At 67.7% G+C, this 49,004-nt stretch carries 45 protein-coding genes (1 of these 45 running past the window's edge); 15 read left to right on the top strand and 30 right to left on the bottom strand.

Features of this window, described 5'->3' with window-relative positions; translation table 11 throughout:
• The 18 genes from LGM89_RS36025 to LGM89_RS36110 all read right to left on the bottom strand — a co-directional run.
• Positions 1-327, bottom strand: partial view of a phage tail assembly protein gene (locus LGM89_RS36025; RefSeq protein ID WP_089493863.1) — the 5' portion only. 54 nt of this gene lie to the left of the window's left edge; 327 of the gene's 381 nt are visible here — the first part of the coding sequence; the start codon lies at positions 325-327; its stop codon lies beyond the left edge, outside the window.
• A gap of 74 nt (positions 328-401) precedes the next feature.
• Positions 402-911, bottom strand: a complete 510-nt coding sequence (locus LGM89_RS36030) for a phage major tail tube protein (RefSeq protein ID WP_048251463.1) — start codon at positions 909-911, stop codon at positions 402-404.
• A gap of 28 nt (positions 912-939) precedes the next feature.
• Entirely contained in the window at positions 940-2,112 is a 1,173-nt protein-coding gene (locus LGM89_RS36035) for a phage tail sheath protein (RefSeq protein ID WP_226275683.1), read from the bottom strand.
• 60 nt (positions 2,113-2,172) lie between these two features.
• Positions 2,173-2,853, bottom strand: coding sequence for a tail fiber assembly protein (locus LGM89_RS36040; RefSeq protein ID WP_226207564.1), 681 nt, complete (start codon positions 2,851-2,853; stop codon positions 2,173-2,175).
• Positions 2,854-2,868: 15 nt separating this feature from the next.
• Positions 2,869-5,499 (bottom strand): phage tail protein, encoded by a 2,631-nt coding sequence (locus LGM89_RS36045; RefSeq protein WP_226275685.1) that lies wholly within the window; start codon positions 5,497-5,499, stop codon positions 2,869-2,871.
• A gap of 6 nt (positions 5,500-5,505) precedes the next feature.
• Complete coding sequence (locus LGM89_RS36050) at positions 5,506-6,048, bottom strand: phage tail protein I (protein ID WP_089424205.1); 543 nt, start codon at positions 6,046-6,048, stop codon at positions 5,506-5,508.
• Complete coding sequence (locus LGM89_RS36055) at positions 6,041-6,955, bottom strand: baseplate J/gp47 family protein (protein ID WP_226275687.1); 915 nt, start codon at positions 6,953-6,955, stop codon at positions 6,041-6,043. The genes LGM89_RS36050 and LGM89_RS36055 overlap by 8 nt, the downstream gene beginning before the upstream one ends.
• Complete coding sequence (locus tag LGM89_RS36060; protein WP_226275689.1) at positions 6,952-7,314, bottom strand: GPW/gp25 family protein; 363 nt, start codon at positions 7,312-7,314, stop codon at positions 6,952-6,954. The genes LGM89_RS36055 and LGM89_RS36060 overlap by 4 nt, the downstream gene beginning before the upstream one ends.
• On the bottom strand, positions 7,311-7,997 hold the full coding sequence (locus tag LGM89_RS36065; protein ID WP_226275691.1) for a phage baseplate assembly protein V: 687 nt from the start codon (positions 7,995-7,997) through the stop codon (positions 7,311-7,313). Before LGM89_RS36065 ends, LGM89_RS36060 begins: the two co-directional genes overlap by 4 nt.
• Before the next feature lie 578 nt (positions 7,998-8,575).
• Positions 8,576-9,025, bottom strand: coding sequence for a phage tail protein (locus LGM89_RS36070; protein ID WP_226275693.1), 450 nt, complete (start codon positions 9,023-9,025; stop codon positions 8,576-8,578).
• Positions 9,018-9,254, bottom strand: coding sequence for an Rz1-like lysis system protein LysC (lysC, locus tag LGM89_RS36075; protein WP_226275695.1), 237 nt, complete (start codon positions 9,252-9,254; stop codon positions 9,018-9,020). Before lysC ends, LGM89_RS36070 begins: the two co-directional genes overlap by 8 nt.
• The gene (locus LGM89_RS36080) at positions 9,142-9,582 is read right to left on the bottom strand and encodes a protein lysB (protein WP_226275697.1); all 441 of its coding nucleotides are present in this window, start codon (positions 9,580-9,582) and stop codon (positions 9,142-9,144) included. The genes lysC and LGM89_RS36080 overlap by 113 nt, the downstream gene beginning before the upstream one ends.
• On the bottom strand, positions 9,579-10,424 hold the full coding sequence (locus LGM89_RS36085; RefSeq protein WP_226275699.1) for an N-acetylmuramidase domain-containing protein: 846 nt from the start codon (positions 10,422-10,424) through the stop codon (positions 9,579-9,581). Before LGM89_RS36085 ends, LGM89_RS36080 begins: the two co-directional genes overlap by 4 nt.
• Before the next feature lie 3 nt (positions 10,425-10,427).
• Positions 10,428-10,694: a phage holin family protein gene (locus tag LGM89_RS36090; protein WP_089424212.1), complete on the bottom strand. Its 267-nt coding sequence runs from the start codon at positions 10,692-10,694 to the stop codon at positions 10,428-10,430.
• Between the two features lies 1 nt (position 10,695).
• On the bottom strand, positions 10,696-11,040 hold the full coding sequence (locus tag LGM89_RS36095; protein WP_069246837.1) for a putative holin: 345 nt from the start codon (positions 11,038-11,040) through the stop codon (positions 10,696-10,698).
• Between the two features lie 16 nt (positions 11,041-11,056).
• Positions 11,057-11,263, bottom strand: coding sequence for a tail protein X (locus LGM89_RS36100; protein WP_089430443.1), 207 nt, complete (start codon positions 11,261-11,263; stop codon positions 11,057-11,059).
• Positions 11,264-12,579: 1,316 nt separating this feature from the next.
• Positions 12,580-12,876 (bottom strand): hypothetical protein, encoded by a 297-nt coding sequence (locus LGM89_RS36105; RefSeq protein ID WP_226275701.1) that lies wholly within the window; start codon positions 12,874-12,876, stop codon positions 12,580-12,582.
• 796 nt (positions 12,877-13,672) lie between these two features.
• Complete coding sequence (locus tag LGM89_RS36110; protein ID WP_226275703.1) at positions 13,673-14,470, bottom strand: TIGR04255 family protein; 798 nt, start codon at positions 14,468-14,470, stop codon at positions 13,673-13,675.
• 385 nt (positions 14,471-14,855) lie between these two features.
• On the opposite strand from LGM89_RS36110, the gene LGM89_RS36115 reads away from it, so the two are divergent.
• Positions 14,856-16,403: a TIGR04222 domain-containing membrane protein gene (locus LGM89_RS36115; protein WP_226275706.1), complete on the top strand. Its 1,548-nt coding sequence runs from the start codon at positions 14,856-14,858 to the stop codon at positions 16,401-16,403.
• A 17-nt stretch (positions 16,404-16,420) separates the two neighbouring features.
• Here LGM89_RS36115 and LGM89_RS36120 read toward each other — a convergent pair whose 3' ends face one another.
• The 5 genes from LGM89_RS36120 to LGM89_RS36140 all read right to left on the bottom strand — a co-directional run bounded on the left by LGM89_RS36120 (position 16,421) and on the right by LGM89_RS36140 (position 23,970).
• Complete coding sequence (locus tag LGM89_RS36120; protein ID WP_226275708.1) at positions 16,421-19,783, bottom strand: glycosyltransferase; 3,363 nt, start codon at positions 19,781-19,783, stop codon at positions 16,421-16,423.
• A 2-nt stretch (positions 19,784-19,785) separates the two neighbouring features.
• Positions 19,786-20,943: a dTDP-4-amino-4,6-dideoxygalactose transaminase gene (gene rffA / locus LGM89_RS36125; protein ID WP_226275710.1), complete on the bottom strand. Its 1,158-nt coding sequence runs from the start codon at positions 20,941-20,943 to the stop codon at positions 19,786-19,788.
• 140 nt (positions 20,944-21,083) lie between these two features.
• The gene (locus tag LGM89_RS36130) at positions 21,084-21,806 is read right to left on the bottom strand and encodes a WbqC family protein (protein WP_226207555.1); all 723 of its coding nucleotides are present in this window, start codon (positions 21,804-21,806) and stop codon (positions 21,084-21,086) included.
• Positions 21,803-23,188: an NAD(P)/FAD-dependent oxidoreductase gene (locus LGM89_RS36135; RefSeq protein WP_089493879.1), complete on the bottom strand. Its 1,386-nt coding sequence runs from the start codon at positions 23,186-23,188 to the stop codon at positions 21,803-21,805. Before LGM89_RS36135 ends, LGM89_RS36130 begins: the two co-directional genes overlap by 4 nt.
• The gene (locus LGM89_RS36140) at positions 23,188-23,970 is read right to left on the bottom strand and encodes a class I SAM-dependent methyltransferase (protein ID WP_226275711.1); all 783 of its coding nucleotides are present in this window, start codon (positions 23,968-23,970) and stop codon (positions 23,188-23,190) included. Before LGM89_RS36140 ends, LGM89_RS36135 begins: the two co-directional genes overlap by 1 nt.
• 445 nt (positions 23,971-24,415) lie before the next feature.
• Between LGM89_RS36140 and LGM89_RS36145 the strand changes: the two genes are divergently transcribed.
• The 3 genes from LGM89_RS36145 to LGM89_RS36155 all read left to right on the top strand — a co-directional run bounded on the left by LGM89_RS36145 (position 24,416) and on the right by LGM89_RS36155 (position 31,126).
• Positions 24,416-26,203, top strand: a complete 1,788-nt coding sequence (locus LGM89_RS36145; RefSeq protein ID WP_226275713.1) for a tetratricopeptide repeat protein — start codon at positions 24,416-24,418, stop codon at positions 26,201-26,203.
• A gap of 241 nt (positions 26,204-26,444) precedes the next feature.
• Positions 26,445-28,643 carry a tetratricopeptide repeat protein gene (locus tag LGM89_RS36150; RefSeq protein WP_226275715.1) on the top strand — a complete coding sequence of 733 codons (2,199 nt, stop codon included), beginning with the start codon at positions 26,445-26,447 and terminating at the stop codon, positions 28,641-28,643.
• Positions 28,640-31,126: a tetratricopeptide repeat protein gene (locus LGM89_RS36155; protein ID WP_226275717.1), complete on the top strand. Its 2,487-nt coding sequence runs from the start codon at positions 28,640-28,642 to the stop codon at positions 31,124-31,126. Before LGM89_RS36150 ends, LGM89_RS36155 begins: the two co-directional genes overlap by 4 nt.
• 241 nt (positions 31,127-31,367) lie before the next feature.
• Here LGM89_RS36155 and LGM89_RS36160 read toward each other — a convergent pair whose 3' ends face one another.
• The 3 genes from LGM89_RS36160 to LGM89_RS36170 all read right to left on the bottom strand — a co-directional run bounded on the left by LGM89_RS36160 (position 31,368) and on the right by LGM89_RS36170 (position 34,125).
• On the bottom strand, positions 31,368-31,664 hold the full coding sequence (locus LGM89_RS36160) for a flagellar protein FliT (RefSeq protein WP_089493883.1): 297 nt from the start codon (positions 31,662-31,664) through the stop codon (positions 31,368-31,370).
• Positions 31,665-31,694: 30 nt separating this feature from the next.
• The gene (gene fliD / locus LGM89_RS36165; RefSeq protein WP_226275719.1) at positions 31,695-33,113 is read right to left on the bottom strand and encodes a flagellar filament capping protein FliD; all 1,419 of its coding nucleotides are present in this window, start codon (positions 33,111-33,113) and stop codon (positions 31,695-31,697) included.
• Positions 33,114-33,306: 193 nt separating this feature from the next.
• On the bottom strand, positions 33,307-34,125 hold the full coding sequence (locus LGM89_RS36170; RefSeq protein WP_011350581.1) for a flagellin domain-containing protein: 819 nt from the start codon (positions 34,123-34,125) through the stop codon (positions 33,307-33,309).
• A 544-nt stretch (positions 34,126-34,669) separates the two neighbouring features.
• Between LGM89_RS36170 and rpsU the strand changes: the two genes are divergently transcribed.
• A complete protein-coding gene (gene rpsU / locus LGM89_RS36175; RefSeq protein WP_006401410.1) occupies positions 34,670-34,882 on the top strand; it encodes a 30S ribosomal protein S21 in 213 nt (70 codons plus the stop codon).
• Positions 34,883-35,040: 158 nt separating this feature from the next.
• Here the strand turns inward: rpsU and LGM89_RS36180 are convergent, their stop codons facing one another.
• Positions 35,041-37,164: a TonB-dependent siderophore receptor gene (locus LGM89_RS36180; RefSeq protein WP_089493885.1), complete on the bottom strand. Its 2,124-nt coding sequence runs from the start codon at positions 37,162-37,164 to the stop codon at positions 35,041-35,043.
• Positions 37,165-37,390: 226 nt separating this feature from the next.
• Between LGM89_RS36180 and LGM89_RS36185 the strand changes: the two genes are divergently transcribed.
• The gene (locus tag LGM89_RS36185; protein ID WP_226275722.1) at positions 37,391-38,626 is read left to right on the top strand and encodes a PepSY-associated TM helix domain-containing protein; all 1,236 of its coding nucleotides are present in this window, start codon (positions 37,391-37,393) and stop codon (positions 38,624-38,626) included.
• Between the two features lie 122 nt (positions 38,627-38,748).
• Here LGM89_RS36185 and LGM89_RS36190 read toward each other — a convergent pair whose 3' ends face one another.
• Complete coding sequence (locus tag LGM89_RS36190; protein ID WP_226275723.1) at positions 38,749-39,351, bottom strand: DNA-3-methyladenine glycosylase I; 603 nt, start codon at positions 39,349-39,351, stop codon at positions 38,749-38,751.
• 142 nt (positions 39,352-39,493) lie between these two features.
• Here LGM89_RS36190 and LGM89_RS36195 point away from each other — a divergent pair, with 142 nt between their 5' ends.
• Together LGM89_RS36195 and LGM89_RS36200 are read left to right on the top strand one after the other, a co-directional pair.
• Positions 39,494-40,375: a BadF/BadG/BcrA/BcrD ATPase family protein gene (locus LGM89_RS36195; protein WP_089493888.1), complete on the top strand. Its 882-nt coding sequence runs from the start codon at positions 39,494-39,496 to the stop codon at positions 40,373-40,375.
• 135 nt (positions 40,376-40,510) lie between these two features.
• Entirely contained in the window at positions 40,511-41,335 is an 825-nt protein-coding gene (locus tag LGM89_RS36200) for a Cof-type HAD-IIB family hydrolase (RefSeq protein WP_089493889.1), read from the top strand.
• Positions 41,336-41,454: 119 nt separating this feature from the next.
• Here LGM89_RS36200 and aqpZ read toward each other — a convergent pair whose 3' ends face one another.
• Positions 41,455-42,198: an aquaporin Z gene (gene aqpZ, locus LGM89_RS36205; protein WP_089424232.1), complete on the bottom strand. Its 744-nt coding sequence runs from the start codon at positions 42,196-42,198 to the stop codon at positions 41,455-41,457.
• Between the two features lie 300 nt (positions 42,199-42,498).
• On the opposite strand from aqpZ, the gene LGM89_RS36210 reads away from it, so the two are divergent.
• A complete protein-coding gene (locus LGM89_RS36210) occupies positions 42,499-42,795 on the top strand; it encodes an H-NS histone family protein (protein ID WP_021162849.1) in 297 nt (98 codons plus the stop codon).
• Between the two features lie 105 nt (positions 42,796-42,900).
• Here LGM89_RS36210 and LGM89_RS36215 read toward each other — a convergent pair whose 3' ends face one another.
• On the bottom strand, positions 42,901-43,965 hold the full coding sequence (locus LGM89_RS36215; protein ID WP_046547453.1) for a glycosyltransferase family 4 protein: 1,065 nt from the start codon (positions 43,963-43,965) through the stop codon (positions 42,901-42,903).
• A 663-nt stretch (positions 43,966-44,628) separates the two neighbouring features.
• Here LGM89_RS36215 and flhD point away from each other — a divergent pair.
• From flhD to LGM89_RS36245, 6 genes are all read left to right on the top strand, one after another.
• Entirely contained in the window at positions 44,629-44,949 is a 321-nt protein-coding gene (flhD, locus tag LGM89_RS37265; RefSeq protein WP_011350590.1) for a flagellar transcriptional regulator FlhD, read from the top strand.
• 92 nt (positions 44,950-45,041) lie between these two features.
• On the top strand, positions 45,042-45,596 hold the full coding sequence (gene flhC, locus LGM89_RS36225) for a flagellar transcriptional regulator FlhC (RefSeq protein WP_011350591.1): 555 nt from the start codon (positions 45,042-45,044) through the stop codon (positions 45,594-45,596).
• Positions 45,597-45,764: 168 nt separating this feature from the next.
• Positions 45,765-46,625 (top strand): flagellar motor stator protein MotA, encoded by an 861-nt coding sequence (motA, locus tag LGM89_RS36230; RefSeq protein WP_011350592.1) that lies wholly within the window; start codon positions 45,765-45,767, stop codon positions 46,623-46,625.
• A 13-nt stretch (positions 46,626-46,638) separates the two neighbouring features.
• Positions 46,639-47,664 carry a flagellar motor protein MotB gene (motB, locus tag LGM89_RS36235; RefSeq protein WP_039346832.1) on the top strand — a complete coding sequence of 342 codons (1,026 nt, stop codon included), beginning with the start codon at positions 46,639-46,641 and terminating at the stop codon, positions 47,662-47,664.
• 24 nt (positions 47,665-47,688) lie between these two features.
• Positions 47,689-48,066, top strand: a complete 378-nt coding sequence (locus LGM89_RS36240) for a response regulator (protein WP_011350594.1) — start codon at positions 47,689-47,691, stop codon at positions 48,064-48,066.
• 33 nt (positions 48,067-48,099) lie between these two features.
• On the top strand, positions 48,100-49,004 hold a 905-nt coding region (locus LGM89_RS36245), incomplete at its 3' end, for an Hpt domain-containing protein (protein WP_226275724.1).

Genomic DNA, 49,004 nt, shown 5'->3' on the forward strand with positions numbered 1-49,004 from the left:
GGCGAAGATGCCTCCCAGCTGCACGAGGTCGGCGGGGTCGATGTTGGCGACGTCGGCTTCGGTCAGCATCGGCGAGCTGATGCGCGGCAGCACTTTCGACAGCGCGACGACGTCGAGGCTGACGAGGTCGGACAGCGACACGCCGCGCAGTTCGCCCGATTTCGGCTTGCGCAGCGTGATCGACGTGATCGTCTGGTTGCCGCGCACGAGCGGCGTGTCGAGCGTGTGGGTGGCCGGATCGTCCTGGTCGGGCGCGGCGACGGCGGTGACGGCGGACGCATCGGCCTGCGAGTCGTTCGCGGCCGGGTCGGGTTGCATCGGATTCATGGTGGTCCTGTCGGTGATCAAGCGGGGGGAAGGGCGAGGAAGGGCCCGGCCGGCGTAACCGGCCGGGCGGCGGATTACAGGCCGATCGCGTTGCGCAGCGCGGCGAACAGGTCGTTGCCGTTGACCTTCTCGATCATGTTGACGAAGTCGATCTCGATCACGTCCTGGCCGTTCACGGACAGCTTGTAGTAGCTGGCGACGGTCGTGACCTTGAACGCGGTGTCTTCCTTCGACTTCGCGGTGCCCGGGTCGATTTCGCTGTGGCGGCCGCGGATCACGATCTCGATCGCGTCGACGTTGGTCGAATCCTCGGACTGGTAGCCGCCGGCGAAGCGCAGCAGCACGCCGTCGTGCTTCGTGATCGCGTATTGGCCGAGCACGGAGCGCATGAAGCCGCCGCAGGTCCATTCGAGCTGGATCCCTTCCTGCCCGAAGTCGACCTTGATCGGGCCGCTCATGCCGCCGCCCTGGTAGTCCTCCATCTTGCGCGTGAGCTTCGGCAGCGTGACTTCGACAACCTGGCCGACGAAGTTCTCGCCGTTCTGGAACAGGTTGAATCCCTTGAGTTTGCGAGGCATACCCATCGTGTTTGACTCCTGGTGAGGCCGGTCGTTACGCGCTGACGCGCGCGGCGAAATCGGCGAGGTAACGGTCGGTGATGCGCTGGCGCAGCATCAGGTTTTCGAGCGGCGGAACCGGCGTGTATTCGTAGTCGAGATACGCCTTGCCGGACTTCAGCACGTCGGTCGTGTTCGGCTCCGGGTCGTACCAGGCCGAGCCGCCGATCAGGTAGCCCTGCGAGATCCATTCGCGGAACTTGGCGTTGATCGTTTCGATGATGTCGCGCGGCAGCGACGGGTTGAGCGGGCCGTCGATGATGGCCATCTGCGCTTCGGCGATCGAATCGGCGATGACCTGCGCGGTGCGCGTGTAGTTCTCGAACGCGAACAGCGGATCGTCCGAGCACGTGCGCGAACCCCAGAAGCGGAAGCCGTTGCGGTTCACGAGCGTCGTCACGTCCTGCTCGTTGAGGAAGCCCGCGTCCGTCGCCGGATCCTGCAGGTCCCACGACACGTCGGCGCTGATGCCGGTGACGCCGTTCACGCCGACGTTCGACAGCGTCTTGTGCCAGCCCGTGTCGTTGTCGATCTTCGCGCGCAGGCCGGCCGCATACGCGGTGGCCGGCACGACGACCGTCTTGCTGGTCGTGTCGTCCCACGCGAGGAAGTCCGGCCAGACGACCATCAGTTCGCGCTGGCTGAACTGCTTGCGATAGGCGACGGCTTCTTCCTTCGTCTTGCAGCCGTTGGCCGACACGTACGCGAACGCGCGCAGCGACTGCGCGATCGACGCGAGCGCCGCGGCGACGGGTTGCGTGTCGAGGCCCGGCGTCGCGAGGATGCGCGGCTTCACGCCGAAGCGCGCCTGCGCGCCGAGCAGCGCCTTCATGCCGGTGTACTTGCCGTCGGCGGTGACGGTGCCGATCACGTTGGTCGCCGTCTCGGCGGCGTCCTTGCCTTCCGCGACGCGCACGACGATCGTGACGGGCTTGGTCTGCCGGCCGATCGCGTCGAGCGTGCGGCGCAGCGTGCCCTTGGTGCCGGCCTTGCCGAGCGCGGCGACGACGTTGGTCAGCAGGACGGGCGTGTCGAGCGGGAAGGCGGTGGCATCGGCGTCGGACGCGGTGCAGACGATACCGACGACGGCCGTCGACACGGTGCGGATCGGGCGCGAGCCCTCGTTGATTTCGATGACGCGTACGCCGTGGTGGTAATCCTGCGGCATGGTGTGTGGCTCCTGTGTGTGCAGATCAGATGAAAGAGAACGGGAGAAATCCCGTGCGGATCAGGCCGCGGGGTCCGCGACCGGAGCTGCAGGTGCGCTGGGTTCGTCGGGCTTCGGCTCGGGCTTCGGTTCCGGTTGAGGTTCCGGCTCCGGCTTGGAAGGCGGCGGCGGTACGTACGGCGCCGGCGTGGTCGGCCACGTCACCGCATCGGGGAACGTGTCGGCCTGGACGACCGAAACGAGTGCCATCTGGTAGGCCGACCAGGCCTTGAAGTAATAGACGCCTTCGTCGTCGAGCAGGCCCGCGGCGTAGGCATCGGCCTTGCCGGCGTTCGCCTTGCGTGCGGCTTCGAGTCGTCGCTCGAACTCGGCCATCGCGGCGTCGCGTTTTTCGCGCTCGAGCAGTGCAGCCGGGATCGCCCACGCGCCGTTGATCCACGCATGGCGCGGCGACGGTTGCGGTTCGGTCGTGAGGCCGAGTTCGTCGGGCGTCTTGCCGGCAGTCGCGATTTCGACCGGTTCGCCCGTGTCGGTGCGATAGCAGAGGCGGCCGCGGAAGTCCGGCAGCAGCGTCCACGCGTTGTCGCGATAGAACGGCCAGGTCGTCGGCGTGCGCGCCGGCGGCTCGTCGAACGTCGCCCATGACGGCACGAGCCAGCGTTCGGGGTTGCGCGGATCGGCGTCGGGCTGGCCGCTGCTCAGGTATTCGCCGGTCGACTGGTGGTAGTGGTGGATCAGCATGTTTCGGGGTCCAGGTTAATAAGCGCGGATCAACGCGAGCAGCGCGACGTTGCGCGAACGCGATTCGTTGGCGCCGTCGAGGTTGACGGTGATGGCGTGGCTGTGACTGCCTGCGGCACCGATACCGACGTTGTGACCGTGCGTGCCGGCGCCTTCGGTGTTGAATTCATGGTTGTGACCGCCGGCGCCGGACGTGAATGCCCACGGGTTGTCGTTGTCGACGCCGCCGTTCGAGCCCTGGTGAGCGCCGGAATGCGTACCGAACGGAGCGACACCCACTTCCGTGTAGGGTGCGACGTGCTGGTGATCGCCTACGCTGCCGGTCCAGCCGTGGTGGCCGTGCCAGCCCTGTGAGTCGGTCCACGCGGAGTGCGCGTGGTCGCCGACTGCGGCCGCGCTCGCGCCATGGCCGTGCGAGCGGTTCGCGCTGTCCTGCCACGAGCCGAGGATGCGGTTGGTGTCGACACCGCGGGCGTCGTCCCAGCACCGGATGAATTCGCCGCGTAGCTCCGGCAGGCGGAACGTCGTCGAGCCGTCGCCCAACGAGAAGCAACCCCATCGCTGGTTGTGCCATTCATCGTCCGAGACGAGCGTGCCACTGGCTTGCGCATAGGCCCAAAGAGCGGGGTAGTCGGCACGATTGACGAGCACGCCGTTCGCTTTCAGGAACCCGGCGCGCGGCAGCGTGCGCGGCTCGAATACGATCTGGCCGACCGTCGCCGTCGAGAGGGCGGCCAGCACCCATTCAGTCGTGGCGAGCGCCTTCGAACGATCGCCCGGGGCGGGTGTCGGGCCCTGCACGGGTGTCTGGAAGGTCGTTCCGCCCGGTGTGAACGCAACCTGCGGGATCGAGTTGCACGTCACGCCGAACGAGCCGTCGTTGATGTGGTACAGGCCGGTGTCCGGCGCACCGTCGTTGACGAACGTGAGCGACGGTGCTTGCGCGCTGCCTTCCGCCAGGAAAATCCGCTTGCCCGGATCGAACCAGAGATCACCCGACATCGTGCCGCCGGTCGTGCGATCGAGCGGCGTGAGGTTGCCGGCGTGCCACACCCGCTTGCCGTTTACGCGGAAGGTGCGGTCTTCCATGAAGTACTGGAACGAGTCGTTGTTTCTCCACCAGCCGACCGTCTGGGCATTTGCATAAAAGTAGCCGTCGGTGGGGCCGACCCTGATGCGTCCTTCGTCCGTAGTCTTTCCGACTACGAGATCGCCGCCAATGTTCGTCAAGGCTCCGTTGCCATTGATGAGGACATTCCCGCTGATGAGCGACCAGGCGAACGGGCGGAAATCATTCCACTGGCCGTCCGGATCCCCCTTGTTGGTCGACAGCAGGTAGACGTCTTTGCCGTCATTGCGCAGGAAAGCTCCGTAGCCGTTGGAGATCGCGCGGAAATGGGAACCCGTGGCGTCCATTTCACGCGCGGTCAATCCACCCGCGAACGTTGCGCTCCCGCCGACCTGGATCGCGTTACGGCCGTCGTCGCCGATGTCGCCGACGGTCAGGCGCTTCGCGACCGAAAACGTCTGGTTGCCACGGTTGACGCGAAACGCGGGGAACTGCGTGACACCGTCATCCGCGAACGCGTTCATGCCGAAGTCGTTGCCGTTATTCCCGCCGGTCGCCGCGCCATCGCGCTTGAACATCGACCAACGGAACTTGCCGCCGTCCGCAAAGAACAGTGTCGAGAAGTTGCCGGCGCCGCCGTCGATCGTTGAATTCCTCGAATTGCTCGTGCCTTCGACGGCGATATCGCCGCCGACACGCAGTCTCGAGCCCCCGTCGTCATTCTTGACGTCGCCGACGAGCACCCGGCCACCGTACGTGACGCGCACCGCACGCGCCTGGTTCGCGTCGGTCTCTGCGTCGTTGCCGGTCTTGTTGACCCACAGATCGACGTACTCGCGCCCCCACGCTCCATTGTCGAAGCCCGCCCGCACCGTCGCGATCAGGCGCGTCCCGACATCGGCGTGGTTGCCGCCGAACGTGCCATGCAGACGCACGCGGCTTTCCCGTCCGTTCTTGCCGGTCGGCGGACGCACCGTGACATGCGCCGTATCCGGACCCGCATCGAATTCAGTCACGACCGGCCCGGTGAACTTCGCCCCGGTCAACGCCGCATATCGCGACGCCGCGGTTTTCGGCGTCACGGCGCGCGCATCGTCCGCACCCGCGTTCACTTCCGCCTGCGTCGCCAGCTCGACCACGCCCTGCCGCTCCGTGGTCGCCGGCGGGTTGAGGAACGACGCGTCGCCGAACACGAGTTTCGTCGCGTCGATCGTCGCGAACTGCAGGTCGGACGACAGCAGCAGTATCGCGGCCGGCGACTTCTCCATGATCGGCGTCGCCTGGCCATAGCTGGCCAGCAGCACGCCGTTCTCGAGATAGAGGCCGAACCCGTACAGCGAGTACTGGTCCGCGGTGTCGTCCTTCAGCGTCGTATGAATCGTGTCCGGCGCGACGTTGGCGCCGCCGAAGGACTTGATCCGCTTCAGCTCGTTCGGCAGCTTCGTGAGCCCCTTGTCGGCGACGAACGGCGCGTTCGCCAGGCCGATTTCCACGACCTGGTGGGCGTTCGTGCCGCCGTTGCCGGCGGCGACGAGCGCGGCACGGCCGGCGTCGGTGATGATGATCTGGGTTGCCATGTGCGATCAGTAGTCGGTGAGGTTCAGGCGGCGATAGGCCGCCACGCGCGCGGCGGCGCCGACCGGTTGTCGGCCCCGCATCTCGAAGCCCTGCGTGAACGTGTAGTGCGCCCGTACCGGCTTGGTCCGGTCGATTTCCGCGAGGATGTCGGCGACGTATTCGGCGGTCGGCGGCTGGCCTTCCTGGCCGCTGACCGTCATCACGAGGTCGAACGTGCCGGGTTGGCCCGGCGGGCGCTGCTCGAACCATTCACGCAGGACGATGTTTCCGCCGAAGGCCGCGACGACTTCGCGCACCGCGGCGGCGGTGCCCTTGCGGCGGGCGATCGGAATCGCCTGGCCGACCCGGGCGCGCTTCACGTACTCGGGCCAGTAGTCCTTCCACGCATCGACGCCGAGGTGCCACGCGAGCCACGGCAGCAGGTCGGACCGGATCGCGTCCGGATTCATCAGCGTCGCGAGCGGCGTCGGCACGTCGTCGATGCGTGCGTTCGTCGCGGCGAGCCGGCGTTCGAGCCGCGTCGCGTTCGGCGGGAGGACGTCATTCATTGCTGTACACCCCGCCGTCGATCAGCTCGATTCCGGTGCAATACGGCGCCTGCTGCTTCGTCGCCGGCAGGCCGGCGGACGGGCTTTCGAGGATCACCTTCTGCACGCCGGCCGCGCGGGCGGCCGCGTAGATCCCGTCGAGCGTGACCTCCATCCCGAGGCGGTGCATGGATTCGGTGTATCTCTTCATCGCGCGGTTGGCTTCCGCGAGCGCCACCGCGCGATCCGGGCCGGCGAAGAACACGAGCCGCGCGCGTACCTGGTAGCGCAGGATTTCCGCGCCGCGCACCGTGACCTTGTCGGTCAGCGGCCGCACGTCGTCGGCCTGCAGCGCGGCCGCCACCGCGGCGATCAGCGCCGGGTCCGCCGTGCCGTCGCCATCGCGCGCCAGCACCGAGACGAGGACTTCGCACGACGCCGGGCTGACCGCCGACGCGTCGAGCACGCGGCCGTCCGCGTTGCGTGCGTGCGAAACGTACGCGCCTTCGGGGCCGGCGACGGACAGGCTCTGCGGCGCGAGCTGCGTGCGGGCGCGCAGGTCGGTATCGCTTTCCATGACTGCCGCGACGTTGTGTTCCGGATCGGCGGGCGTGATCGTCAGGCGCCGGATGCCGAACAGCGCGGCGAGATGATCGAGGTCCGTGCCGACCGCGTAGGCGAGCATCACGGCGCGCGCGGCGTCGTTCACGCGCTGCCGCAGCACGATCTCGCGGTACGCGTTCTCCTGGAGCAGCTTCACGACCGGCTCCGATTCGAGCGCGAGCGTCGCGGCGATTTCCGCCTGTTCGTCGGCCGGGTAGAGCGACACGAAGCGGGCCTTGCGCGCGGCAAGCAGGGTTTCGTAGTCGATCGTTTCGACGACGTCGGGTGACGGCAGCTGCGAGAGGTCGATCGGCGTCACGCTCATGTGGCGCTCCCGTTCGTCATCGGCACGCGGGTCGACACGGTCGTGCCGTTCTCGCCCGTCCAGCCTTCGATGTCGAGATAGACCGACCCGGCGGCCGCATTCGCGTCGTCGGCGGCGAGCACGACGCGGGTGAGGGTCAGGCGCGGCTCCCAGCGCATGAGCGCCGTCGCGACGGCCGCGTACAGCCGGGTGCGCACGGTGCCGTTGCCGGGTGCGTCGATCAGGTCGGGCAGCTCGGAGCCGAACGTGCGGCGTTTCACGCACGACGCGAGCGGCGTCGTCACGATCCTGCCGATCGACTGGTAGAAGTGGTCCAGGCCCGAGATCGAGCGGCCGGTGTTCGCGTTCATGCCTTTCATTGCGGTGCGCTCACGAGTTGTCCATCGCCTTGTTCGCGATGCGTGTGATGCGGGAGGCTGATGCCCTGGGATGTCACTTCGCGGGTGAAGGTGGCCGCGCCGTCGATCTGCATCGTGGCGCCGCCGCCGGCGCCGCCGGTGCCGGTCATGCCCGATTCGAATGCGAACGGGCCCTTGACCGTCATCGCGCCGGTGCAGGTCGTCTGCGGCGCGTCGAACGTGATGCGCTCGGCCTTCACCGTGGCGTCGCGGGTCTGCACGACGACCGAGCCCGGCGCGACGATGCGCACGGTCGCGCCGGCGGGCAGCTCGGCCGTGAGCGCATGCGCGGCGTGGTCGTACGTCATGCTCGCGCCATCGGGGTAGACGCGTGCGTGGGTGTCCGGGCTCGAGGCAGGGGCCGGCGCGGCGTTCGAATAAACGCCGCGCAGCGCGACGCCCTGCGCCGGATCGCCCATCGGGCAGAGCAGCACGACCTGTTCGCCCGGTGTCGGCGGCAGCCAGTCGCGCGTGCCGCCGGCGGTGCCGGCGACCCACGGAATCCAGTTGGTCTGCAGGCCGCTGCCGTCGGAGTCGGCGTCGCCGACCGAGACGCGGCACAACGCGGCCGCATGGTCGACCGCGAGGATCGTTCCCTTGCGCACCGCGTTGCGTGCCTGCCGTTGAATTTCATTTGCGTCCATGCAGCCATGGTGACGGTCGGGCAGCCACGGCGCGAGCGATGGCCTGTGTCGTCGCGACGAGGACAGCCCGCACCGGATGCCGGCACGAACGCGCGCGTCGAGAATCGCATCACCGGTTGAAATGAGGATGGCGTCGTGCGCCCCGGCGATGGAGTGGCGAGGCTGGAGTGCGTGAGCGGGGCGACGTCGCGGTGGCGACTCGGCGGAGGTGCGACGGGTTGCGTGGCGACGAAATGCAGAGGGGTGCGCGGCGGAGAGCCGCATAGACGGGACGTTGGTGCAGCGGGCACAGGGAAGTGCCACCACGGGTGATGCTGTCAATGCAGCTCGCATCGCCTGCACCGGCTGATTCGACGGCAATGCGCGAGCGGGGAAGCAGGCGATCGGCGTTGCGATCGCGGCGCGAGGATTCGTTACGGTGAGCGAAACGAGGCTGGCGCAACGAGGTGGCCCGCTGCGACGCGCAGCCGTTGCCGGGGCGAATGCATGCGAAAGAACCCCGCGCACTCACGGCGCACGGCGATCTCTCGACCGCACGCGACGCAGATGCCGTGTGCGGAAAGGTGCGCTTACCGGGCTTACCTGATCTGCGGCAGCGCGACCCAGGTGAGCGTATTGGCCGGATCGACCCGCGTGTCGTCGACGTGGGTGATCACGTGCCGGCCGTCCGGCCCGGTTGCGACGTTGACGCTTTCCGTCAGCGCCAGCCGGATCGACAGGTCGACTGCCGCCGGGTCGCGAATGCCGACCTCGAAGGTGATGCCGCTCGTGCGCGCGGCGGGATTCGTCACGAGATCCGGCTGGTTCTTGCGGACCCATTCGACGACCGCGACGAACACGGGATCCGTGTCGCCGGAGAAATTCGTCGCGAGCACGTGGGCCGTGTACCGGTATTCGAACGACGGCGTCAGCGTGCCGGTGGTCGCAATCGATCCTTGCTCGACGAGCACGGTCAGCGCGCCCGGTTCGGTTCCGAGTGACGGGATGGCGGCGACGAGCGCCCGCCGCAGGCTGTCTGGCTTAATCATGGGGATGGGCTCCGTGGCGGGTTGCGGGCGTGCCGGCCTGGCAGGCCGCGATCATGTCGACTTGCGCCGCGCAGGTCGCCCAGGCCGCCTTCGCGAGCGTGAGCGCGGCATCGAGCTCACCGTTGGTGCGGGGCGCGAGCATCGGCAGCGTGCAGGGGCTCACCGCCTGGCACGTATTCGACGTAAGCGTCGGCACCGGTGAGAGCGGGATTGGCTTGCAGGCGGACAACGTCGTCAGGCAGACGAGTGCCAGCCCAGGCGCGAAGCGCGGCGTTTTCATCGGTCAATCTCCGGTTTTCAAGTCGGGTGGCGTCGAGCTTCGATGCGATCGCGGCCTGCGAACGGTCGAGCCGGGCCTGCTGTCGGGCGCGCTCGGCGGTGTCCTGACGCATGCGCGCGATGACGTCGTCGCGCCCGGCGAGCGCCTGTCGTGCGTCGACGAGTTGCTGCCGCGTGGCGCCCAGGTCGGCGCGCAGCGCATGCACGACCAGCGCCGCGGCGGCGCACGCGGCAAGCGCGGCGACGCAGGCGGCGAATTTCGCGGCGAGCCCGTTCATGCGGCGGACGGGGCGCCGGTCGATGCGGATCCGCCCGGCGTCGACGCGGCCGGTTGCGACGCATAGCGGTCATAGGCGCGCGCGAGCTTCACGTCGTAGAGGTTCGCCGCGTAGTCGGGGCCGTTGTACGCGCGTGCGAATGCGGCCCACTGGCGGGCGCGGAGCGCGCGGCGCAGTGCGTCGTCGGCCGCGATGTAACGGACGAAGGCGTCGAGATGCCGGGCTTCGCCGCTTTCCATGCACGCGACGAATTCGTCGATGCCGGCATAGCCGAGGCGCGCCCAGTGATAGCCCATCACCTGGAACGCGCCCCAGCTCGCGGATTCCCACGCGGCGCCGGCATCGATCGACTCGGCCGTCGCGAGGCGCGCGTATTCCGCGGCGCCGCCGCGATAGCCGCCGCGCGTGCGCGACACGATGTCCGGCTGGCGCGCCGCGAACGGTGCGGGATCGATGCCGCGTGCCTGCAGCCGCTTCCAGAACACGTGGCGTTCGAACAGGATCACGGGCCGGCCGTCGGGCAGGAACCCGGCGTCGCGCGACTCGACTTCGTTGACCGCGCGAATGCACGCGAGCGGCACGTCGAGCGTGCGTGCGGCGCATTCGAGATCGGCGAGCGCGAGGTGGGTCGGATCGCGCCGGCCGGTGGCCAGCGCGGCGCAGGTCTTCGGGCCGGCGATGCCGTCGTCGACGAGGCCGGTGTTCCGTTGCAGTGCGATCACGGCGGCTTCGGTCGCCGCGTCGTAGAGGTGCGTGACCTGCACCGGATAGCCGGCGCGGATCAGCCGGCGTTGCAGCAGGCCGACGTCGTCGCCGTGGTCGCCGAGGCGGCGGGTCTTCATGATTCATTCACTCCTGAGCAGGCGGGCGACGTTGCCGCGCGTGCCGCAGACGGACATCGCCAGCAGGACGGCGGTAGCCGCTTCGAAGAAGCCGACGGAGCCGGCATGCAGCAGCAATTCGATCGATGCGCCGCCGGCGACCGCCACGACGATCCACGCGAACCAGGACGCGCGATGCCGGTGCCGCGCGCCGTTGCGCCGGTAGGTGAGCACGCGCACGAGCACGGCGACGTGGGCGCAGAGCGCGATCAGCACGAGCGGGAGCGGCATGTCATCCCCCCTTGCGGAACAGCGCGAGCAGGTCCAGCGTCTTGACCCGTTCGATGAGTTGCAGCGTGACGGCGATGACGAGCGCGGCTGCGAAGAACGCGGCGACGCCCGTCGAGTGGATCGGCGTGGCGCCGACGATTTCCGGCGCGGCGAGATAGCCCATCACGAGCGAGATCAGCAGGTACGCGGCGCGCCGTGCGACGCCGATTTCCTTCGACGTGACGACCACGAGCGCGGCGCCCGTGAACGCGCCGATCAGCGCGTTGCCGTCGATGCCGGGCGCGAGCCCGGCGACGCCGATCGCGGCGGACAGCATCGCGGCGGTAGTGAGGTTCGGTTCGGCCATGCAGGCGATTCCAGGGTCAGTCAAACAGTTGCAGCAACGGCCGCGCGCGCGTGGCGGTGTCGAGCGGCGGCAGATGGACGGGCGTGCCGGCCGGCAGCACGACGCCGAGCCCGGCGAGCCCGGTGTTGGCTTCGAGCACGGTTTCGACGGTGCCGTCCGTGCGGCCGTAGTGGCGCCAGCACAGCGCGTCGACGGTGTCGCCCTGCAGGGTGCGCACGATCATGGCCGGCGCTCCCGATGCGGGAACGCAACGCAGTCGCCGGCCGGCGCGTGGTGGAGGCTTGTCGATGTCGTGCTGCTTGCCATGGCGAGGTCCCGGGCGGTGACGCAGTGGAGAGGGTTCCCATGGTCGAGCTTCGCCGGGCGGCGTTCAACGACACGCATGCGTGGCCTGTGCGGAGACGCAGCGCGGCGCGTGTCGCGACGGGCATCGGGCCTTACGCTTTCCGTGCGGGTGCTCGATCGGCGCTTGATGGGCACGTCACGGGCGGGTGCGGCGTGCGCCGTGCAGCCGGATTGCAGCTGGCGTGGGCCGGGGCGGCCTTGATTGACCTTGTGCAGCCTTGGTTTTGCGCGGTGCGACGCGTGGCGGGCCCTTGCCGGGCAAGGGCGGGGGGAGCGTAGGTAAAACTCCGAAGGCAGGGGTTGCTGGTTCGATCCCAGCCGGGCGCGCCGAACCGGGTCAGGCTCTTGGCGGTTTCGTTACTTCATCGTTGCCCCTGACTACGATGAAATTGCGGTTAGCCGGCGCAGGTTGGCCGTGTTTACGCTGTTGCTGGCGCGGCTGCCGGTGGCGCCGATCACCTGCACAACGGGCAGGTGCGTTTTCGACGTTTCCAGGCCCGGCAACGCCTCGCGATCGCCGACATGGCGGATGACCGCAGCGTTCCGGGCGTGGCGCGGGTGTGGGCGAGCCTCGCCTGGTTTCACAGCGCGACCTTCAGTTGGTCGTGGAACGCCAGGGCCTGCACTGGGTTGCTGGTGCTGTCTTCTACGACCGGACCGCTCCCGGTGGGGCGGTCGAGCGGAATGCCGAGGCTGCTGCGGCGCGGCGGCGGATCAGCCGGTGAGCGTTGAACGAAGGTCGATCGGTGCCGGCGTGATTTGACGCATGTCGAAGATCAACACTTCGTTGTACCCGGTTCGCAGCCACGGGGCGAGGAGAACAGTGCGCCCGGCGCCCGGCAGGGCGATTCTTCTATACAGTGTCATGCGCCTTGCTTATGTAGTCTCGCCTTTACCCTGATCCGGCAAGGAGGTCATCATGGACAAAGCAGCAGGGCGAACGAGCGCGCCAGGCGATGTGCGTCCGACAAATAGCTCTCGTCTACCTCTCCCACGCCAAGTTCGACCATGAGGCACCGCTACAAGTCGAACGCGCCGATGATGGCTCCAAGATTTATGTCGGCAGCGTGGCTGCCACGCTGCCGCGATGCGGCTTCGGTGATGGTTGGGATCCGACTGCAGTTGGTGCGTACTTGAGATTCGAGCAATGGCGTTAAGTCGATCAATGCGTCGGATGAGCGTGATTTATGCGGTCTATCCGCCAAAGTGCTTTATGTGGGTTTCAAGGTCTGATATGACCGCGATCAACTTGCTCATTTCATCGTCGTGGTCCTGCTGCGAGATGTTTCCCGATGCCAATTGCTGGCCAAGCAGGACCATCACCTTTTTCGCGTCCACCAACTTGCTTTCGAGCGCGCTGATCGCCGCTTCGATCGCTTGACGGTGTGTAACGGCGCCCGGGCTGTTCAGATCAAGAACTTGAATCGCGAAGATCCCGGTCGGGGACTGCGCATAGACTTGTCCGACCGAATACCGCAAATGCGAAAACATTACGTGGTCGCACGGGTTCGGAATGAATTCACCTGCGCTTCGCTGACCCCTAGTAGGCCAAAAGGGGCCCTTATTCGTATTGCATGTTCCGCAGGCGTAGTAGAGGTTGCTGTAGTCACACTCGGAGAGTGGAAAGCGGGATTTCGGCCGATAATGTTCGACCGCATACGTATGCTTCAGCCCAAGATCCGGCGTACAGCAATATACGCACTTGTTGCCGAATTCGAGCCGAAGGGCGGCCTTATATGACTGGTACCGCTTGTATGGCCCAGGCACGAGTGTCCGGGAGTGCCGGACCTTGGGGTAGCTAAATGGCGTCACGCGATACCGAGGCGCTGCTTCATGGCTTCCAGTTCGGAAGACGCATTCTCGATTGTGTCAGCGGCGGCTTTGAGTGCGTTCACCGATTCCACCGTTACCCGTGGGGCGAGCCGACGCAGTCGGGCAGTCAGCAACTGTAACCTTGCGTCGTCTTCGTACGTTGTCTCGTTCTCAAATTTGGCCACGAGTAGCCGGAGGCGTCGATCCCGAATAGTCTCTACATCACTGTTGGGGATATCGGGCCGCTCTTCAACCGCAGAGGAATCACCAGTTAATGACGCTTGCCATTCGCTTGAAGTCCGCGACGTCGCTTGGCGGCCGCCCGATCGAGTGACGGGCTGAGAAACGACAAATGGGGTGCGATCCGTGTACGAGCCATGATGGCCGCCAGCCGGTGGTATCGGAGCGGTTACCGTGAGGTTGGCTGTGCGCGCTAAATTGAGCGGAGTCTGGTCACGTGCCGATTGCAAGTAAGTCATGTCGTCCCCGTGTCTGATTGTAGGTAGTGGCGCGCTTTGTCACCAAGCGCCCAACTAAACAACGAAAATTCTAGTTCGTGAAGCTTACGAATGGTATCCATCGCCTCGGATATGTCGACGTCTTCTCGATACAGGTCAAAATCAAGGATGTAGTTTCGGCTGGTCTGATTTTTCGCATCCAGGGCAATCCCATGCTGGAACAGAAACCCGCCAAGATACGTCTGTCCGCGCGTTTGCTGCCAGTATTCGCTGACATCTCCGAATACGTTGTCGGAGAGCGGGCGCGCCAACGACTCGTTCAGCCACCCGTCAACCTCGTCGACTTTGCAGGGCAGTCGATTGATGTACCGAAGGCCGACACGTGTGAAAAAGTCGCTATCAATAGTCCGCTCTGCTGCATCGACAACAATCTTTAGCTGCTGCTCGAATTCTTCGAAAGATGTATATCGCGACGTTTCGAGCGTGATTGCAGACGGACGAAGCACGGCAACCCATCGACCTTGCTTGGAACGAAACTGATGCGCGTTTACTTGGACGACCGATCCCGGGCCGACATTCACATTGTTGAGAACGTCATGAAGCGGAAAGCTGTGCTTCATTGTCTTCCAGAACGCTGCCGGTGGCTTGCGATCCTCGATTTCGAAGATGGTCGGAAAACGCAGCTCGCAGACGGCTTGTCCGATGAGGTTGCGCGGAAAATGCGTTTTGGCAGCGGGCGGGATGTTCAACACCCGCTTCTCGCTCGGGGCATCATGCAGATCGTCGATTTCTTCCACTAGCGGATCCTTGTTCATCGGCAACTGCAAGGTCAATCGTCGGGCAATTCTGCCACGTATCGACAACGAACGAAATCTGGATCTTCGGCGCCACGGCTTGGCAGCGATATCGATATACGGGGCCAGATTTCTGCCTGATGACTTACGCGATCACATCGTTCCTCACTGTTCTCCGTTGGAGAACGGGATCACTCGGCGGCAAGCACGCACATGCTGACTAGGATCTTCTGTTTCGTCTGCAAGGCCGGTTGCTCGCGCGGGACGATGGAATGACCGGAAATTCTACGGCAGGCGTCGCCGATGCACGGCGTGCGCCTGCCGCCGCACCGTCATGCGAGAATCCCCGCAACGACAACTCCAAGCGACGATCGCGGCGGCCGTCCGCGCATCGCGCCGACTCCCGATGGCTGCCATCCTGTCTACCTCGACCGCAGTCGATGCCCGCGCGCTGACCGATGCGCAGCAGGCACTGCTCGCGCGTCTGCACGCCTATTCCCCCGACGATCCGACCGCGCCGCTGCCGTACAGCCGGCGCCTTGCCGAAGCCGAAGGCTGGTCGCATGCGCATGCGCTGGCCGTGATCGACGAATACAAGCGCTTCGCGTTCCTCGCGCAGGCGGCCGGCCATCCGGTCACGCCGTCGGTCGCGGTCGACGCCGCGTGGCATTTCCACCTGCAGTACACGCTCGAATACTGGGACGTCTTCTGCGCCGGCGTGCTGCGCGCGCGGCTGCATCACATGCCCGGCACGGGCGCGCCGGACGAAGCCGCCGTGTACGCGCAGCGCTACCGCGACACGCTCGACAGCTACCGCAGGCTATTCGGTTGCGAGCCGCCCGAAGCGATCTGGCCGCGCCCCGTGACCGAGCCGGACGTGCCCACCGACGCCCCGGTGCAGCGCGCAGCACCGCGCGACGGCCCGTCGAGCGAGCCCGCCGCGCGCCCGCGACGCGGGCGGCGCTTCACGAAGTTCGCGTGGCCGACGGCGGCGATCAGCGTCGCGGCGACCTGCGCGAGCGCGAGCGATTTCAATGTGCTGGACTTCTCGGGGCCGGACTTTCTCGGGTTGTTCTACGTGCCGCTCTGCGTCGCCGCGCTGCTGCTGATCGCCGGCCTGCAGTGGATCGAATACCGCCACCGGGTGTGGGGAACGCGCGCCCCCGAATCGTCGCCCGACCTGAGCGCGGAGGAAGCGGCGTATCTCGCGGGCGGCGGTGCGCGGATGGCGCAGGTCGCGATGCTGTCGCTCGCGCATGCCGGTGCGATCGAGCTGCGGATGAGCAAGGGCCACGACGCGCGGGTGCGGATCGACGATCCGCGACACGCAGGCGCGTATGGCGCCGACTGGGAATGGCTGAGGCGGCAGCCCGGCGGCGAGACGAGCTGCCACGCGTTTCGTCAGCGTCTCGCGTGGCGCGAAGCCGACTGCGCCGCCGCGTTGCAGCGCAAAGGCTGGCTCTGGGCGCCGGGCGAAATGCGGGCGACGCGGATGGCCGCGCGCGCGATCCTGCTGCTCGTGTTCGGCGCGGGCGCGGCGAAGCTCGCGGTCGGCCTGAGCCGCGGCCGGCCCGTGCTGCTGCTGATGATTGTCATGGCGGCGTTCATGGTCGCGTACCACTTCATGGTCGAACGCCTGCCCGGCGTCGGGCGCGGCGGCATGACGCGCGGCGGCGAGGCGGCGCTCGACGCGCACCGCGAGCAACGCCGGGGCGACCGCGCGACGCCGGACGGGCTCTTGTGGACGGCCGCGCTGTTCGGCGCCGGCGCGCTCGCCGGCACCGTGTGGGCCGCGCATTCGAACGTGCTGATGGCGCCGCCGCCCGTTGCCGTGCAAACCGGCGGGTCGAGCGGTTCGTTCGACTCGGGCGCCGGAGACAGCAGCAGTTCCAGTTCGTGCAGTTCGTCGAGCTCATGCAGCTCGAGCAGTTGCGGCGGCTGTTCGAGCACCTGAGCACAGCGCGCGCCGACTTACGCGATCGCGGCATCGGCGGGCGTGCGTGCCTGCGCGGCACGCCCGTCGCCCGCCTCGACGATCAGCGTCCAGTCGAACGCCGGCAGTGCGCAGAGCTGCTCGACGGTGGCCGTGTACTCGTGCGCGGGCGCGTGCAGGTAGCGCACCTTGTCGGTCCATTCGGGCAGCGGCGCCTGCGACGTGGTCACCACGACCGCCAGCAGATCCTGCTCCGGCCGCCGCGCGATGTCCTGCAGGCTCAGTCGGACCTGGTCGAGGTCGCCCTCGGCGTCCAGGATCAGCGCGCCGGGGATCGGCGCTTCCGGGCAGCCGGGCGGGCTGCCGATCGCGCCTTTGTCGATGCACTGCTGATACACACGGCGATAGCGCGGCAGCGCCTGCTGCAGCGCGTGATGCTTGCGGACCTTCGCCTGCGCCGTGCGCGCGAGCCCGCGGCGCAGCGCCGGGTGCGCGATCAGCCGCTCGAGCGCGTCGACCCAGGCCTGCGGCGCATCCGGGACCAGCAGGCCGTCGCAGCCGTCGTGCAGCGCGAAGCGATAGGCCGGCCGGTCGCTGGCGATCGACGCGATGCCGGCCGCCGCGTATTCCTGCCACTGGATCGTGCTCGTGCCGGCGTTGTAGTCGTGGTCGGCGAGCGGCAGCAGCGCGATGTCCCAGCGCCGTTCCGGCAGGCGTCGTGCGTGCGCGTCGTAGTCGTGAAGCTCGGGCTCGCACCCGGCGGCCGGATGGCCGGCCCAGCCCGGCGGGACGTCCGCGCCGACGAAACTCACCCTGACCTTGCCGGGATGGCGCGCGCAGATCGCTTGCAGCGCCGCGTCGACGAGCGCGAAGTTGTCGGCGCGCAGCGACGCGCCGGCGATGCCGATCGTCACGCAGTCGTCGTCGCGCGCCGTCACGGGGCGGTAGAACCGGTCGAAGTCCACGCTGTCGGGCAGCACGTGAACGCGCGGGTGCGACAGCCGGTAGCGGCTGGCGATGAACGGCGTGGATACGATCACGGCGTCCGCGTTGCGCAGCACGAGCTCGATCCCCGCGCGGGCCACCCCGCCTTGCGCGGCGAGCGGATGCGTGGACGGCAGGTCGGTCAGCAGGTCGTCGGTCTCGTAGATCACCGGCTTTTCATGCTTGAAGATCGTGTACAGGTCGTTGCCCGTCAGCATGCCGGGCGCCAGCCGGTGCAGCAGGATGGCGTCGGCCGTGGCCAGCACGCTGCTGTCGATCTGGCCGTCCCGGAAGCCCGGGACGAGTTCCCATTCATCGTTCAGCAGACCGAACGGCAGCGTGAGGCGAATGCGCGACGACGCGCATGCGTCCGGATCGATCGAATACACGATCAGGCGCTTGCGGTGCGGTGCGGCGTCCGCAGTCGCGGCGACGGGCGCCAGCGTCCGGTTCTCCGCCAGCAGCCGCGCGTACAGCGCACCGTGGCGGGCGGCGTTGCGGCCGATGTCGTGCTGCGCGCGGATCGCATCCTGCGCGGCCGCGGCGAGCTGCGCGCGGGTGTGCGGATGCTCGATCAGGTGCGCGATCGCGTCGACCCACGCGTCGGCGGTGTCGGCGACGAGCCAGCCCGTGCTGCCGTGGACAACCGGGCCGCCTTGCGCCGGCGTGGCGACGAGCACCGTGGCCGCGCCGGCCGCCGAGCATTCGAGCCATGCGCGCGGCGGCGCATCGTCGCGCAACGTGACCGGCGCCGCGACCAGCGCGATGTCGAGGTCCGCGCGCTTCAGCGCGTCGGCGTAGCGGTCGTAAGGGGCAGGCTCCGCGATCAGCGTGACGTCCGGTTCGCGGTCCCAGCCGGCCGGCAGCGCCGCGCCGACGAACGACACCCGGAGCTTCCCCGGAAACCGGCGGCGGAGCTCGGCCAGCGCGTGGCGGACCTGCTCGAGACGCACGCCGTCGAGGCCGGTGCCGGAAACCGCGAGGTTCACGTGGTCGCGCACGCCGGGCGCCGTGCGGTGCAGACGCTCGAGATCGACGCCGGTCGGCAGCGCGTGGACCGATGCGTTGACATGACGGTACTCCCGCACCAGCGCTTCCGACGGCACGACGAGCGCATGCGCGCGCTGCACGGCGCTGCGGATGCCTGCCTTGCGGCGCGCGTTGTCGGCCGCGCCGGGGATGTCGGCGAGCAGCGTGTCGAGCGGCACGTCGATGTCGAGGACGACCGGCTTGCCGAGCGAGAACAGGTGTTCCTGCGTGGCGGCGGACAGCAGGCCCGGCGTGTCGCCCTGCAGCACGATCAGGTCCGCGCGCTGCAGCGCGTCGGGATCGATGCCGGCTGGCGTGACAGGGAACGTCAGCGCCCATTCGCGGTCCAGCCGCGCGAACGGCTGCGCGAAGCGCAGGCTGGTGCGCGCGTGGTCGGCGGGTTCGGCGGTGACGACCGCGATGCAAGAGCGCGGCGCGGACTGTCCCTGGGCGGCGGCGCCCGTCGCGACGGCCTGCGCATCCAGCTGGTCCGCGTGGGCCTGGGTCCGCTCGACGAAGTTCCGTAACTGCTGCCAGAACGTCTCCTCTTCCTTCAGGTAGACGCTGCGCGCTTCGTGAACGGTGGCCTTCGCGTGGGCGATCGCGTGTTCGTCGAGCCCCCACGCGATGCCCTTGCCGTCCATCACCCACCGGAACGGCTCCGGCAGCGACGCGTCATTCATGATGCACACGACCGGGCAGCCGCACAGCAGCGCTTCGAACACGGCGGTGGACCATTCGTACATGTACACGCACTCGACCTGTCGGAACAGCGCCGCGAGTTCGTGCGCCGAACGTTCCGGCACGCGGGTCGAGATTTCGATCGACTCGGCGGTGACCGGATGCAGCGTGCCGCCGCGCCGCAGGTGGCGATTGATGAAGACGGCCGTGCCGTTGCGGCGGGCGTCGTCGACCCCGTCGCTGTTGAAGATGCGCGTGTCGACCAGCGGCATGCGCAGCAGGTCCGCCTTCCATTCCTCAGGCACCAGCGACGGCCCGAACGTGAAGACGAGGTCGTCCGGCTGCAGGGTGATCGGTTCGCCGTTGATGCGGCCGGGCTCGGCCAGCAGATAGCGCACGACGCAGCGCGCGTTGAACGGATTGCCGGTGACGACGTCCGGGTAGACGACGATCGGGCTGCGGTTCGCGCGGGCGTGCGCCTGCGCGATGTCGTTGGTCAGCGGCGGCGTGCGCAGGTCAGGATGCACGACCGCCGTGCAGACGTACGCTTCGTGGCCGAGCAGGTTCAGCGCGTGGCACAGGTAGTGCATCGCGCGGATCCCGCCGGAGGTTTGCCGGAAATTCGGCGCGAGTATGTAGTACGGGTGGTCGAGTCGCGTAAAGATGCGCGAACCGCCGTGCGCCACGCCAGGTTGGGGAGTCGTCATCGTTATCGGGTGCGGTAGAAATCGAAGACCACGTCGAGGATGCGATCCTGTTCGGCTTCGGTCATGTCGTGGTACAGCGGCAGCCGGACGAGCCGGTCGGCGACGAGGTCCGTCACCGCCATGCCGGACCCGCAGCGCCCGTAGCGCTGGCCGGCCGGAGAACTGTGCAGCGGCACGTAGTGGAACACCGCGTTCACGCCCACCGCGCGGATCTGCTGCAGCAGCGCGGTGCGCTCGGCGAGGTCGCGTGCGAGGAAATAGAACATGTGGCCGTTGCCGCGCTCGGCGAGCGAAATCGCGGGCAGCTCGACCAGCCCGTCCGCGTGCAGCGGCTGCAGCGCGTCCTGGTAGCGCTGCACGGTCGCGCGCCGCTGCGCGGTGATCACGTCCGCGTGCTCGAACTGCGCGTACAGGAATGCCGCGATCAGTTCGCCCGGCAGGAACGACGAGCCGACGTCGACCCAGGTGTACTTGTCCACCTGCCCGCGGAAGAACTGACTGCGGTTGGTGCCCTTCTCGCGGATGATCTCCGCACGCTCGACGAGGCGCGGGTCGTTGACCAGCAGCGCGCCGCCTTCGCCCGAGATCACGTTCTTGGTCTCGTGGAAGCTGAGGCACGCGAGGTGGCCGAGGCTGCCGAGCGGCTTGCCGTTCCACGTCGACTGCAGCGCCTGGGCGGCGTCCTCGATCACCCACAGGTCGTGGTCCGCCGCGAGCTGCCCGATCACGTCCATGTCGCAGGCGACGCCCGCGTAGTGCACCGGCACGATCGCGCGCGTGCGCTTGGTGATCGCGGCGGCGATCTGCGTCTCGTCGAGATTCAGCGTGTCACGGCGGATGTCGACGAACACCGGCGTCGCGCCGCGCAGCACGAACGCGTTGGCGGTCGACACGAACGTGTAGGACGGCATGATCACTTCGTCGCCGGGCTGCACGTCGGCGAGGATCGCGGCCATCTCGAGCGCGGCCGTGCACGAGTGCGTGAGCAGCGCGCGCTGGCAGCCGATGCGCGCTTCCAGCCAGCGGTGGCAGAGCTTCGTGAACGCCTGGTCGCCGGCGAGGCCGCCCTGCTCGACCGCCTTCGCGATGTAGTAGAGCTCCTTGCCGACCACGAACGGGCGGCCGAACGGAATGCAGTCGAGGTTGGGTGGGCCGAACATGGTCAGGCTCCTCGTAAAGTGACGGGCGATCGGCGGCGCGGGCGCGGCGCCGTTCAGGTGTCCTGCCGGACGGCGCCGCGCGAGCGCGCAGGGCCGTCGTCGTGCAGGCTTGCGTGACGGGATGCGTTCATCGGCACATGTCACGCGCCCCGATAGAGCGCGTACTCGCGAGCGTCGGGGCCGCAGTTGAACAGCACGTCGAGCACGGTGACGCCATGCACGAAGTCGCCCCACTGCTGCGGGTACTCGGGATAGGCCGGGTAGTCGAACCAGCGCACCGCGATGTTCGCGTCCGCGAACAGGTTCTCGTCCAGGTAGCAGCGGGCGGACGGGCCCGACAGGTACTCGGTCGCGCCCGCCTGCATGCACAGGTTCAGCAGCTTCTCGGTGCGGTCGCCGTTCAGCGTGTAGTCCGACGACGACGAGATGCGCGTGTCGATTCCCAGCTGCTGGTTGATCCACATCAGCAGCGTGCGGTTCAGCTCGCTGAGCGTGTCGTAGCGGCGGCCGAGATAGAGCGCTTCGAGCGCGTCCGCATAGCCCGCGAAGTGCGGCGCGCGCGCGTAGTTCTGCTGCAGCCGCTTCCAGTGCTGCGGCGCCCAGTCGTCGCCGTCGATCTCGGTTTCGCGAATCGTCTGGAGATACTTGCCCTTCACCTTCACCGGCACGCTCAGCCATTGCACGCCCTGCGGCGTCTTGATCTGGTTGCGGTTGCGCCAGTCGCGGCGCGTGTACTGCGCGTCGTCGTACAGGATGAATTCGTCGCTGGCGGCGATCAGGTCGAAATAGCCCTTCCACGGGATGTAGTTCGACTGGACGATCGCCACGCGCTTCGCAACCGCTTCCATGGGCGTGCCGCTCATGCCGGGATGTGGCCGTACCGGTACATGTCGACCAGCTCGGGCGGAATGCCCCAGTCGGTCGCGCCGATCCGGTCGTGCAGCGCTTCGAGGTCCGTGCGCATCGAGCGCTGCAACTGCTCGACCATGCGGTTCCTCGCCGGCTCGAAGTCGTGCTGGTACGCCGCGTTGAGCTGGTGCCGCACGGTCTTCGCGATCGCGGCCTCGCGCGACATGTTGCGGATCAGCGGCCGCTCGGGCGCAAGCTCCGCGTAACGCGGGTCGATCGGCTCGCCGCGCATCGCGGCGACGAGGTCGCGGCACAGCACCGGCGACAGGTGGAAGCCGTCCCGCTTGGTGCCGCCGAGGATCCACAGGTCCCGCACGCTGGTTTCGCCGAACAGCGGATACAGGTCGGACGTCATGGGCCGCCAGCCGACGTTCACGTTGACGAGGTTCGCGCGGTAGAACTTGCTGTTGATCTGGTCCATTGCCGCTTTCAGCAGCGAGTACGCGCTGCCGACGTGGCCGTGGTCGATCGGCACCGGGCTGATGTAGTTGCTGGCGCCGATCAGCGTGCGGTCCGGCCCGTACGGCGCCGAATAGACGCCGCATGCGAGGCCGCGGTTGGTGGTGCGGATGCAGTGCGTGTGCACGTTTTCCGCGCTCTGCAGCTCGATTGACATGCCGATGCCGTAGAACAGCCGCTGTACCGGCAGCTCGGGCGCGCTCGCGCGCAGCAGCTGGCCGAGGTTCGCGCCGTTGCACAGGACGAAGCGGTCCGCGTCGAGCGTGCTGCCGTCGGAGAGCCGCGCCGCGACGACGCGCCCGCCGGCGATATCGAGCCGCTCGACCTGGGCGTCGACGAGCGTCGTGTTGCCCGTCTGCGCGACGGATGCCGTCAGCGCGTCGAGAAACTGCTTCGGATTGACCCAGCCCTCACGCTTCAGGTAGAGCGCGTTCAACGCGCGATAGCGCGGGTCGGGGTGATAGTTCGGGATGCTTGACGGATCGACCGCCTCGCAGGGTTCCTCGAATTCGCGGCAGAAGCGCTTCACGGCCGCGAAGTTCTCGTCGTCGAGCGCGTCGGTCGCCGCGTTGTTGAGCACGTACGTGCCGAACCCGTGGGCGACCTCGCGCGCCGGCGTGCAGATCTCGGCAAATACGCCCGGCCAGGCCGCGGTCGCCGCGCGGCTCAGCTCGAACTTGAAGCGGTCGAGCGGCGTGCCGAGCGAGTCGCCTTCGAGTTCGGTGAATGAGTTGAGCATCGCCGCCGCCGCGCGCGTCGCCGAGCCCGGGCGCAGTGCCGGGCCGACGATCACGAGTTCGACAGTCGGGTCCGCGCGTTGCCATGCCCGGGCCGTCATCAGCCCGAGAATGCCGTTGCCGAGGATCGCGATCTTCATTAGCGCCCCTGTCCGCCTTCGGGGAACGTCATGTAGCAGAGCGACGGATACGCCTGCGTCCGGTGAATCTGGTGGGGGTACTTGCCGAGCACCTTGTGCAGGTAGTGCATGCCTTCCGCGGGGGCCTGATGGCCGCGCATCAGCTGCCACACCGCGACCACGCCGCCCGGCACCAGGCGCTGGAGCACCGCTTCGAACGCCTGCTCCGTCGGGCCCGGCACGTTCAGGTCGAACCATGCCAGCGCGATCGTCTCGCCCGGGTGCGCTTCGTCGAACGCCGCCAGCGTGTCGCGGCAGTCGCCTTCCCACACGCGGTGCTTGCCGTTCACGTGGCCCATCGCGTTGTTGCGCTCGTGCAGCGACAGCAGCTTGCGCAGCAGGTCCGCGTAGCCGCTCGCCACCGAATAGGTGCCGTCGGAGAACAGCTTGCGGTCGCGCGAGTCGTCCTCGGAGAAGCCTGCGTAGCCGGTGAACGTATCGAACGCGTGAATGCGGCGCTGGAAGTTCAGCGGCTCGAGGATCGCGCGGAAGTTCTCGCACAGCACCGCGGTCTGCCCGCGCCATGTGCCGAGATCGAGGATCGAGCCCGGCAGCGGCACGATCTTCTGATACACCTCGAAGGTCGCCAGGAACCGCGCGAGCAGCGAACCGCGCACGAACAGGCCGAGCGAGCGTTCCAGTTCCTCGGGGGTCGCGGGATACGCGTGCAGCAGTTCGAACAGTTCGCGGCGCGCGGCGAGCTGGTCGTCGTTCGAGTTGGTGATGATGGATGACTCGTGCATACAAAAGGCTCCAGGGACTATGAGTGATACCGAACGAAGTGCCGTGGCGGACCGGGGTCGCGTGCGCGGCCGGCATCCGGTGCGGCAACCGGGCCCGCACGCGTCGCGGCTGTCCGCACGGTGCAATCCGGTCATCTTTCGGAATCGAGTCTAGCGAGCGGCGCCAGGATCGAATGTCGGATTAGCGGGTGGTTTCACCCCGCATTTCGATGGATGCGCGGGTGTCCGGCGCGCATTCAGGGCGCCCGCGGGTGCGGCTTGCAGTCGCGGGAATAACGACCAATTCCGGCACCTGCTCGCCCAATTGGAACGCGGCGTGCGCGAGGAGAATTCGGACACGTCGGAGACCGTCGGTGCGTGCGTCCGCGGGCGCAGGCGTGCGCCGGCGCAGGGGTGCCGGCCGCGATTCGAATCCCGTATTGGCTACCAGGACGACTTAAGCATCATGATGCCCACCTCCCCCGCCGCCGCCACGATCGAACAGGCGCTGGCGCACCATCAGGCCGACCGGCTGGAAGCGGCCGAGACGCTGTACCGGCAGATCCTCGACACCGATCCCCGGCACGCGGACGCGCTTCACCTCCTCGGCCTGATCGGTCATCAGTACGGGCGCTATCGGGAGGCATCCGACCTGATCATGGCGGCGATCGAGGTCAGGCCGGACGCGATGTACTACTACAACCTCGGCAACGTGATGCAGGCGGACAACCGTCACGCCGCCGCCGCCGAGTGCTTCCGTCTCGCCATCGAGCTTCGACCCGACTACGTCGATGCGTACAACAACCTCGGCAACGCGCTGCGGCTCGCCGGCGACGCCCGCGCGGCCGTCGATGCGTTCTGCCAGGCCATCGCGCTGAAGCCGGACAACGGCCAGGCCTACAACAACCTTGCGAATGCGCTGTTCGACCTGAACGAGATTCCGGCCGCGCTCGAGGCTTACCGGCACGCGGTCGCGCTGCGCCCCGAACTGCCGGAGCCGCGCAGCAACCTGCTGTTCGCGAGCCACTGCAGCGAAGCGTTCGATCAGGACGCCTATCTCGCCGAGGCCGCGCGCTACGACGAAGTCGTCACGCGCGGCGCGACGCCGTGGACGGACTGGCTCGTCGACCTGACCGCCCGCGCCGGGCGGCCGCTCAAGGTCGGCATCGTCTCGGGCGACCTGAAGGCGCATCCGGTCGGCTATTTCATCGAGAGCATGCTGAAGCATCTCGACCCGAACCGGATCGAGATGCATGCATACCCGACGCGCGACGTCGAGGACGACGTGACCGCCCGCCTCAAGCCGGCCTTCGCGACGTGGACCTGCATTGCCGGCCTGAGCGACGAAGCGGCGGCCGCGCGTGTCCGCGCGGACCGCATCGACGTGCTGCTCGACGCGGCGGGCCACACGGTCTACAACCGCCTGCCGCTGTTCGCGTGGAAGCCGGCGCCGCTGCAGGCGAGCTGGCCCGGTTATTTCGCGAGCACCGGCGTGCGCGCGATCGACTACGTGATCGGCGACCGTCACGTGCTGCCGCCCGCCGAGGCCGCGCATTTCACCGAGCGGCCGTGGCATCTGCCGGACAGCTATCTGTGCTTCACGCCGCCGGCCGAGCCTGTCGACGTCGGCGCGCTGCCGATGCTTGCGAACGGCCATCCGACCTTCGGCTATTTCGGCAAGCTCGCGAAGATCACCGATCGCGTCGTCGCGGTCTGGTCGCGCGTGCTGCAATCGGTCGCGGGCGCGAAGCTGTTCGTGAAGGCGGAGCATCTCGACGATCCGCGCGAGCAGCAGGCGCTTGCCGCGCGCTTCGCGGCGCACGGCATCGACGCGCAGCGTCTGATCCTCGAAGGCCGCTCGCCGCGCGCCGAATACCTGGCCGCGTACCGGCGCGTCGACCTGATGCTGAGCCCGTTCCCGTATCCGGGCGGCACGACGACCGCCGAAGCGCTGTGGATGGGCGTGCCCGTACTGTGCCGGCGCGGCGAGCGCTTCCTGTCGCACATCGCCGAGAGCCTGCTGCATTCGGCGCGGTTGCCCGAGTGGATCGCGGACGACGACGACGCTTATGTCGCGAAGGCCGTCGCGCAGGTCGGCCAGCCCGCCGAGCTGGCGGCGCTGCGCACGACGCTGCGCGCGCAGGTGCTCGCGTCGCCGCTGTGCGACGCGCCCCGCTTCGCGCGCCACTTCGAGGACGCACTGCACGGCATGTGGGCGCAGCACGTCGAAGCCGCGCCGGGCGCGTCCGTGTGAGGCCGCTCGCGACGTGACGGGCGTGGGCATTTCCACGCCGGCGGCACGCGGAACATGGCGCCCCACGCGCAGAACACCGCGCCGGCCGACGTGATCGTCATTCCGGCCGGTGGCGCGTGCGCGACACCGTCGTCGGGATGGCACGCGATGGGATGGCGGCATCGGCCGTGACGATCGGGCACGGCCGCCGGCTGATCGACTTCGGACGTGAACCTCATCCCTATTGAGCAGAGCAGACGAGATGGACGGAACAGGACAGGCATTGCAGGCGGCGCTCGCGCATCATGAGGCGGGGCGTCTCGCCGAAGCGAAGACGCTGTACGGTGCGATCCTCACCGCGCAGCCGGGCCAGCCGGACGCGCTGCATTTTCTCGGGCTGCTGGCGTGCCAGCTCAAGCAGTACGACGCGGGCATCGCGCTGATGGAGCAATCGCTCGTCGCGCGGCCGGACGCGTCGTACTTCAACAACCTCGGCAACATGCTGCGCGAAAACGGCCGGCTCGACGACGCGATCGCGCACTACCGTCGCGCGGTGACGCTGCGGCCGGACTATCCCGAGGCGCACAACAACCTCGGCAATGCATTGCGCGACGCGCGCGAGCCGGCGGCTGCGATGCAGAGCTGCGCACGCGCGATCGAGCTGCGGCCCGATTACGCGCAGGCGTACAACAACCTCGGCAACGCGCTGCAGGATCTGGGCGACCTCGACGGCGCCGCCACGCATTACGGCCGCGCGATCGAGCTGGACCCGTCGATGGCGATGGCCCACGCGAACCTGAGCGCCGTGCGTCACAAGCAGCTGCGCTGCGCGGAAGCGCTCGCGCATGCGCAGGACGCGATCCGGCTCGCGCCGACCCTCGCCGAAGCGCACAACCACGCGGGCAACGCGTATCACGGACTGGACCGGCTCGACGCGGCGCAGGCCAGCCATCGCACGGCCGTCACGCTGAATCCGGCGGACGCCGGCGCGTGCCACAACCTGTCCGTCGTGCTGCTGAAGCTGCAGCGGCTCGACGAGGCGCTCATCTATTGCCGGCAGGCGTTGCAGGCCGGCCCGCCGGCCGTGTTGATGCACGTCAATCTCGGCGACATCCTGCGCGCGCAGGGCAACGTCGATGCCGCGGTCCACGCGTATCGCGACGCGCTTGCGCTGGTGCGCGACGACGCCGACGACGTCGCGGCGACCGTGCTGAACCGGCTGCTGTTCAGCGCGGCGGCGTCCGCCTGCGTGAACCCCGCCGACTACCTGGCCGACGCGCGGCGCTACGGCCGGCACCTGGCCGCGCGTTCGACGCGGTATGCGTACGATCCGCGCGAGCGGGCCGCGCGCGCGCAGGGGCGGCCACTGCGGGTCGGCTTCGTGTCCGGCGACCTGCGCCTGCATCCGGTCGGCATCTTCCTGGAAAGCGTGCTTGCGCACCTCGGACGCACGCGCATCGACCTGCGCGTGTACGTGACCACGGACGAGGAGGACGCGATCACCGCGAAACTGAAGCCGCACGCGAGCAGCTGGCGCTCGATCGCCGCGCTGGGCCCGGAGGCGGCCGCGCGGATGATTCACGACGACGAAATCGACGTCCTCGTCGACCTCGCGGGCCATACGCAGTCGAGCGGGTTGGCCGTGTTCGGCTGGAAGCCCGCGCCGGTACAGGCGAGCTGGCTCGGCTTTTTCGCGTCGACCGGCTGCGACGCGATCGACTACTTCATCGGCGACCGCTACACGCTGCCGGACGCCGAAGCGCATCACTTCGTCGAGCAGCCGTGGCGGCTGCCGGACAGCTTCCTGTGCTTCACGCCGCCGGCCTGCGACGTCGAGGTCGGCCCGCTGCCGATGGCGGCGCGCGGCCATCCGACGTTCGGCTGCTTCGGCCAGCTCGTGAAGATCGGCGACGACGTCGTGCGCGCATGGTCGCGCATCCTGCACACGCTGCCGGACGCGCGGCTGCTGCTCAAGGCGCACGAACTCGGCCGCGAGGGCGTGCGCGACGCGACCGCCGCGCGCTTCGCACGGCATGGCATCGGCGCGGGCCGGCTGATCCTCGAGGGCGGTTCGCCGCGCGCGGAATACTTCGGCGCCTATCACCGCATCGACGTCGCGCTGAGCCCGTTCCCGTACCCGGGCGGCACGACCACCGCGGAAGCGCTGTGGATGGGCGTGCCGGTGCTCGGCATGAAGGGCGGCCGCTTTGTCACGCACATCTGCGAAAGCGTGCTGCACGCGGCGGGCATGGGCGAATGGGTCGCTGACGGCGAGGCTGCCTACGTCGCGAAGGCGATCGAGGCGGTGCGCGACCGCGAGCGGCTCGCGACGCTGCGCGCGGGGCTGCGCGCGCAGCTGCTCGCGTCGCCGCTGTGCGACGCGCGCCGGTTCGCCGCGCATCTCGAAGCGGCGTTCATCGGCATGTGGCAACGCTATACGAACTCGGAACACGAAGCATGAACGATATTCACGACACGCTGCAGTCCGCGCTGGCGCATCACCAGGCGGGGCGTCTCGCCGAAGCGAAGACGCTGTACGACGCGATCCTCACCGCGCAGCCGGGCCAGCCGGATGCGCTGCATTTTCTCGGTCTGCTGGCGTGCCAGCTGAAGCAGTACGACGCGGGCATCGCGCTGATGGAGCAATCGCTCGTCGCGCGGCCGGACGCGTCGTACTTCAACAACCTGGGCAACATGCTGCGCGAAAGCGGCCGGCTCGACGACGCGATCGCGCACTACCGTCGCGCGGTGGGGCTGCGGCCGGACTATCCGGAGGCGCACAACAACCTCGGCAACGCGTTGCGCGACGCGCGCGAGCCGGCGGCTGCGATGCAGAGCTGCGCGCGCGCAATCGAGCTGCGGCCCGGCTATGCGCAGGCGTACAACAATCTCGGCAACGCGCTGCAGGATCTGGGCGAGCACGAGGCGGCGGCGGCGAGCTACGCCAAGGCGGTCGCGCACCAGCCGCAATACGCGGATGCGTACTGCAATCTCGGCAACGCGCTGAAGGCGCAGGAGAAATTCGACGATGCCGCGGAGGCCTATCGTCGCGCCATCGCGCTGCAACCGGGCTTCCGTGTCGCGCACCAGGGGCTGAGCGAGACGCTGCGCGCGGCAGGTGATCTGCGGGGTGCGGTCGACCATGCGCGCGAGGGGCTCGATCCGGGCGACGCGGACGCGCACTGCGTACTGGCCAGGCTGCTGCAGCGCATGAGCGAGTTCGGCAAGGCGGTCGAACTGCTCGAGCGGGCGATCGCGATCGATCCCGCGCATGCGCGGGCGTGGGCCTGGCTCGGCGACCTGCGCAACCAGCAGGGCGAATACGGGCAGGCTGTGCAGGCGTGCCGGCACGCGATCGAGCTCGATCCCGAACTGGCCGATGCATACAATTTCCTCGGCTACGCGTATCACAACCTCAACCGGTTGGCTGCGGCGGAACTGAGCTACCGGCACGCGATCGACCTGAACCCCGACGATGCCGACGCCCATCAGAACCTCGCCGCCGCGCTGTTGCGGCTCGAGAAGCTCGACGAGGCGATGAAGCATACGGAGATCGCGCGGGAACTCGGCATCGATCCGCTGAAGCTCCAGATGACGCTCGGCGACATCCTGTGGGCGAAAGGCGATCTCGCCGGCGCGCTGGACGCATTCCGCGCGGCAATCCGGTTCGACCTGCATCGCGCGTACTCGCGGATGCTGTTCAACATGTCGAGTTCGCCCGCGTTCGAGCCGCAGGAGTGGGTCGCTGAAGCGCGCCGCTACGGCGAACATCTCGAGCGCGATGCGCTTCCGTTCGAGCACGACCGCGCGCAGCGCGTCGCGCAGGCACAGGGGCGGCCGCTACGCGTCGGCTTCGTGTCGGGCGACCTGCGCCAGCACCCGGTCGGCATTTTTCTGGAAAGCGTGCTGGCGCGGATCGACCGGTCGCGCATCGAGCCACATGCGTATGTGACGTTCATCGGCGAGGACGACGTGACCGCGCGGCTCAAGCCGAACTTCGCGAGCTGGAAGAAGGTGGTCAGCCTGGGCCGCGAGGAGGCCGCGAAACTGATTCGCGACGACGGCATCGACATCCTGATCGACATGGCAGGCCATACCGACTGGAGCGGTCTGCCGATCTTCGGACACAAGCCCGCGCCGGTGCAGGCGAGCTGGCTCGGTTTCTTCGCGACCACCGGTTGCCGCGCGATCGACTATTTCATCGGCGACGCGCATACGCTTCCGGCCGACGAGGCGCAGCACTTCACCGAGCGGCCGTGGCGGCTGCCGGACAGCTACCTGTGCTTCACGCCGCCGCCGTACGATGTCGCGGTCGGCCCGCTGCCGATGGCGGCGCATGGCGGCGTCACGTTCGGCTGTTTCGGCAAGCTGGTCAAGATCAGCGACGAGGTCGTCGCGCTGTGGTCGCGCATCCTGCACGCGCTGCCGGACGCGCGCCTGCTGCTGAAGGCCCATGAGCTCGGCGCCGGCGACGTGAACCAGGCGACGCTCGACCGCTTCGCGCGGCACGGCATCGGCGCGGATCGGCTGATTCTCGAAGGCGGTTCGCCGCGTGCGGAGTACTTCGCCGCGTATCACCGCATCGACATCGCGCTGAGCCCATTCCCGTACCCGGGCGGCACGACCACGGCCGAAGCGCTGTGGATGGGCGTGCCGGTGCTCGGGATGAAGGGCGGCCGGTTCGTCACGCACATTTGCGAGAGCCTGCTGCACGCGGCGGGAATGGGCGAATGGATCGCGGAAGACGAGGCGGCGTACCTCGCGAAGGCCGTCGCGTTCGCGCGCGACCGTGACGGGCTGGCGACGCTGCGTGCGACGCTGCGCGAGCGCGCGCTCGCGTCGCCGCTGTGCGACGCGTCGCGCTTCGCGCGCAACCTGGAGGACGCGCTGCACGGCATGTGGGCCTGCTACGCGTCCGGCGAGACGGCGACCCCGGACGCATGACGAGCGGGGCGCGCCTCGGCGGGAAGCCGCGCTCGCGCACCGTCGGGCCGGCCGCCCGAGATGATCGGCGCGGCCGTCGAGCGGGCGACGCGGGCGTAGTCGGCGCGATCCGGCTCGCTCACCCGCCCGCCGGCGAAAAAAAAAGCCGCAGTGAAGCGGCTCGATGGTACGGCGACAACGGTCCGCTCGACTGGCGGCGTCTTTTAATTCGACCTGCGCGGCGGGCGAGACGCCCGGCCGGTCACAGCAAGCCGGCCATCTGGTACTGGCTCGCGGCCTTGATCCGCTCCTGGGACTGCGCAAATTCCGCAGCCAGGCGGTCACGGTCCGTCTGCGCATGCTCGGTGATCGACGCGTCGATCGCCATGATCTGCCGCACCTGGTCCAGCCCGTCCGGGGTCTGCTCGCCGGACAGGTTCATCAGCAGCGGCGAGCGTTCGTCGACGAGGGCCGCGACGCGCACCCAGTCGCGTGCGTCGGCCGCCGACTGCATGGCACGGGTCAGGTCCAAGGCGCGGGACAGGGTGTCGTTCGTCATGGTTCGGCTCCGAAGGGGGGCTGCCAAGGCTTACTTGTTGTTGGCCAACGCGCCGGAGCTGTTCTGGCCGCCGAACAGCTGGGTCAGGTAGCGGGTGTTGTTCGCCATCTGCGCCATCAGCGTGTTCAGCGCGGTGAACTGCGCGGTGTATTGCGTGGTCAGCTGGTTCGAGTAGGTCTGCAGTTGCGTGGCCTGACTCTGCACGCTCGTCAGATCGGCATTGATCGCGGTGGTGCGCTGGTCGATCAGGCCGGACGTCTGCGTGTACGAGGTGATGTTCGCATTGAGCGCCTGGGCGATGCCGTTCGTCTGGTTGAAGATCGCCGCCACCGCGGAGCTGTTCGACTTGAGCGCGGTGGTCAGTGCGGCGGTGTCGACCGACATCGCGCCGGTCGAGTCCACGTTGATGCCGATGCTGCCGAGCGCATAGGTCGTGCCGCCCGTCGTGACGCCGCTGCTGAGCGTCGTCGCGAGCGTGTTCCTGATCGTGTTCATCATCGCGTCGCCGAGCAGCGGGCCGGCGGTCTTCGCCGTCGAGTCGTAGCTCGTCAGCGATTTCGCGGTGTTCACGAAGTTGGTATACGCGGTCGCGAAATTGTTGATCGCGGTCGTCGCCGCGGCGGTGTCCTGCGACAGCGTGACGGTTTGCGTCGTGCCGACGGCGGCCTGCGACAGCGCCAGCGTGACGCCCGTCAGCGCGCCCGACACGTTGTTCGACGCGCTCGACACCGGCGTGCCGTCGATCGTCAGCTTCGCGTCGGCCGCCGGCGTGACCGTCGTGTACCCCGACGTCAGCTTCGAGTTGACGCCCGTGCCCGTGATCGAGATCGTGTTGGCCGCGCCGGTGTCGTTCGACTGCATCACGAGATGCTGGCCGTCCGAACCGGTGATGACCGACGCGGTGACGCCGGCATTGCCGGACGCGGAGTTGATCGACGACGCGATGTCGGACAGCGACGCGCCGGCCGCCACGTTGACGTTGAATGCGGGATTGCTGCCGAACGTGATGCTCAGCGAGCCGGCCGAGATCGTGTCCGCCGACGTCACGCCGGCCGACGACAGCTTGTTGGCGGTCGCGAGCTGCGTGACATTGACCGAATACGAACCGGCCACCGCGCCGCTGCCGCTCGTGACCGTCGTCGCGATGCCGCTGCCGCTCGCCGTCGCGGCCAGGCTGCTGAGCGTGGTGCCGTTCGAGAGGCCGGTGAGCGCGGTCTGCAGCGCGGACAGCGCCCCCTTCAGCTGGCCGATCGCGGACAGCTGCGTATTGTCGTTCGTCTGGCGGGTCTGCAGGGTCTGCAATTGCCCGGCCGTCTTCGCGTTCACCAGCGTCGTGACGAGCGTATTGACGTCGAGCGACGAATTGGTCGCGCCGCTGATGATCGACTGTCCGGCCTGCGACAGGAGGGTGGTGATGTCCGTGCTGCTGACGGGGGTCGTGGTGGCCATGCCGTTGCTCCGGTCGTCCGCGCAATCAACGTGCGCGATGCGGCGGGGCGCCGCGGTTCAATGCAAAGAGGGAGGCGTGCCTCCCTGGAAAATTCTGATCCGGGCGGTGTCGGCGGCGTCGCGATGCATCGCATGGCGACGCCGCCGGGCCCGGAGGCGGGCGGGCGCGTGGCCCGCCGCGGGTGCTGCTCGATTAGCCGAGGAGCTTCAGGACTTGCTGCGGCAGCGAGTTCGCTTGCGCCAGAACCGAGATACCAGCTTGTTGCAGCACTTGCGCCTTGCTCAGGTTCGCCGTTTCCGTCGCGAAGTCCGCGTCGGTGATCTGCGAGCGAGCGGCGGTCATGTTGGTTGCCTGGGTTTGCGTCGTCGAGATCGCAGCCTGGAACGTGTTCTGTGCTGCGCCCAGCGTTGCCTGGAACGTGTTGACTTGCTTCAGTGCCGCGTCGATCGCCGTGATCGCCGATTGCGCGCCCGACTGCGTGGCGACGCTCAGGGTGTTCACGCTCATGCCCGTGCTGTTCCAGTTCGCCGTGCCGAAGTCGACGGTAACGACCTGGTTCGCTGCTGCGCCGATCTGGAACGTGACGCTGCCGGTGCCGCCCAGGATGGTCTGGCTGTTGAACGTCGTTTGCGATGCGACACGGTCGATTTCGCCGAGACGCGTCGTCACTTCAGCTTGCAGGTTCGCGCGAGCGCTCGAATCCAGCGAGCCGTCGCCAGCTTGTTGCGCCAGCGTACGGATACGCTGCAGGTTGTCGACCGTCGATTGCAGCGCGCCGTTGGCGGTCTGGATCATCGAGATGCCGTTGTTCGCGTTTGCAACACCTTGCGTCAGCGCATTGATTGCCGCCGTTTGCGACGTCGAGATCGCCAGGCCTGCTGCATCGTCAGCAGCGGTGTTGATGCGCTTGCCCGACGACAGGCGGTTGATTGCTTGCGACAGTGCGCTTTGCGAGCCCGACAGATTCGTCTGCGTCGTCAGCGAAAGGATGTTGGTGTTGATGTTCAGCATTTGCTTCCTCGTTTTGGAAAATGGCTGGGATACAGACAGGTTCTGATTTCGGCGTTGCGCTTTATCGCGACTGGCGCTGCCCCGCCTTTCCTGGTTGACGGCGGCACCCGGCGAAAACTTTAGAGGGATGTTTGGGGAAATTCGGGACGGAAGGAGGGTTGTCGGTCGAAAGGCACGCCCGGCTTGGCCGGCCGGGCCGCCGGCAGGCGCGGCACCCGGCCCCGTTCGACGGGGCGAGCGGCCGCGCCACGCGGAGCGACGAACCGGGGGATGCAAAAGGGTAGTTTTGTCTGTGATTCTCTGCTATGATGGCGGGCTGAATTGAGATTTCTGTCAAGCCTCTGCCGTTTTCGGCATGTCTGCTGGCAGTCAAACGCGGCGCTGCACGCGGTTGTGAAGCGTACTCGCGGTGCTTTCCGCCTCTCTTTTCCGGCCTCCGAGGCCGTATTTCCGCTCGTTTCGCCTGTTTGTGGGGACGCTCGGATGGCCGGTGCGTGGCGCTTGGCCGCTACGTTTTTGACCGTTTAAGCAATTTAGGAACGACATGACGACGATTCTTCTGAAAGAAAACGAGCCGTTCGAAGTGGCGATTCGCCGCTTTCGCCGTGCTATCGAAAAAAATGGCCTGATCGCTGAACTGCGCGAACGCCAGTCCTACGAAAAGCCGACCGCAGTCCGCAAGCGCAAGAAGGCAGCAGCCGTCAAGCGCCTGCACAAGCGCCTGCGCAGCCAGATGCTGCCGAAGAAGCTCCACTAAGAGCGTCTTACGGTTCGCCGCGAAACGGCGGAGCGTGCTTCGAAAGAAGCCGCTCCGCCGTTTTGCTTTTGGGGGCCGGGAAAATCCCGAAGCCGTGGCGCGGCGGCCGTGCCGGCTAATGGCTGACGGCCGGCGGTTTGCGGCCGCCGGCCCGCCGTTCAGAAGTCGATCTTCGCGCTCAGGCTCACCGTGCGCGGGTCGCCCGGCTTCACGTAGTCCGCGTACTGGTATTCCCAGTAACGGCGGTTCAGCACGTTGTCGATCGACGCGCGCAGCGTCACGTCGTGGCGGCCTACCCGCGTCAGGTAGCGCGCGCCCGCATTGACGACGAGAAAGCCCGGCGCGTCGAGGCCGCCGGCCGCGCGCAGCGGCGTCGCGCCGGTGAATTTCGCGTCGACGCCGAGCGTCAGCCCCGGCACGCCCGGCACCGCGTAGCCGAGGTCGCCGGCGAGCACGAAACGTGGCGCGCCCGCGACACGGTTGCCGTTGTTGCCGATCCCGTTCGCATACCACGCGTCGAGCAGCATCGCGTCGACGCCTGCGTTCCAGCGTGCGCCGAATTTCGCGCGCGCACCGAACTCGATCCCCTGGATGATCGATTCGCCGTCCTGCACGTAGACGTTCGCGGCGTTCGCATATTCGGCGCTGCGCTCGATGCGGAACAGCGCGGCCGTCGCGCTCCAGCGCGCGTGCTCGCTCTTGATCCCCAGCTCGTATTGCTTGCTGCGCAGCGGCTTGAGCACCTGGCCGGCGTTCGCGTAGACGTCGTTCACGCGGCTGCCGGGCTCGAGCGATTCGGCGTAGCTCGCGTAAGCGGTCGTGGTCGGCGCGAGCTTGAACATCACCGCGAACGTCGGCGTGACCACGCCGTTCTGGCGGTAGCCGGGATCCTCGGCGCCGCTCGCCTGGAACGAGCGCTGCTCGTAATTCATGTAGCGCACGCCGGCGAGCACCGACCACCGCTCGGTGAGCTGCACGGTGTCGCTCGCGAACAGCGATTTCTGCACGATCTCGCTCGTGCGGTACTGGATGAAGCCGTGCGGGCTGTCGTAGCGGTAGGGGTTCGGCGCATACAGGTTGCCGGCGCCGAGCGGCACGAACACGCTGTTCGCCGAATAGTCGTTCGCCTGCTTCTGCCACGACGCGCCGAGCACGATCTGGTGGCTGAACGGGCCCGTGCGCACCTTGCCCTCGACCATCGCGCGCCACTGGCTGAAGCGGTGATCCTCCATCCCGACGTAGCGGCTGTCGGTGTAGTTGCCGGCCGCGTCCTGCAGGTACAGCGTGCTTTCGTTGCGGCGGCGCGTCGCCTTGCTGTAGCTGTACGCGACGTCGAGCTGCCAGTCGGGCGCGAGCTGGTATTGCAGCCCGGCCGTATAGAGCTGCAGGTTCGTGTTCAGGTACTGGTCCTTGCCGCCGAGGTTCGTCGTGCCGCCGCTGATCGTCGCGGGCAGCGCGCCGCCCGGGTAGCTGCCGGTGAAGATCGACGGCGTCTGGCCCGTCGTGCGGCGGTCCTGGTACAGCGCGCCGAAGGTCACCGACAGGTCCCGCGTCAGGTTCGCCTGCAGCGCGAGCGAGACGCTGTCGCGGCGGATGTTGCCGTCGTTGTACGTCTTGCCTTCCTCGTGCGTCGCGTTCAGCCGCGCGCCGAATAGGCCGTTCGGCCCGAAGCGCTGGCCGAGATCGACGTGCTCGGTCCACACGTTGGTGCTCCGGTAGCCGACGTCGACGCTGCGTACCGGTTCGACGCCAGGCTGCTTCGTTACGTAGTTGACGACACCGCCGGGCGTCACGAAGCCGTACAGGAACCCGCCGAGCCCTTTCAGCAGCTCGACGCGGTCGAGCTGTTCGTACGGCATCGTGATCCCGTACGTGACGAACGGCAGCCCGTCGATCTTGTAGCCGTTCTGCCAGTCGAGCTGCATGCCGCGCACGGTCATGTAGCTGGCCCATGCGCTGTACGCACCGCTGTTGTCGGACACCGAGGCGTCGTTCGCGAACACGTCGCCGAGCTTGTACGGCTGGCGTGCCTCGAGCTCCTCCGACGTGACGATCGTCGTCGAGAACGGCGTGTCGAGCTGGCGGCGCGTGCCGAGCGCACCGGTGGAGAGCGTGTCGGTCAGGTGCTGCGGCGAGTCATGCGCAGCGGTGACGTTGATGGCCGGCAACGCCGTGGCGCCGCCGGGCGAATCGTCCGCGTGCGCGAGCGACGCGGCAAGGCAGGCAAGGGCGGCGGCCACGCGACGTGGGCGGACGGGAGGACGGGCGAGGCTGACGGTCATGGCGGGTAAGTAAAAATGCAAGTAAGAATCATTCGCATTGCGATAAAATGTTGCGCATCGTATCAAAACCCGTCGAACGCGCAACAATTCCATGCCGCGTGCAAGGGCATCCGGCCTCGCCAGCGGTGGCCGGCCGGCTCGTGCGCGGCGCCTGACCGCAAATGACCTGCATCCCGTTGAACCGGGGCCGCTCGTGCCGGCCCGCTTTCCTTTCCCAGGGCGCGCGATGAACGCGTTTCTGCGGCCGTTTCTCGTCCGCCTGCATCGCTGGTTCGGCCTCGCGATCGCGCTGTTCCTGTTCGTCGCGGGCCTAACCGGCGCGCTGATCGCGTGGGATCACGAACTCGACGCGGCACTGAACCCGGACTTCTACACCGCCCGCAGCGATGCGGCGCCGCTTGATCCGCTCGCGCTCGCGACGCGCATCGAGGCTGCCGACCCGCGCGTGCAGGTGACCTATCTGCCGCTCGCGATCGAGCCGGGCCACACGCTGCAGGCGGGCGTGATGCCGCGCACCGACCCGGCAACGGGCCAGCCGTACGCGCTCGGCTTCAGCCAGATCGCCGTCGATCCCGCGACGGGCGCGGTGCAGGCCCGCCGCGAATGGGGCGCGCTGTCGGTTGCGCGGCTCGACCTGATGCCGTTCATCTACCGGCTGCACTATTCGCTGTTCCTGCCCATGTACGGCGGGATCAACTTCGGGTTCTGGGTGATGGGCGTCGTCGGCATCGTGTGGGCGATCGACTGCCTGATCGCGCTCGTGCTCGCGTTTCCGAACCCGAAGAGCTGGCGCAAGTCGTTTGCGTTCCGCGTGCGCCGCGGCGGCTATCCGCTGGTGTTCGACTTGCACCGCTCGGGCGGCGTGTGGGTGTGGGGGCTGCTGCTGGTCGTCGCGGTCACGTCGATCTCGATGAATCTCGCCTTGCCCGTCGTGCGGCCGCTGGTATCGCTGGTGTCGCCGCTGGCCGAGACGCCGTACACGAATCCCGAACACTTCCCGCCCGCCGAGCCGGGCAGCACGATCCTGCCGCGCGAGCGGATCGTCGAGATCGCGCGCGCGGCCGGGCGCGACGCGGGTTTCGCCGCGCCGCCCGGCGCGCTGCTGTTCGCGCCGGCGATGAATGCCTATGCGGTCGGGTTCTTCACGCCCGGCAACGATCACGGCGATGTTGGGCTCGGCAATGCGTGGCTCTATTGGGATGCGGTGACCGGCAGGCCCGTCGCCGCCCAGGTGCCGGGCCGCGGTTCGGCCGGCGACCTGTTCATGCAGGCGCAGTTTCCGCTGCACTCGGGGCGGATCGCCGGCGTCGCGGGGCGTGCGGCGGTGAGCGCGCTCGGCATCGTGATCGCGATGCTGAGCGTGACGGGCATCTGCATCTGGGTGAAGAAGCGCAGCGCCCGTGTGCGGGCCGCGCGCAGCATGCGGGCGGTTGCGCCGGCGTCGTCGCGCGCCGCAAGGTGAGGTGTGGCGCGCCGCGCAGCGCCGCGCTTCGTGAGCGGTGAGCGGGCGGCGTAACCCGCGCTGGGCCGCGGGGGCCGGCGGGCGGCCGGCCGCTGCCCGCGCCGTCGGCCCGCTTCGTGCCGTCAGCCCGCCTTGCGCCGGCGTGCGGGCGATTTGCCGCCGAGCGCCGCGCATTGCGCGTGGCACGGGCAGCCAACTTCGTGATCGTTGACCATGCCGGTGGCCTGCATCAGCGCATAGCAGATCGTCGAGCCGACGAACTTGCAGCCATACGCCTTCAGCGCCTTGCTGAGCGCGTCGGACTGTTCGGTCGACGCGGGCGCGTCGCGGTACGACTGCCACGCGTTCTGGACCGGCGTATCGCCGACGAACGACCACAGGAACGCGGCGAGCGACCCGTGCTCTTCGCAGATGCGCTGCACGGCGCGCGCGTTGGTGACCGCCGATTCGACCTTCGCGCGGTTGCGCACGATGCCGGGATTCTCCAGCAGCTTCTCGATGCGTTTCGGCGTGAAGCGCGCGACGGCATCGACGTCGAAATCCGCAAAGGCTTCGCGATAGCCCGCGCGCTTGTTCAGGATCGTCGACCACGACAGTCCGGCCTGCGCGCCTTCCAGGATCAGCATTTCGAACAGGTGGCGATCGTCGTGCGACGGCACGCCCCACTCGGTATCGTGATAGTGAGCATCCGCTTCCGTCTTCACCCAGTTGCACCGCTGCGACATCGTCTGCCTCGCTTTTCGTATCGATTCGATCGCGTCAGCATAGCGGAAGCCCTTTTCACGGAACAGCCGGCCGAACGGCAGATGGGCGCGCGGCGCCGATCCGGTTAAGCTTGGCGCCTGTTCGAATCAGCGGGATGAAGGCATGGCGGCATTACTTTTTGCGATCGGCATCGACGGCGGCGGCACGGGCACGCGCGCGGTGCTGGCCGACCGGCACGGGCGCGAGCTCGCGCAGGGGCGCGGCGGCCCGTCGGGGCTCGGGCTCGGCATCGAGCGCGCGTGGGCGTCGATCGGCGCAGCCTGCGCGGATGCGTTCACCCAGGCCGGTCATGCATTCGACTGGTCGCAGTGCGCGCTCGGCTGCGGGCTCGCGGGCGTCAACAATGCGGCGTGGCTGGCCGCGTTCCGCGCGCAGGCGCCGCTCGGCGCGCTCGCGGTCGAGAGCGACGCGTATACGACCGTCGTCGGCGCGCACGGCGGCGCGCCGGGGCTGATCGTCGCGCTCGGCACCGGCAGCATCGCCGCCGCGCTCGATGCGGCCGGCGCGTGCCGGATCGCCGGCGGCTTCGGCTTCCCGTCCGGCGACGAGGCGAGCGGCGCATGGCTCGGCGTGCGCGCGCTCGCCTATGCGCAGCAGGCGCTCGACGGCCGCGTGCCGCGCGATGCGTTCGCCAGCGCGCTGCTCGCGGAAACGGGCGCGCAGGATCGCGACGCGCTCGTCCAGTGGTCGTGCGATGCGAACCAGACGATCTACGCGCGGCTTGCGCCGATCGTGTTCGCGCACCGTTCGCATCCGGTCGCCGGCGCGCTGATCGCGCAGGCGGGCGACGAGATCGGCAAGATGATCGACGCGCTCGATCCGCAGCAGGCGCTGCCGGTCGCGCTGTGCGGCGGATTGGCGGACGCCCTCGCACCGGCCGTGCCGGCGCGCCACGCCGGGCGGCTGCGCGCGCCGCTCGACGATTCCGCGCACGGCGCGCTGCGGCTCGCGCTGCAGGCGCTGCGGGCGGCGGAAGGGCGCTGACGGCGTGTCGAGCCGGAGGAAAGCGCACCGCAACCGCGCCGCGGGCGGCAATCGGCCGGGAACCGTCCGGCGGGCAACCGGGCCCGACGTTAGAATGGCCGTTCCGCAGAGCCCTGAGCGCCATTCTTCCGTCCCATGTACAAAGTCATCGCCACCGATCTCGACGGTACCCTGCTGAACAGCGACCACCAGCTCGATCCGTACACGATCGACACCGTCCGCCGGCTCGACCGAGACGGCCTGCAGTTCGTGATCGCCACCGGGCGCCATTACGCGGACGTCGCCGGCATTCGCGACGTGCTCGGCATCCGGCCGTACCTGATCACGTCGAACGGCGCGCGCGTGCATGCGCCGGACGACACGACGATCCACGCGCAGGACATCGATCCGGCAATCGTCCGCGGCCTCGTGCAGCCCGAGGTCGTCGGCGCGCACGGCCGCGTGATCGTCAACCTGTTCACCGACCAGGGCTGGCTGATCGACCGCGATGCGCCGCACCTGCTCGAATTCCACCAGGATTCGGGCTTCCGCTACGACGTGATCGACATGCCCGCGCATGACGGCGCGGATATCGCGAAGGTGCTGTACATCGGCGATCCGGCCGATCTGGCGGTCGTCGCCGAGCAGATGCGCGTGCGCTTCGGCGATGCGCTGTACGTCACGTACTCGCTGCCCGACTGCCTCGAGGTGATGACCGCGAACGTGTCGAAGGGCCGCGCGTTGCGCTCGGTGCTCGCACGGCTCGGCGTCGACACCGGCCACTGCATCGCGTTCGGCGACAACATGAACGATATCGACCTGCTCGAAACCGCCGGCCACGCGTTCATGATGAACAACGCGAATCCCGACCTGGTCGCGCGGCTCCCGCACATCCCGCGGATCGGCAACAACTTCGATGCGGGCGTCGCCCGCCACCTGCGCACGCTGTTCTCGCTCGAAGACAACGTCGCCGCCTCCTGAGCGTCCCGCCGGGGGCGGAAATGAAAAACGGGCGCCAGTGGCGCCCGTCGAAATGACTTGCCTCGATCTTCTTCGACAGCGTGAGGCTCGCTGCTCTGCTCGCTTGACCCCGTAGTGTTTTATTCGCTTGTGCGAGCCGATGCCGGCAGCAGGTCGACGGCGTCGTCACGCCCCGCGACCAGCGGATAGATGATCCCGGCGAGTACCGCGCCGATGATCGGTGCCACCCAGAACAGCCAGAGCTGACCGATCGCATCGCCGCCCACGAACAGCGCGGGGCCGGTCGAGCGGGCCGGGTTCACCGACGTGTTGGTGACCGGAATCGAGATCAGGTGGATCAGCGTCAGGCACAGGCCGATCGCGATCGGCGCAAAGCCGGCCGGCACGCCGCGCTTGTCGGTGGCGCCCAGGATCACGAACAGGAAGAAGCCCGTCATCACGACTTCGCAAATGAACGCCGAACTGAGTGCGTAGTGGCCGGGCGAGCGCTCGCCGAAGCCGTTCGTCGCGAAGCCGCTGCCGACGACGTCGAAGCCCGGTTTGCCGGTCGCGATCAGGTACAGCACGAATGCACCAAGCGTCGCGCCGACCACCTGCGCGACGATGTACGGCACGAGATCCCGTGCGGGGAAGCGGCCGGCGACCGTCAGGCCGACGCTCACCGCCGGATTCAGGTGGCAGCCCGAAATGTGGCCAATTGCGAATGCCATCGTCAGCACGGTCAGGCCGAAGGCAAGTGCGACGCCGGCAAAGCCGATGCCGAGGCCCGGAAAGGCGGCGGCCAGCACGGCGCTTCCGCACCCGCCGAGCACCAGCCAGAACGTGCCGAATACCTCTGCAGCGAGACGCTGAGAAAGATTCATGTAAGGACCTCGTTCAAGTGGATTGAAGACAACCGGACGACGCGACGGATTTAAACCGTCACCCGGAATTGGTCTGGATTATAGGAAATGAATCGGGTCGGGGAGGGTCAACGATTGTTAAATTTGAATAGCTGACGAATGCCTTTTATTAGAATAAGTCCGCATTCTCGATATAGCCGAATCGGTTAAAGATGGCAGCATTAATTTCGAAGGGCAGGGCGGCAGTGCGGATGGCGTAACGGATGTTGGTGTCCCGGCCGGATTCGCCGGGGCCGCATCATCGAAAAGGGGAGTCAAAAAATGTCTCAATACGCGAAGCTCAAGGCGCAGATCGCCGATCTGCAGGCCCAGGCGGACGATGTGCGCCGCCAGGAAGTGGCGGCGGTGATTGCGGAAGTCCAGCAAAAGATTGCCGAATATGGGCTGACTGCCCAGGATCTGGGCTTCGCGGAGCGAGCGAAGCGCGGGCGTCCGCCGAAGAAGGCGCCGCTGCCCCCGAAATACCGCGATCCGAAGTCGGGCGCGACCTGGAGCGGGCGCGGCAAGCCGCCGAATTGGATCGTCGGTAAAAACCGCGATCGTTTCCTCATCGAATGACCGAAAGCCCAAACAAAAGAGCCGCATCGAGATGCGGCTCTTTTGTTATCCGCGCCAATTTCGGCGCGGATTGGATTACGGCATATTTCCTTGCGGCATTCAGTGTCAGGCGCCGGCGACCCGGCGCAATGCCGGTTGACGGGCTCCCGTGCAAAGCGATTCGTAAGTTTCGACATATCGCTGCGCCATGGCCTTCGAGCTGAAGCGCGTATCGAAACGTTCGCGGATGGCGGTGCGCGACAGGCTGTCGATCCGGTGCAGCGCGCCGACCGCGCCCTGCACGTCCTCGACGATGAAGCCGGTCACGCCGTCCTCGATCACTTCGGGCACCGAGCCGCGGTTGAACGCGACGACCGGCGTGCCGCAGGCCATCGCCTCGATCATCACCAGGCCGAACGGCTCCGGCCAGTCGATCGGGAACAGCAGCGCCTTCGCGCCGGACAGGAACGCGGGCTTCTGCGCCTCGTTGATCTCGCCGATGAATTCGACGTGCGCCTGGTCGAGCAGCGGCTCGATCACTTCCTTGAAGTAGTCGGCGTCGGCCTTGTCGACCTTCGCGGCGATCTTCAGCGGCAGCCCGCTTTGCGCGGCGATCCGGATCGCGGTGTCGACGCGCTTTTCCGGGCAGATCCGGCCGAGGAACGCGAGGTATTCGGGCTTCACGCCCGGCTGCGGCGTGAGCAGCGTGTCGGGCAGCCCGTGATACACGGTGCCGGCCCACGCGGCCTGCGGCAGCGGCTTGCGCTGGTTGTTCGAGATCGACACGACCGGCGCGTCCGGGAACGCGTCGAACACGGGCTGCAGTTCCGGCAGGTCGAGGCGGCCGTGCAGCGTCGTCACGTACGGCGTGTCGAGGCGCGACATCAGCGGGAACGGCAGGTAGTCGAGGTGGAAGTGCAGCACGTCGAATTCGTGCGCGACCCGGGCGACCTTTTCGAGGAGCCGCATATGGGGCGCCATCGAATCGCGGATCGACGGGTCGAGTCGCAGTGCGCGCGGCCAGGCCGCCTCGAGTCGGGCCGACGTGACGGAGTCGCCGCTGGCGAACAGGGTCACATCGTGGCCGAGATCGACGAGCGCCTCGGTGAGGTAGGACACGACACGCTCGGTGCCGCCGTAGAGTTTCGGCGGAACGGCTTCGTAAAGCGGCGCGATCTGGGCAATTCGCATGGAGGTTCTCCTGTTTCGACCCGGGGGCGCGGGGCGCCGATGCGGATCCCGTGCAAGGTTGCGGAACTCGCCGGCGTACGCGGTTGGCGGTACGTGGCCGTGCCCTGGGCGGGGTGCGCGGGGCGCCGGACGACGAGCTGCGGGGCGGGCCGGCACGGCTCGCGCCGCCGCCCATTGGAGTCCATTATCGATATCGCCCTGAGGGGTTCGAGTGTTTTTTCAAACACTTAAGGCTTGTTACACGATGAAATACGCGAAAACCCCGATAAAAAGGGTGTGGAAACAGAAACGGAGATAGACGCAACTATTGTTGCGTCTTCGTGAAAAAGCACTATAATTTTTACCGATCCGATTGCCGGCAGCCTTGCCGGCAAGCCTTCCAGGACTGCACGGAGGCCATCGGACACATCACAGCCGAATTCGCGCTGCCAGCCGTTTCCCCGATTGAGCCTTTCAATTCGCTTTGTCGGAAAAATTCCTACACGGTTTACAGACAAATCCTGCGCGGCATACGCCACTTCGCTGATACCGGCGCACATGCCGTTTGGCCAAAATTCGCCCTGTAAGACTATAAACGAGCCGACTGAGCGCCAAGAGCGCCCTGATCGAGCAAACGTTTTCATAACACGAATGGCCAAAGCAAAGCTCTTTAACGGGGGAATCATGAGCGCTACCAGCGAAATGCTCAGTGAGATCAAAGAGGTCAACCTGTCGTACCTCCTCCTCGCGCAACGCCTGCTGCGGGAAGACAAAGCGATGGGCATGTTCCGCATGGGCATTTCCCAGGAACTCGCCGATGTGCTCGCCAACCTCACGCTCGCACAGACCGTGAAGCTGGCCGCGTCGAACCAGATGCTGTGCCGCTTCCGCTTCGATGATCACGCGCTGCTGTCGTCGCTCGCCGACAAGGGCCGCAGCGATGTCGTCGCGCACGCCCACTCGGCCATCCTGATGGCCGGGCAGCAGGTCGAAGGCGTCCGCTGATCCATCCCGCCTTGCGTGTGTCCCGGCGTGCCGCGCCGGTGGGCAGCGTATTGGCCATCCATCCGAATAACGTCAAGCGGACGGTTATCACCATGGCAAGCAAAAGCGTCGTGATCGAGGTGAAGGAAATCACCCTCGCCATCGAACTGATCGAACTGGGCGCCCGGCTGCAGCTGCTGGAAGCGGAGACGAGCCTGTCGCGGGACCGTCTGATCAAGCTGTACAAGGAACTGAAGGGCGTGTCGCCGCCGAAGGGGATGCTGCCGTTCTCGACCGACTGGTTCATGACGTGGCAGCCGAACATCCACTCGTCGCTGTTCTACAACATCTACCGGTTCATGCAGGATCACGGCCGCTGCGAGCCGATCCAGTCGATCGTGAAGGCGTACCGGCTCTATCAGGAGCACGTGAACCTGTCCGGCGACGAGGCCGCGCTGAGCCTCACGCGCGCGTGGACGCTCGTGCGCTTCTTCGATTCGGGGATGCTGCAGATGACCCCGTGCACGCGCTGCGGCGGCCACTTCGTCGCGCATGCGCATGATCCGCATCAAGGTTTCGTCTGCGGCCTCTGCCAGCCGCCGTCGCGCGCGGGCAAGACCCGCAAGGCCGCCGCCGCGCGCGCCGAACTGGCCGCTGCCGCGGCCTGAGCAGCGCCGGGCGGGGCGTTCAGGCCGCGCCGGGTGGCGCGAATCGTCTGCGAATTGCTGGTAAACACCGTCGGGCCGCCGCCTGGCCGCCCGCGAAAGTTTTCCTGCCGACTGCCGTAAACCTGTTTAACGGCGGTCTCCCCGCCGGTCATTCGTGAGGGACAGGCAGTGCTGATTATCGTGGGAACACTCGTGACGCTGTTGTCCGTCTTCGGCGGTTATGCGCTGGCAGGCGGGCATCTGGGCGCCTTGATCCAGCCGGTCGAGATCCTGATGATCGTGGGTGCCGGTGTCGGCGCGTTCATCCTCGGCAACGGCGGCAAGACCATCAAGGCCACGCTGCGCGTGCTGCCGACGCTCTTCAAGGGCTCGAAATACACGAAGGATGTCTACATGGAGCTGATGGCGCTTCTTTACGTGCTGCTCGCGAAGGCACGCAAGGAAGGCACGCTCACGCTCGAGGCCGACATCGACGATCCGGAAAAGAGCCCGATCTTCACGCAATACCCGAAGATCCTCGCCGATCATCACATCGTCGAATTCCTGACCGACTACCTGCGCCTGATGGTGGGCGGCAACATGAACGCGTTCGAGATCGAGAGCCTGATGGACGAGGAGATCGAGACGCACCACGCGGAAGGCGAAGGCCCCGCGCATGCGCTGATGCGTGTCGGCGACGCGATGCCGGCATTCGGTATCGTCGCGGCCGTGATGGGCGTCGTGCACACGATGGCGTCGGCCGACAAGCCGCCCGCGGTGCTCGGCGCGATGATCGCGCAGGCGCTGGTCGGCACGTTCCTCGGGATCCTGCTGTCGTACGGGCTGATCGGGCCGCTCGCGAGCCTCGCGGAGCAGCGCGTCGCCGAGTCGACCAAGATGTTCCAGTGCATCAAGGTGACGATCCTCGCGACGCTGAACGGCTATGCGCCGGCGATCGCGGTCGAGTTCGGCCGCAAGGTGCTGTTCTCGACCGAGCGCCCGTCGTTCTCCGAACTCGAAGAACATGTGCGCCGCGTGAAGGCAAAGTGACGCGGAGCGCCCAATGAGCAAGAGCAAGGATCGCGCAATCGTCGTCAAGCGGGTGGCCCCGGCGAAGAAGGGCCACCACGGCGGCGCCTGGAAGCTCGCGTACGCGGACTTCATGACCGCGATGATGGCGTTCTTCCTGCTGATGTGGCTGCTGAGCTCGGTCACGCCGGTGCAGCTGAAGGGGATCGCCGAATACTTCAACACGCCGCTGAAGGCCGCGCTGTTCGGCAGCGGCGACCGCAGCTCGCAGGATTCCAGCATCATCAACGGCGGCGGCCGCGACCTGTCGAGCGTCGACGCCGGCACGCTGCGCCGCACCGACGGCACCACGCAGCTCGCCGAACGTCTCGCGAAGATGGGCGACGAGCATTCCCGCTCGCAGGCGCAGAACGCACAGGCCGCGCAGGACCGCCTCGAGCAGGCGCGCCTGCACGACCTGCAGATCAAGCTGATGGCCGCGATCGAGGCCAACCCGACGCTGCGCCAGTTCAAGCAGCAGATCCGCATCGATTCCACGCTGATGGGGCTGCGCATCGAGATCGTCGATTCGCAGAAGCGGCCGATGTTCGCGATGTCGAGCGACCACGTCGAGCCGTACATGCGCGACATCCTGCGCGAGATCGGCAAGACGCTGAACGACGTGCCGAACCGGATCATCGTCCAGGGCCACACCGACGCCGTGCCGTACGCGGGCGGCGAGGGCGGCTACAGCAACTGGGAGCTGTCGGCCGACCGCGCGAACGCGTCGCGCCGCGAGCTGATCGCCGGCGGCATGGGCGAGGCGAAAGTGCTGCGCGTGCTCGGCCTCGCGTCGACCCAGAACCTGAACAAGGCCGATCCGCTCGATCCGGAAAACCGCCGGATCAGCGTGATCGTGCTGAACCGCAAATCCGAAGAGGCGCTGATGCGCGACGATGCGACGACCACGACGCTGTCGGCCGATGCGGCCGGCTCGCAGCAGCTCGCGCAGCAGCTGGCTCCGGCGCCGGCCGTGCGCCCGGCGCTCGCGGCGTCCGCCGTCGCCGTGCCGAAACCCTGACGTTTACGAGATTCCGAGACAGATATGATCCGAACCATTCTCGCCATCGACGACTCCGCGACCATGCGTGCGCTGCTGCAGGCAACGCTGATGCAGGCCGGCTACGACGTGACGGTGGCGCCGGACGGCGAGGCCGGCTTCGACCTGGCGGCCACCGTGCCGTACGACCTGGTGTTGACCGACCAGAACATGCCGCGCAAGAGCGGGCTGGAAGTGATCGCCGCGCTGCGCAAGCTGACCGCCTATACGGAAACGCCGATCCTCGTGCTGACGACCGAAGGCAGCGACGCGTTCAAGGACGCCGCACGCGACGCGGGCGCGACCGGCTGGATCGAGAAGCCGATCGACCCCGCCGTGCTGGTCGACCTGGTCGCGACGCTGTCCGAGCCGGCCGCCTCCTGACATTCACGCGACGCATTCAACCCGGGACCGGGCATGACTCTCGACATCACTCAGTTCTACCAGACATTTTTCGACGAAGCGGACGAGCTGCTCGCGCAGATGGAGCAGCTGCTGCTGAACCTCGACGTCGGCTCGCCCGACCCCGAGGATCTGGCCGCGATCTTCCGCGCCGCGCATTCGATCAAGGGCGGCGCGGCGACGTTCGGCTTTTCCGCGCTGACCGACACCACGCACATCCTCGAATCGCTGCTCGACCGCGCGCGCAACCATGAGCTGACGCTGACCAAGGAAATGGTCGACGCGTTCCTGGAGACGAAGGACGTGCTGTCCGACCAGCTCGTCGACTACCGCGCGAGCGCCGAACCGGACGCGGCCGCCGCCGCGACGATCTGCGCGAAGCTCGAACGGCTGAAGGCCGAGAGCGGCGCGGCCGCGCCGGCTGCCGCCGCCGCTGCGCCCGTGGCGCCGGTCGCGGCCGTCGCCGCCCCGGCCGCGCCGGCCGTGGAACCGGCCGCCGGCGACGATCGCGCGCCCGACCACGTGATCGAGCAGGCCGTCGCGGCCGCGCATCCTGCGGGCGACGCAGGCGAAGGCGGCCCGCACCTGAAGATCACGCTCGTGGGCGTCGACGCGAAGGATCGCGAACTGCTCACCGAAGAACTCGGCAACCTCGGCCGGATCGTCGGCCGCGAGGAAGCGGGCGCGGACCTGACGCTGTGGGTCGAATCGGACGTGCCGTCCGACGACATCGTCGCCGTGTGCTGCTTCGTGATCGACGAAAGCCAGATCCGCGTCGGGCACGGCACGGCACCGGCTGCCGCGCAGGACGCCGCGGCGCCGGCCGCGGAACCGGCCGCCGCCGCGCAACCGGCGCGCGCCGAGGTATTCGCGCCGCAGGCCGCGGCACCGCAACCGGCGGCATCGGCACCGGCCGCACC

The sequence above is a fragment of the Burkholderia sp. AU31624 genome, assembly GCF_020420065.1.
GTDB lineage: Bacteria > Pseudomonadota > Gammaproteobacteria > Burkholderiales > Burkholderiaceae > Burkholderia.

Coding starts and splice junctions, on each gene's coding strand:
- motB (WP_039346832.1), top strand. CDS start 46,639: ATGAGCAAGAGCAAGGATCGCGCAATCGTCGTCAAGCGGGTGGCCCCG.
- rpsU (WP_006401410.1), top strand. CDS start 34,670: ATGACGACGATTCTTCTGAAAGAAAACGAGCCGTTCGAAGTGGCGATT.
- LGM89_RS36240 (WP_011350594.1), top strand. CDS start 47,689: ATGATCCGAACCATTCTCGCCATCGACGACTCCGCGACCATGCGTGCG.
- LGM89_RS36140 (WP_226275711.1), bottom strand. CDS start 23,970: ATGCACGAGTCATCCATCATCACCAACTCGAACGACGACCAGCTCGCC.
- LGM89_RS36170 (WP_011350581.1), bottom strand. CDS start 34,125: ATGCTGAACATCAACACCAACATCCTTTCGCTGACGACGCAGACGAAT.
- rffA (WP_226275710.1), bottom strand. CDS start 20,943: ATGTTCGGCCCACCCAACCTCGACTGCATTCCGTTCGGCCGCCCGTTC.
- LGM89_RS36130 (WP_226207555.1), bottom strand. CDS start 21,806: ATGAGCGGCACGCCCATGGAAGCGGTTGCGAAGCGCGTGGCGATCGTC.
- LGM89_RS36105 (WP_226275701.1), bottom strand. CDS start 12,876: ATGTTTTCGCATTTGCGGTATTCGGTCGGACAAGTCTATGCGCAGTCC.
- flhD (WP_011350590.1), top strand. CDS start 44,629: ATGAGCGCTACCAGCGAAATGCTCAGTGAGATCAAAGAGGTCAACCTG.
- LGM89_RS36080 (WP_226275697.1), bottom strand. CDS start 9,582: ATGAACGGGCTCGCCGCGAAATTCGCCGCCTGCGTCGCCGCGCTTGCC.
- LGM89_RS36150 (WP_226275715.1), top strand. CDS start 26,445: ATGGACGGAACAGGACAGGCATTGCAGGCGGCGCTCGCGCATCATGAG.
- LGM89_RS36200 (WP_089493889.1), top strand. CDS start 40,511: ATGTACAAAGTCATCGCCACCGATCTCGACGGTACCCTGCTGAACAGC.
- LGM89_RS36045 (WP_226275685.1), bottom strand. CDS start 5,499: ATGGCAACCCAGATCATCATCACCGACGCCGGCCGTGCCGCGCTCGTC.
- LGM89_RS36185 (WP_226275722.1), top strand. CDS start 37,391: ATGAACGCGTTTCTGCGGCCGTTTCTCGTCCGCCTGCATCGCTGGTTC.
- LGM89_RS36195 (WP_089493888.1), top strand. CDS start 39,494: ATGGCGGCATTACTTTTTGCGATCGGCATCGACGGCGGCGGCACGGGC.
- LGM89_RS36145 (WP_226275713.1), top strand. CDS start 24,416: ATGATGCCCACCTCCCCCGCCGCCGCCACGATCGAACAGGCGCTGGCG.
- LGM89_RS36110 (WP_226275703.1), bottom strand. CDS start 14,470: ATGAACAAGGATCCGCTAGTGGAAGAAATCGACGATCTGCATGATGCC.
- LGM89_RS36095 (WP_069246837.1), bottom strand. CDS start 11,040: ATGGCCGAACCGAACCTCACTACCGCCGCGATGCTGTCCGCCGCGATC.
- LGM89_RS36050 (WP_089424205.1), bottom strand. CDS start 6,048: ATGAATGACGTCCTCCCGCCGAACGCGACGCGGCTCGAACGCCGGCTC.
- LGM89_RS36060 (WP_226275689.1), bottom strand. CDS start 7,314: ATGAAAGGCATGAACGCGAACACCGGCCGCTCGATCTCGGGCCTGGAC.
- LGM89_RS36090 (WP_089424212.1), bottom strand. CDS start 10,694: ATGCCGCTCCCGCTCGTGCTGATCGCGCTCTGCGCCCACGTCGCCGTG.
- LGM89_RS36210 (WP_021162849.1), top strand. CDS start 42,499: ATGTCTCAATACGCGAAGCTCAAGGCGCAGATCGCCGATCTGCAGGCC.
- LGM89_RS36035 (WP_226275683.1), bottom strand. CDS start 2,112: ATGCCGCAGGATTACCACCACGGCGTACGCGTCATCGAAATCAACGAG.
- LGM89_RS36180 (WP_089493885.1), bottom strand. CDS start 37,164: ATGACCGTCAGCCTCGCCCGTCCTCCCGTCCGCCCACGTCGCGTGGCC.
- aqpZ (WP_089424232.1), bottom strand. CDS start 42,198: ATGAATCTTTCTCAGCGTCTCGCTGCAGAGGTATTCGGCACGTTCTGG.
- LGM89_RS36040 (WP_226207564.1), bottom strand. CDS start 2,853: ATGCTGATCCACCACTACCACCAGTCGACCGGCGAATACCTGAGCAGC.
- LGM89_RS36070 (WP_226275693.1), bottom strand. CDS start 9,025: ATGATTAAGCCAGACAGCCTGCGGCGGGCGCTCGTCGCCGCCATCCCG.
- fliD (WP_226275719.1), bottom strand. CDS start 33,113: ATGGCCACCACGACCCCCGTCAGCAGCACGGACATCACCACCCTCCTG.
- LGM89_RS36135 (WP_089493879.1), bottom strand. CDS start 23,188: ATGAAGATCGCGATCCTCGGCAACGGCATTCTCGGGCTGATGACGGCC.
- LGM89_RS36115 (WP_226275706.1), top strand. CDS start 14,856: ATGGCTGCCATCCTGTCTACCTCGACCGCAGTCGATGCCCGCGCGCTG.
- LGM89_RS36085 (WP_226275699.1), bottom strand. CDS start 10,424: ATGAAGACCCGCCGCCTCGGCGACCACGGCGACGACGTCGGCCTGCTG.
- LGM89_RS36160 (WP_089493883.1), bottom strand. CDS start 31,664: ATGACGAACGACACCCTGTCCCGCGCCTTGGACCTGACCCGTGCCATG.
- LGM89_RS36100 (WP_089430443.1), bottom strand. CDS start 11,263: ATGATCGTGCGCACCCTGCAGGGCGACACCGTCGACGCGCTGTGCTGG.
- LGM89_RS36120 (WP_226275708.1), bottom strand. CDS start 19,783: ATGACGACTCCCCAACCTGGCGTGGCGCACGGCGGTTCGCGCATCTTT.
- LGM89_RS36065 (WP_226275691.1), bottom strand. CDS start 7,997: ATGGACGCAAATGAAATTCAACGGCAGGCACGCAACGCGGTGCGCAAG.
- flhC (WP_011350591.1), top strand. CDS start 45,042: ATGGCAAGCAAAAGCGTCGTGATCGAGGTGAAGGAAATCACCCTCGCC.
- LGM89_RS36155 (WP_226275717.1), top strand. CDS start 28,640: ATGAACGATATTCACGACACGCTGCAGTCCGCGCTGGCGCATCACCAG.
- LGM89_RS36215 (WP_046547453.1), bottom strand. CDS start 43,965: ATGCGAATTGCCCAGATCGCGCCGCTTTACGAAGCCGTTCCGCCGAAA.
- LGM89_RS36190 (WP_226275723.1), bottom strand. CDS start 39,351: ATGTCGCAGCGGTGCAACTGGGTGAAGACGGAAGCGGATGCTCACTAT.
- LGM89_RS36055 (WP_226275687.1), bottom strand. CDS start 6,955: ATGAGCGTGACGCCGATCGACCTCTCGCAGCTGCCGTCACCCGACGTC.
- LGM89_RS36030 (WP_048251463.1), bottom strand. CDS start 911: ATGGGTATGCCTCGCAAACTCAAGGGATTCAACCTGTTCCAGAACGGC.